Source organism: Enterococcus sp. 22-H-5-01, assembly GCF_050310005.1.
Taxonomy (GTDB): domain Bacteria; phylum Bacillota; class Bacilli; order Lactobacillales; family Enterococcaceae; genus Enterococcus_A; species Enterococcus_A hailinensis.
This window is the reverse complement of sequence record NZ_CP189993.1, coordinates 1,200,515-1,258,185: the sequence shown is the minus strand read 5'-3', so window position 1 is coordinate 1,258,185 and position 57,671 is coordinate 1,200,515. Positions and strand designations below refer to the sequence as shown.

The window sequence follows — 57,671 nt, the reverse complement described above, 5'->3', positions numbered from 1 at the left end:
TTAGTTCTCAGATCACTTCTAGAATGGTTGCAGCGATCCGTGACGATCTGTTTGAAAAAATTCAAGGTTTCTCTCATTCAGAGTATGAACAGATCGGCGTATCCTCATTGATTACACGAACAACAAATGATGCGTATCAAATCATGTTGTTTATGCAAAATATCCTAACTACGGGTTTTATGACTCCAATGATGTTTGGGATGAGTTTATATTTGATCATGCGAACAAGTCCAGGTTTAGGTATTTATGTTTTGTTGGCGCTACCGATATTATTATTAGCTGTTTTGCTATTGGCAAAATATTCAGAGCCATTATCCACGAAGCAGCAAAAAAACTTAGACAATATCAATGGTATCTTGCGTGAGAACCTCTCAGGTTTACGCGTAATTCGAGCCTTCGTCAATGAAAAGTTTGAAGAGCTGCGTTTTCGGTTAGTCAACGATGCGTATACGAATAGTTCGAAGAGTTTGTTTCATTTAATGGCGGTCGCACAACCGGGCTTCTTCTTTCTGTTTAATATCGTGATGGCCTTGATTATTTGGAATGGGACGCTTCAAATTAGTGATGGAAACTTAGCAGTTGGAACACTGATTGCTTTCATTGAATATATTTTTCATGCTTTGTATTCGTTTATGCTCTTTGCTACGGTCTTTATGATGTATCCGCGCGCGAATGTTTCTGCTGAACGGATCCAAGAAGTTTTTGATATGGAACCATTGATAAAAAATGCACCAGGACAAGCGATTGTGCCACAAGAAACTAGTTCACTAGAATTTCGTGATGTGACCTTTGCTTATCCAGGACATGCAGAAAGTCCAGTGATTCGAAACGTTAGTTTTACTGCAGGACCAGGTGAGACGGTTGCTTTTATCGGAAGTACTGGATCAGGAAAATCGACATTGATTCAATTGATTCCTCGTTTTTATGATGTAACGGAAGGTCAAGTATTGGTTGATGGGAAAGATGTCCGTGATTATCAATTAAAAGATCTACGTGAAAAAATCGGGTATATCCCACAAAAAGCACAACTATTTACTGGGACGATCGCAGATAATTTACGTTACGGGAAAAAAGATGCGACCCAAGCAGAGATGGAGCGAGCAGTCGAAATCGCTCAGGCTACTGATTTTATTGCTCAAAAGCCAGATGGCTATGAAGAAAAATTAGCTGAAGGCGGAAGTAATTTTTCTGGCGGACAAAAACAACGGTTAGCGATCGCTCGTGCAGTGATTCGTCAACCAGAAATCTATATTTTTGATGATAGTTTTTCAGCATTGGATTATCAAACGGATGCTAGATTACGGGCACGGCTAAAAAAAGAAACGACAGACGCAGCTGTGTTGATCGTCGCTCAACGGGTGGGAACGATCATGCATGCGGATAAAATCATCGTCTTGAATGAAGGTGACGTTGTCGGCATCGGGACACATCGAGAATTATTGGAAAATTGTCCGATCTATTATGATATTGCCGCTTCACAATTATCGAAGGAGGAATTAGCATGAGAAAATACACTTCTTCTTTAAAACGGTTGATGCATTATATCAATCCTTACAAAAAAACGTTTATTCTGGTTTTGATTTTAGCAATCGGCACGTTGTTGTTAGGGACTTGGCTGCCGTACTTGACCGGTCTGCCGACGACCGAAGTCAGCAGAAATATCTCTCAAGGTGAAGCTGTCAATTTTGATTATGTCTTCAAATGGTTGGTCGTGATTGTGATCGTTGGGATTTTATATTGCATTACACAATTGGGAACAGGTTGGTTGATGGCTAACGTTGTTCAATCAGCGATGCGTGACCTGCGTGAAGACATCGAAGCCAAGATCAATCGTCTACCGGTTTCTTATTTTGATCGCAATCAACAAGGAAATATTTTATCTCGAGTGACTAATGATGTGGATGCTGTCAGCAATGCGATGCAACAAGCTATCATCAAATCGATCAATGCGGTCTTAGGAATTTTATTAGCCGTTGGAATGATGTTTTACATCAATCCAACAATGGCGCTTTTTTCGATCATCATGATTCCATTATCAATCATTATTTCACGGAAAATCGTCCAAGTTTCGCAAAAAGATTTTCAAGGCATGCAGAACTCTTTAGGTGAACTGAATGGTTTTGTTCAAGAAAATATGACTGGTTTTAGTGTGTTGAAACTTTACGGACGGGAACAAGAAACGCTTGAGGGATTCAGTGAAGTCAATCATCAATTACGCCATTACGGCTTCCGCGCAGCATTTGTTTCTAGTATGATGCAGCCGTTGGTGCAGTTGACGGCGTATGCTACTTATATTGCTATGGCAATTTTAGGTAGTTGGAATGTGATTCACGGTGTAATTTTAGTTGGGCAATTACAAGCGTTTATCCAATACATTTGGCAGGTCAGCCAACCGATGGGGGAAATCACACAGCTTTCTTCAATGATCCAAAGCGCGTCTGCTTCGGCAAAACGAGTATTTGAGATTTTGGATGAGCCGGAAGAAACATTAAACGAACAAGATGTTCCACTTCCAGAACCTGTTCAAGGAAATGTTGTTTTTGATCATGTCCGCTTCGGTTATGATTCGAAAAAAACATTGATCAACGATTTGAACTTTGAAGTTAAGGCTGGTGAGACGGTAGCAATCGTTGGTCCCACGGGTGCTGGAAAAACTACGTTAATCAATTTGTTGATGCGTTTTTATGATATTGATAGTGGAAGAATTTTAATCGATGGTGTTAATACCCAAGAAATGGATCGTTCGGATGTTCGTTCGCAGTTTGGGATGGTTTTACAAGATGCTTGGTTATATGAAGGGACGATTGCTGACAATATCCGTTTTGGTCGTTTAGATGCAACTGACTATGAAGTAGTAGATGCTGCCAAAACTGCGAACGTTGATCATTTTATTCGTACGATGCCAGGTGGGTACGAAATGGAAATCAATTCAGAAGGGGACAACGTCTCATTAGGTCAAAAACAATTATTAACGATTGCTAGGGCGATCATTTCAGATCCTAAAATTTTGATTTTAGATGAAGCAACCAGTTCTGTGGATACGCGTTTAGAAGGTTTGATCCAAAAAGCGATGGATCGAGTAATGGAGGGCCGTACAAGTTTCGTGATTGCGCATCGTTTATCCACGATCCGTGATGCTGATTTAATTTTGGTCATGCGAGATGGCGATATCATCGAACATGGGACACATAATGAATTGTTAGCGCAAGATGGTTTCTACGAACAATTGTATAATAGCCAATTTATGGAAGAAACAGAATAAATAGAGAAGGTATGAGCAAAGCTCATACCTTTTTTATTTTAAAGGATAGAATGGATCTTTTAGTTGATAAAATAGGAGAAGGCAGAAGTGAGATGCTATACTGATTTTGAGGTGAGTAGTATGACAAATTTTATTGCAAAGAGTGCAGATGTATATGGTGATGTAATAATCGGAGAAGGTTCGACTATTTGGTTTCAAAGTGTCCTGAGAGGTGATAACAATACCATCTCAATTGGAGAAAAAAGCAATATTCAAGACGGTACGATCGTGCATGTCGATCAAGATGCCCCAACATTGATCGGAGATCATGTAACGATTGGCCATGCAGCGATTATCCATGGTTGCATGATCAAGTCAGGTGCTTTAGTCGGGATGGGCGCAACGATTTTGAATCATGCAATAATCGGAGAAAATAGTTTGATTGGAGCGGGTTCTTTAGTGACTGAAGGAACAATCATTCCGGCGAATTCACTAGCTTTCGGCGCGCCTGCTCGTGTGATCCGTTCATTGACACCAGCAGAAATCGAAAAAAACCATGCAAATGCAGAGCATTATTATCAATTAGGAAATGCGTATTTAAATGAAGAAATCCTAAAATATCAGCAAAAAGATTAAATGGTGATTACACAACGGATCGAGGTTAAACATTCGATCCGTTTCTTTGCATGTTTGGAGAGGTTTTATTGTGAATTATTTGGGAATACCTATATAATCTTACTTAAAGGAAGTGGATAACATGGATGGAAGTAAAATGAATCAAGAACCAGTTAATGAAGAAGAATTAATTGCGAAAGGGTACCGCAAATATCATGGGGACGGAATCGATATTTATTACAATAAAAATATCTGTGCCCATATTGGAAATTGCGTTCGCGGAAATCCAGAGATTTTTGAAGTTGGACGTCGCCCGTGGATCATCCCAGATAATGGCAGTGTAGAAAATGCCAGTTATGTTGTAGATACTTGTCCTAGTGGGGCTTTAAAGTACGTGATCAAAAAATAATCAATCCATTAAAAAGTAGAGGAGTGTTCCTATGACAATCAAAGAAGAAAAAGATCGTTTTGTCCTATTGAATGATGAAGGAGCAGAAGCTGGAGAAATGACTTGGTCTAATGCAGGTTCTGAAATCATGATCATCGATCACACATTTGTGGATCCAACCTATCGTGGTCAAGGGCTAGCAGAAAAGCTAGTGGCTGCCGGAGTTGAAAAAGCGCGAAATGAGCAGAAGAAAATCATTCCATTGTGTCCTTTTGCCAAAAAAGAATTTGATCAAAAATCAGAATACGCTGATGTTTTAAGGAAATAAGTTGTAGATCTTCTCTAGCCAAAACGCTTCAATTGTGCTAGAGTGAAATTGAGGCAGTTTGGAAATAAGGAGGGTCATTCTTTGTACAATTTTATTTTAGGTGTTATCTTGGTTATATCTGTGATCATTGTTATCACGATTATGATGCAACCTAGCAAACAAAATAGTGCTGCGAGTGCTTTTACTGGCGGTGCAGATCAATTGTTCGGAAAGCAAAAAGCACGTGGCTTTGAAGCTGTGATGCAACGATCAACCGCAGTTTTAGGAGCGGTTTGGATGATTTTGCTCTTCGTATTAATGTTTTTATCTAGCAAATAAATCGACCTCTCAACTGAGAGGTCTTTTTTATTTTGTATTTCTGATAAATCAAGTACACTTAAAGATAAAGCATTAAAATCAAGAAAATGTCATTCTACTAAGGACAGAAATACGACAGTCTAATTTAAAATTGAGGAGTGAAGTCAATGGCTCAAGCACCAGAATCCTTATTTTTGCCTAGAGGAAAACGTGCGGTATTATTGCTGCATGCTTATTCAGGAAGTCCCAATGATGTACGAATGTTGGCACGTTTTTTAGAAAATTTGAATTATACAGTCTACGCACCATTATACACAGGTCATGGCACTGCAGATCCGTTAGATATTTTAAATGAAACCGCAGAGACATGGTGGCAAGACAGCAAACAAGCAGTACGCTTTTTACAAGAAAAAGGGTATTATGAGATTGCTGTATTAGGTTTGTCGATGGGTGGCATCTATGCGACTCGATTATTAGGTGAAAAGTTTGAAAAAATTATTGGTGGCGGTTTTTTCTGTTCTCCAATCGCACCGGTCAAAACAAAAGTGACGGAAAATTTTTTACTATATACAAAAAAAGTTCTAGAACGTAACGGTGAACAAGTGGCTGAGGAGAAATTAGAAAGTTATCGCCCGTTAGTCGACCGACAATTGAGCTCAATTGAAGAACAAGCCGAATATGCGTATGAAAAAGTTGGAAAAATTACTGTGCCTTTTTTTATGGCGCAAGCTGGACAAGATCAAATGATTGAAGCTTCAGGTGTTTTTGAGACTGCCACACGCCTAAAACAGACTGCTTTTACATTGAAATGGTATCCTGCGAGTGGTCATGTGATCACTGTGGGACCAGAAAGAAGACAATTTGAACAAGATGTGGCTGATTTTTTAGCTGCACTTGGCTGGAGAGAAGAAAATGGAGAGAAAAACAATTAAAGAAGAAATATTAGCAAGTTTAAAAGCTGCAAACAAAAAAAGTCTTTCAATGGAAGAATTAGCTGAGCTTTTAGAGATGCGTAAAAGCGATGACTATAAATTATTAGTCAAAACAGTTGCACAGATGGAACGAGAAAAGACATTGGAGTTTAATAAAAAGGGCAAAATCAAATTACCGTTTAAACCCGTAGAAGTAGAAGGGATTTTCCGTCGGAATGAACGAGGATTCGGCTTTGTGACGATCGATCCTGAAGAGCCGGATGTATTTATTCCCAAAGATGCAACGAATTATGCGATGGATGGCGATATCGTAATGATCGATATCCAAAAAACAGCCGATTTATTTTCAGATCGCGGAGCAGAAGGACGCGTTGTTTCTATTAAAGAGCGAAAAATTCAGCAACTTGTTGGTGAATTTACGGCTTTTGATGTAGCAGAAATCGCCGAATCAGATTTATATGGTTATGTGACACCAAAAGATAAAAAAAGCGCACAATTCAAAGTATTTATTACAGCAGAAGGTGTCCAACCGGTTGATGGAAGTGTCGTTATCGTAGAGATCACGCATTATCCAGAAAGAGGTTATGCAGAAAGTTTAGAAGGACTTGTAACGAAAGTTATCGGACATAAAAATGATCCCGGTATGGATATTTTATCGATCGTGATTGCCCAAGGAATCCCGACCCAATTTCCTGAAGAAGTTCAAACAGCTTCTGAAGAAGTCCCAGATACTATCTCTGAAGCTGATCTAATCGGTCGTCGTGATTTACGTGATCAACAGATTGTCACAATCGATGGTGCAGATGCGAAAGATTTAGATGATGCCGTGACTGTGAGAAAGTTAGCCAATGGTAATTATTTCTTAGGCGTACATATCGCCGATGTTTCTAACTATGTGACTGAAGGTAGTGTTTTAGATAAAGAAGCCTTCGAGCGTGGGACAAGCGTGTATTTGACAGATCGGGTAATTCCAATGATTCCGCAACGTTTGTCCAATGGGATTTGCTCACTGAATCCAAAAGTTCCTCGTTTAACGATGAGTTGTGAGATGGAAATCGATACGAATGGAACGGTTGTCCATCATGAAATTTTCCAAAGTGTTATCCAAACGACGGAACGAATGACGTATTCTGCTGTTAATGAGATTTTAGAAACTGAAACGCCAGAAATAATGGAACGTTACCAATCATTAGTACCGATGTTCCGATTGATGAAGGAATTACATGAGATTCTTGAAGCTCGTCGTAATAGCCGCGGTGCTATCAATTTTGAAGATCGTGAAGCCAAAATTTTAGTCGATCCTGAAGGCCGTCCGGTAGATATCGAATTACGAGAACGTGGAGTCGGAGAACGCTTGATTGAATCCCTCATGTTAGCAGCCAATGAAACAGTGGCAGAGCATTTTAACAAGTTGAAATTGCCGTTTATTTATCGAATTCATGAACAACCGAAAGAAGAAAAAATGCAACGCTTCTTTGATTTTGCTGCGGCTTTGGGGATTTTAGTGAAAGGTACCAAAGATTCGATTACACCCAAAGATTTACAGCAAGTCATTCATGAAGTAGAAGAAAAACCAGAAGCTGCGGTAATCAACACAATGCTATTACGGAGTATGCAGCAAGCGCGTTACTCTGAGGACAACTATGGTCATTATGGATTAGCTGCTGAATACTATACGCACTTTACTTCACCGATCCGTCGTTACCCTGACTTGATCGTTCATCGTTTGATCCGTACGTATAGTCAAGATCAAAGTGAAGCAACGAAAGAAAAATGGGCAGAAGCATTACCTGAAATCGCTGATCACAGTTCTAAAATGGAACGCCGTTCAGTAGAGGCAGAGCGCGAAGTAGACAGCATGAAGAAAGCCGAATACATGTCAGATAAAGTTGGTGAAGAATTTGATGGAATCATTAGTTCAGTGACCAAATTTGGGATCTTTATCGAATTGCCAAATACCGTAGAAGGTTTGATCCATCTAAATGAAATGAAACAGGATTATTATCACTTTATTGAAAACCAATTGGCTTTAGTGGGCGAACGTACGCGTCAAACCTTTAAAATCGGTCAAAAAGTACGAATCAAAGTGACGAAAGCTGATCCGGTGACTCGAGAAATCGATTTTGAGTTATTAGAAGCAGAAGAAATCCCGGCATTAGATGTTCCAAAGAATAATCAGCAAAATAAACGCCGCAAACCAACTGGTGGGCGTCAAAATAATTACGACAAATCGAAGAAAATGTCTAATAAGACGTCGAAAAATACTTCAAAATATTCATCAGATCGTCCAAATGAAGGAAAAAAAGACAAGAAAAAGAAAAAAGGGAAGAAACCTTTTTATAAATCAGTCGCTAAAAAGAACAAGCCGGGTAGAAAGAAGGGGTAATATGCCAAAAGGTGAAGGAAAACTAGTCGCACAAAATAAGAAAGCACGTCATGACTATACGATCACTGATACGATCGAAGCGGGAATCGTTTTACAAGGAACCGAAATCAAATCGATTCGTAATAGCCGGATCAATTTAAAAGATGGATTTGCAAGAATTCGTAACGGCGAGGCGTTTTTATACAATGTTCATATCAGTCCGTACGAACAAGGAAATATTTTTAATCATGATCCGGTTAGAACCCGCAAATTATTACTGCATAAAAAACAAATTGCGCGTTTAGCGGAAGAGCTTAAGAATACGGGAATCACATTAGTCCCATTAAAAGTTTATTTAAAAGACGGCTATGCCAAGGTCTTGATTGGGGTAGCAAAAGGGAAGCATCAATATGACAAACGGGAAAGTTTGAAACGTAAAGATGTGGATCGCCAAATCAGTCGAACGCTAAAAAATTATTCGCGCTAACAAAATATTCTTTTTCGCATATTTAGTTAGACTTTCTTTACTTACCCTTGTATTTTGATACGATTAACTACAATCTATACTAGCCGTTTTTCGGGCTAAGATAACTATCAGAGCGATTTCATAGAATATAAAATAACGAATCAGAAAATCTTTTTAACTTATTCGAAAAATTTTAGGAAAATTCTTTGAAATTTTCTTGCTCTGGTGGTAACATACGAGAGTATTTTGAGGAGCAGCGCAAAGCAGCACGAGTTGACGCTAGTCGCTGGGAAGAGAGGTGAACTGGATTGGATGAAAAATCTTGGTTTTTCCATGTTGGGCCGGTATGGTTTGATGGGACGGTGACGACAATGATCATCGTGACGTGTGTGATCGTCTTTTTCCTTGTCTTTGCATTTACCCGCAACCTAACATTGAAACCCAAAGGAAAGCAAAACGCAATTGAGTGGGTTATAGATTTCACTACGAATATTGTTGGTGACAACATGCCTCGCAATGAAGTCAGAAATTTTAGTTTGTTCTCATTTACGTTGTTCTTATTTATTTTTGTAGCGAACCAAATCGGACTTGTCACAAAGATCGTCACTGGAAACGACGTGACCTATTGGAAGAGTCCTACAGCTAATCCTTTTGTAACAATGGGATTGGCACTACTCGTTTTGACTTTATCACATTACCTAGGTACCGAAAAAATGGGTCTAGGTGGATACATCAAAAATTCTTTCTTTACACCTGCAGGATTATTTCCTATTAAACTGATGGAAGAATTTACGAATGTTATCACGTTAGGTTTACGTCTTTACGGGAATATCTTTGCTGGTGAAGTCTTGCTTTCATTGATTGCAAGTGTTGTAACAAGTACAGGGTGGATCACCTTGCCATTAGTTATCCCACTAGAAATGATATGGATCGCATTCTCACTATTTATCGGTAGTATCCAAGCATTTGTTTTCACAACTCTATCTATGGTTTATATCAGTCATAAAATCGAGGTAGAATAAAAAAATTAATACACTTTTAGGAGGAAAATTATTATGAACTTTATCGGTGCAGGAATCGCAATTATGGGGGCCGCAATCGGGGCTGGTTATGGTAACGGACAAGTAATCTCAAAAGCAATTGAATCTATGGCTCGCCAACCAGAAATGTCAGGACAAATTCGTTCAACAATGTTTATCGGTGTTGGTTTGATCGAAGCTGTGCCAATCTTGGGTGTAGTTTTAGGTATGTTAATGGTTTTCCAATAAAATTTAATGCTTTTTTGTTTAGTCTCATTTCAAAGAATGAGCGAAAGAACTGTTTAACAGTTTTTTAATGAGGAAGACGCACAGAAAGGAAGACCGAGTATGCTGAATCTAGTTATTGCTGAGACCGTCAATACAACGCTCGGTAATTTAATCGCCGTTACTGCATCATTCGTGATCTTAATGGCGTTACTAAAAAAATTCGCGTGGGGTGCCGTTCAAGACATTCTGAAAAAACGTGAAGACAAGATCGCCAACGATCTAGATTCTGCCGAACAATCACGTAAAAAAGCAGCTGAATTAGAAAAAGAACGTGAAACACAATTAGCGAGCTCTCGTAGTGATGCGGCAGATATCATTAAAAACGCGAAGGAAAGCGGCGAATTAAGCCGTCAAAACATCATTAAAGATACAAAAGAAGAAGTTTCTCGTCTAAAAGATCGTGCACAAGCCGAAATCAAAGACGAACGTGACAATGCGTTGACTTCTGTTAAAGATGATGTTGCGACACTTTCCCTACAAATCGCGGAAAAAATCTTGAGCAAAGAGCTTTCACAAGATGCTCATCAAGATTTGATCAACGAATATATGACTAAGCTAGGTAACACAAAACATGAAGCTTGATAAATACACTGTTGGTAAGCGTTATGGAAAAGCTTTGTTTGAATTGGCGATCGAAAATAAAGTTGCCGATAGCGTTTATCAAGAGTTATTGACGATTCGAGAAATCTGTAAAGAAATTCCGGATCTAGGCGATATCTTGACGGATGTCCGTTTACAAGGCGCTGAGAAAAAAGCGATTATGGATGCTTTTACCGGTGGTTTTGACGGCATCGTCAAACACTTTTTACTAGTTGTTTTTGAATACAATCGTAGCGACGATCTACCATTTATGATCGAAGAATTTGAACAACGTTATGATGCGATGAATAAAATCGCTCACGGGACAGTTACTACTGCTGTACCGCTCTCTGAAGAAAAGAAACACGAACTTGAAGCAAAAGTCGCTGATGTTTTTGGCTACCAGAAGGCCACTTTAACCCCGATTATTGATGAATCGATTCTCGGCGGTGTCATTGTTGAAGCCGATCATCAAGTGATCGACGGCAGCCTCGCCAGCCAATTAAATGGTCTACGAGCAGCACTTAGTAAAAAGTAGAGAAGAAGAGGTGAAATGAATGGCCATCAAAGCAGAAGAAATCAGTGCTTTAATTAAAGAACAAATTCAAAATTATGATAACAAGTTGTCTGTTGAAGAAATCGGAACAGTCACTTACGTTGGGGACGGAATTGCTCGTGCTCACGGTTTAGAAAATGCAATGAGTGGAGAACTTTTAGAGTTTTCTAATGGCTCTTACGGTATGGCACAAAATTTAGAAAGTAATGATGTTGGTATCATCGTTCTAGGTGAATTTGAGTCCATTCGTGAAGGAGACAAAGTAAAACGTACTGGTAAAATCATGGAAGTCCCTGTTGGGGAAAACATGATCGGTCGCGTTGTGAACCCATTAGGTCAACCAATCGATGGAATGGGTCCAATCGAAACATCAAAAACACGTCCAGTTGAAGCTATGGCGCCAGGCGTTATGCAACGTAAATCAGTATCAGAACCAATGCAAACTGGTTTGAAAGCTATCGATGCACTTGTTCCAATCGGCCGCGGCCAACGTGAATTAGTTATCGGTGACCGCAAAACGGGTAAAACATCTATCGCTATCGATACGATCATCAATCAAAAAGGATTAGATATGATCTGTATCTATGTTGCGATCGGACAAAAAGAATCAACTGTTCGTTCACAAGTTGAAACATTACGTAAATACGGTGCAATGGATTACACCATCGTTGTTACAGCCGGAGCTTCTCAACCAGCGCCATTATTATTTATTGCTCCTTATGCTGGTACAGCTATGGGTGAAGAATTCATGTATAACGGTAAACACGTATTAGTTGTGTTTGATGATTTATCTAAACAAGCGGTCGCTTATCGTGAACTGTCATTACTATTACGTCGTCCGCCAGGTCGTGAAGCTTACCCAGGGGATGTTTTCTACTTGCATTCACGTTTATTAGAACGTGCTGCGAAACTTTCAGACGAACTAGGTGGCGGTTCATTGACGGCCTTACCATTCGTTGAAACACAAGCCGGAGATATCTCTGCGTATATCCCAACGAACGTTATCTCTATTACTGATGGACAAATTTTCTTAGAAAGTGATTTGTTCTATGCAGGTATCCGTCCATCTGTTGATGCTGGTTTATCTGTATCACGTGTTGGTGGTTCTGCACAAATCAAAGCAATGAAAAAAGTTGCCGGAACTTTGCGTTTAGACCTTGCCAGCTATCGTGAACTAGAAGCCTTCACACAATTCGGTTCTGATTTAGATGCTGCAACACAAGCAAAATTAAATCGTGGACGCCGTACTGTAGAAGTATTGAAACAAAAACTTCATGAACCACTTCCTGTTGAAAAACAAGTCGTGATTCTTTATGCCTTGACTCATGGCGTACTTGATAGTATTCCAGTCAATAGTATTTTAGATTTCGAAGCTCAATTATTTGAATACTTGGAAACAAATCATTCAGATCTATTCGCAACTATCCGCGATACAAAAGATCTTCCTGATACTGATAAATTAGACAGTGCGATCCAAGAATTCAAAGAAATCTTTGATGCTTCAAACGCTAACCAAGAAAAAGCATAATCGAGGTGAGAGAAAATCATGGCATCCTTAAATGAAATCAAAACACGGATTGCATCGACGAAGAAAACTAGCCAAATCACCAAAGCTATGCAAATGGTATCAGCCTCTAAATTAACGAAATCAGAAATGTATTCAGCTAGATTCCAAATCTATGCTTCAAAAGTGCGTGAAGTCTTAACGCATTTGACAGCAAGTCAATTAACGGAATTAGCTAGTTCTGGTGGTTCGTTAGGCGGGATCAACTATCACAGTATGTTGTTGAATCGTCCAGTCAAAAAAACAGGTTATATTGTTATTACTTCAGATGGTGGCTTGGTAGGCGGCTATAATAGTTCGATCTTAAAACAGACCATGACGATGCTTGAAGATGATCATGATTCTGCCGATGAGTATGTTTTACTGGCCATTGGTGGAACCGGAGCGGACTTTTTCAAAGCTCGCGGAGTTAAATTAGCGTATGAATTACGCAATTTATCGGATCAACCAAGCTTTGATGAAGTACGAAAAATCGTTTCAATGACGACAAGTATGTATGAGAATGAAGTATTTGATGAGTTATACGTTTGTTATAACCACCATGTTAATTCATTGTCTAGTCAATTCCGTGTAGAAAAAATGCTGCCAATTTCAGATTTGGATCCAAGCGAAGCACAAACATATCGCGAGGAATACCTTTTCGAACCATCAAAAGAAGCAATCTTAGATCAATTACTTCCTCAATATGCAGAAAGTTTGATTTATGGTGCGATCGTTGATGCCAAAACAGCAGAACATGCAGCCGGAATGACTGCGATGAAGACCGCAACAGATAATGCTGGCGCGATCATCGATGACTTAACTATCTCATTCAACCGCGCGCGTCAAGCAGCGATTACCCAAGAGATTACTGAAATTGTCGGCGGGGCTTCCGCATTAGAATAATTTCGAGATTGGAGGAAAAAACATGAGTTCAGGCAAGATTGTTCAAGTTATTGGTCCCGTTGTCGACGTGGAATTTTCTTTAGATCAATCCTTACCAGACATCAACAATGCGTTGATTGTTTATAAAAATGATAAAACAAAAGTTGTGCTTGAAGCCGCTTTGGAACTAGGTGATGGTGTTATCCGCACGATCGCCATGGAATCAACAGACGGATTACAACGTGGAATGGAAGTTGTCGATACAGGCAAATCTATTTCTGTTCCTGTGGGTAAAGAAACTTTAGGTCGTGTGTTTAACGTATTAGGTGAAACGATCGATAAAGAAGCACCTTTCCCAGAGGATGCTGAAAGAAGTGGGATCCATAAAAAAGCTCCTGCTTTTGAAGACTTAAGTACAAGTAATGAAATCTTAGAAACAGGGATCAAAGTTATCGACTTATTAGCTCCTTATTTAAAAGGTGGTAAAGTCGGACTATTCGGTGGTGCCGGTGTTGGTAAAACCGTATTGATTCAAGAATTGATTCATAATATTGCACAAGAACACGGTGGTATTTCTGTATTTACCGGTGTTGGTGAACGTACTCGTGAAGGGAACGACCTTTATTATGAAATGAAAGATTCTGGCGTTATTGAAAAAACAGCCATGGTGTTTGGACAAATGAATGAGCCACCAGGTGCACGTATGCGTGTTGCCTTGACTGGTTTAACATTAGCTGAATACTTCCGTGATGAAGAAGGACAAGATGTGTTGCTATTTATCGACAACATCTTCCGCTTTACTCAAGCCGGATCAGAAGTTTCTGCGTTACTTGGACGTATGCCATCAGCCGTTGGTTATCAACCAACGTTAGCAACTGAAATGGGTCAATTACAAGAACGTATCACTTCAACGAAAAAAGGATCAATTACATCTATCCAAGCTATCTATGTGCCAGCCGATGACTATACTGACCCAGCGCCAGCTACAGCATTCGCCCATTTAGATGCAACAACTAACTTGGAACGTAAATTGACAGAACAAGGTATTTATCCTGCCGTGGATCCATTAGCTTCATCTTCAAGTGCGTTAGCACCTGAAATCGTTGGTGAAGAACATTACCGCGTAGCAACTGAAGTTCAACGTGTTTTACAACGTTATCGTGAATTGCAAGATATCATTGCTATCTTAGGGATGGATGAATTATCAGATCAAGAAAAAGTTATTGTTTCTCGTGCTCGTCGAATTCAATTCTTCTTATCACAAAACTTTAACGTAGCGGAACAATTCACTGGTCTACCAGGTTCTTACGTACCCGTAGAAAAAACTGTCGAAGGATTTAAAGAAATTCTAGATGGTAAATACGATGATCTTCCAGAAGAAGCATTCCGTAGTGTAGGTCCAATCGAAGACGTAATAGAAAAAGCGAAAACTTTAGGCTACTAGAAAGAGGTGCCCGATGGAACAAGAAAAAAGCAAGGTTCTGCAAGTGAACGTTGTTACTCCAGATGGTAACGTCTATGAACACAATGCAGCCATCGTTATTGCAAGAACGGTTGCTGGTGAAATTGGGATCTTACCAAATCACGCGCCAATTATTGCGCCTCTTGTAATCGATGAAGTTCGTATTCGTCGTACGGATTCGGATACACACGTGGATTGGATTGCAGTCAACGGTGGAATCATGGAAGTTCGGGACAATGTTTTGACGATTATTGCTGATACAGCAGAACGTGAACGTGATATTGACGTCTCACGTGCCGAAAGAGCAAAACAACGTGCGGAAGCACGAATCCAAGAAGCACGTGAAAAACAAGACACAGACCAATTGAGTCGTGCCGAAGTTGCTTTACACCGTGCTATGAACCGGATTAAAGTTTCAAAACATAGTTAGTTTGAATTTCAAACTTACTTATAAAAGGAGAGCTAAATCTTAGGATTTAGCTCTCCTTTTTTTAATTTTAATATAAGGGTATTTATTCAAAAAAAGCTATAAATATTAAGCTCATTTAACAAAAAAATCATAATAATACATTTGTTATCAAATATTTTTGTATTTTCTTCTTTTTTACTAGCTAAAATATTCGAACTATTCAATTAAATTAAGACTATAGAAAATAAATATCAGTCATTGGAGATGAGAATATGGAAAGTGCCCAATCTACAAAAATTACTAAAATAAAAAGCTATCGTAAAAATACAGCACAACTTTCGATTAAACCGTACATAAAAAAAATAATTCCATGGATTATTCCTATTAGTTTGATTTTAGCTTGGCAAGTCAGTAGCCAGTTAGGCTGGTTGGCTAGTGAAACAATGCCGTCTCCACTATCGATCATAGAGAACGGTATCCAATTATTTCAAAGTGGAGAATTATTCAAACATATCAGTATCAGCTTATATCGTGCTACCGTCGGATTGATTATTGGGGGAAGCATCGGATTTATTTTAGGTGTCATCAATGGCGTTTCAAAATTAAGTTGCCAACTTTTTGATACAACGATTCAAATGTTTGGAAATATTCCTCATGTCGCGTTGACGCCATTAGTGATTTTAGTTTTAGGAATTGGTGAACCAGCTAAGATTTTTCTTGTAGCTGTCGGTGTCATGTTTCCAATCTATATCAATACGTATCACGGTATCCGGTCAGTTGATTCAGAACTTTTAGAAATGGGAAAATCTTATGGATTACATAATTGGGAATTATTCAAAAAAGTGATCTTTCCAGCCGCTTTGCCGACGATTTTGATGGGTGTTCGCTATGCACTAGGTGTAATGTGGACAACATTGATCGTTGCTGAAACGATTGCTTCAGATTCTGGAATTGGCTATCTTGCGGTAACAGCTCAAGACTTTTTAGATATGAAGACGATTATCTTATGTATTTTGATCTACGCATTGTTAGGTAAAGCTTACGATATCATCGCTAAAAATTTAGAAAAAGTTTTTCTAGCGTGGCAAGATCAAGAAAGGATGGATGAACATGTCTAATGAGTTAGTAGCATTAAAACATATTGGAAAAAAATATGAAGAAAAAGAAGTACTGACCGATGTAAATTTAAAAATCCAACGAGGTGAATTTGTTAGTTTAGTTGGAAAAAGCGGGGGTGGAAAAAGTACACTGTTACGCTTGATTGCTGGTTTGGAAAAAAATGATGGTGGCTTAATCGAATATCCGGCTGCTCCAGTTATCCGGGTGATGTTTCAAAACGACCGTTTACTGCCTTGGATGACAGTTATTGACAATGTTTGTTTTAGAGAAAAAGATCACTATGCTTTAGCAAGAAAACTATTACAACAAGTTGGACTAAGTGATTTTGCAGAGAAATATCCGGACCAGCTTTCCGGTGGACAACGTCAAAGAGTTGCCTTGGCTCGTGCATTGATGGCTAAACCCGATTTATTATTGTTAGATGAACCACTAGGTGCTTTGGATGCACTTACTCGAAGTCAAATGCAAGAATTGATTTTAGATATTTGTAATGAGCAACAAGTGACTTTAGTGATCGTAACGCATGATGTGAATGAGGCTGTAAAAATGGGCCAACGAGTTGTTATTATGAAAAATGGTCAGAATCATTATGAAGCAGCAGATTTTAGCGGTGATGTAAAAACAGAAGTCAAAGTCACTCAGCAAATCTACAACGAGCTGATGGAGGCTCTTTAATATGGATACAGCAAAACGCACGAATAAAAAGCGGCCATATCTGTATGAAGTTGATTTGATGAGAATCATTTTTATTTCAGGAGTACTCTTAAATCATGTGACAACGGCTTTTTCCAATGCTATGCCAGCTTCAACTAGTAAAACTGTTTTACAGGCGACACATTTGTCACTTCATTTTACTAGAATGGGTTTCATGTTTATGACAGGGTTAGTATTGTTTTTGAATTATTACGACAAAGAAAATAGTTGGTTGGCTTTCTGGAAAAAACGTTATTCTAGTGTTGGTTTTTCTTATATAGCTTGGAATATCTTATTGTTACTGTTTACTGAAGGGGTAGCAGGAACTCTCTTTTCAAAAGGAAATTTTTTCAATGAATTAGTGGATGCATTGATTCATGGCAATCATTTTTATCTCTATTATGTGTATGTAACGTTTCAGCTATATTTACTTTTCCCGCTGTTAGTAAAATTATTCAAACGGTTCCCCAAAGAGCACAATACCATTTTATTGATCAGTTTCATGCTTCAGTTAAGCCTGCTTTTTTTGATCAAATATGAATTGCCTGTGGTAGATACTAGCAACTGGTGGTTTTTCTTCCGTTCTTATGGAATGAATTTCTTTGTTTATCAAATTTATTTTATTATGGGAGCTTATACAGCCATCCACTATCAACAAGTAACTAGCAGAATAAAAAAATATCAAAAGTGGATCGGCTCATTAGCTGTACTCCTAGCAATTGGAACTGTCGGACTATATTATTTCAATCGTGATATTTTAAAACTAAGTGCTACTAAAACAATGAGTATCCATCAACCATATATGCTTTTCTATGCCATTTCAATGGTAGCAGCAGTCTTTTTGATCGGTTTACATTATGCAAAGGTAAGAAATAAAATGGCCGAACAAGTAACAGCTAAAATCAATTTGATCGCTAAAGTTTCGTTTGGACTGTATTTGGCTCAAACAATCCCATTAACAATTTTAAAAATGATTCTTAGTCGTTTAACCTTCTTGCCAGCTTGGGGCTTTATCTTACTAGTACCAATCGGCTATCTATTTGTATGGCTCATTTCATTTGGAATCGCCTATTTCTGTTATAAAGTACCACCATTTGGACGTTTAATCGGCCGTCCTCAAAAACGTCGATATTTAGTTAAGGAAGTGTTCGTACATGACAAAGTTAACCAATAAACTCAATAAACAATTAAAAAATCAACCGATGGATGATTTCATTAAAGAAGTAACTGACAAGACGTGGATCAGTAAACAAGAATTTGCTGAAGATGTAAAAAGGATCACAAAACAATTAACAGAATTAAAAATTGGTTATCAGGATATGGTTTTAGTTAGTTTAGAAAACAGCAGTGTTTATCCAGCCATTCTACAAGCGTTATGGCAACAAGGTGTCATCGTTCATCCAGTATCAGAATCGACACCAGTTGATCAATTGTTGGATGAATATCAAATTCACCACTGTGTCGGAGTAATCATTGGTGAGCAAATCAACTTGAAACAAACAGTATTCGTATCGACTACGAGCCAACTTTCAAGAAAGCAATTAACTATCTATGGTGATAAAGAAAAATTGGCGCTCAGAACTACTTCGCCAGTGGGGAAACTGAGCGAAGCTAATTTAGCTTTGGTGATGAATACTTCAGGCACAACGGGAAAACCAAAACGAGTCGGATTAACACATGAACAGTTATTTAACGGCGCTAAACATATTGCTAACGGGCATCGATTGACTGACAGGGACACGACGCTTGTAACGATGCCAATGTTCCATATTAATGCTCAAGTGATTTCGATTTTGGCTACACGTTTAACTAATGGCCGATTATTGGTAGCAAAAAAATTCAGTGCACACCAATTTTGGCAGCAAGTCGCAGACAATCAAGTGACATGGGCCTCAGTTGTACCTACTATTATCAGCATTCTTTTAATGAATCTTCCTGCGCAAAAAGAATATCAAAAATATCAAAAAAAATTGCAACTACGCTTTATCAGAAGTGCATCTTTTTCTTTACCAAAAAACAAATTAGAAGAATTTCAAACGGTCTTTGATGTTCCAGTAATTGAAGGCTATGGTTTGACAGAAGGAGCTAGTCAAGTTGCGATCAATCCTCATGATGCACCGAAAGCAGGTTCTGTGGGGAAACCTTACGGAACAGAAATCAAGATTTTTGACGGTACAGAATTAGTTGAAGACAGTCAACAACTGGGTGAGATAGCTGTAAGAGGTGATCATGTGATCACAGATTATTTAGATCCTAATCCGACTTCTTTCTTTGGAGAATGGTTTTTGACTGGTGATCTTGGTTATTTTGATGAAGAGGGGTATTTATACATCAAAGGTCGTAAAAAAGAAATGATCAATCGAGGAGGAGAAAAAATCGCGCCAGTGCAAGTCGAAGGTGTATTAAATAAACTTTCTTTTATTGCACAGATAGCCGTGGTAGGACTAGATGATCCTTTATATGGTGAAGAAGTAACTGCGGTTGTTATCAGTCGAGCAAATGGTATCAGTGAAGCTAAGCAGCGACAAGCAATTTTTGATTATTCCGAACGTAAGCTGGCACGTTATGAACGTCCGACACGGGTAGAATTTGTGAAAGAATTTCCTACAAATCCAACGGGAAAAGTTATCCGAGCAAAGCTGAAAGAAATTATTCAAGCAAAAATCAGTGAGAGGGTGGAAAATGAAACAGCAAGTGCGTAAATGGGGATTAAGTATTTTAGTTCTTTTTTGGATCGGCATAGCTTATATGGGATTTCGACAGGTCTCTGACGAAGCGACCTCATTGACTAAAGTAACTTTAGGTTATCAAAAGGCAGATATGATGGATATTTCAAAAGAACGTGGTGTCTTTGAAAAAAAGATGAAAGCCAAAGGGTATAAAATTATTTGGAAAGAATTCCAAGATGGTTCTTCTTTGATGCAGGCTGTTAAAGCGGGGAAAGTAGATTATGCTCGTTTGGGAGATACGCCGCCAGTCGTTGCGCAGGCAAATGGCACAAAGCTAAGCTATATCGCAGCCGGTTCAACTCGGTCAAACGGGTCTGGTATTTTAGTGGCTAAAGATTCTGGGATTACTTCTTTAAATGATTTAAAAGGTAAAAAAATTGCTTACACAAAAGGAACAAGTTCAGAATATTTTGTTCGAAATGCGTTAAAAAAAGCAGGAATCTCAAGTGATGAAGTCGATTTGGTGAATTTAGACGCTTCTGATGCAAGTGCGGCTTTTTCAAAAGGGAAAGTGGCTGCTTGGGCGACTTGGGATCCAATGACTGCTACTGCTGAGGTCAAACAAGACGCTACATTACTAATAAATGGAAATAATGGCATCAGTAATAATCGCGAATATATCGTTGCAACTAGTGAGTATGCCGAAAACCATACAGATATTTCTAAATATCTAGTCGAATATATGAGCAATGATATGGAATGGGCCAATCAAAATCATACGAAACTTATTTCGATGTTGAGCAAAGCGCTAAATTTGTCTGATCAAATCGTTAAGAAAATGGTAGAACGTCGTACCTATGGGTTAACAACAATCAATCAAGCGATTTTAGATGAACAACAAGCGATTGCTGACTTATTCTATGAAGAAGGCGTCATTAAAAATAAGATCACCATTGAAAACACGGTCAATTAAATGGTAAATATAGATTGTTTCAATTGTTGAAACAATCTTTTTTTTGTATAGTTGACAAACCGGCTATTTAAGCATCAATAATTATCTTTTTTAATTGTTTAAGTTTTTTAAAAGTTTTTATGAAGTCTGATAGCGAGACAAACTATTCTTCTTTATGTAAAACTGTGATATAATCCAACTGTTGATTTTCTTGAAAGGAAAAGAATGATGCAAGTATATGGAATTGATGCTATCGTTAGAATTGTTTCACATTTTTCGTTTATTTATTTAGCTTTTTGGGCGTTAAGGTCCTTACGAGTAGATACGCTGTTTCGACCACTTAAAGAGACGCAAATCCGTATTGCAATCACTATGTTGGCGATCGCAATTGGCTTTACCTGCAGTACGTTCTTTTTAGAAATCATCATGCTATGTAAAAATATTTTTTTGACATTTAACTAAGGTACATATACGTGAAGTCGACTAGTTTTTTTGGAGGGAATACAAATGGAAGAAATCATCGTTCGTGGTGGTAAGCAATTAAAAGGAACCGTACATATTGAAGGCGCAAAAAATGCCGTCTTACCTATTTTAGCAGCTACATTATTAGCAGAAGAAGGAACTACTACATTAAGCAATGTTCCTGTTTTATCAGATGTTTTTACTATGAATCAAGTTATTCGTTATCTTAATACAGATGTAGAGTTCGATGAAGAGAAGAAAGAAATTACAGTAAATGCGACTCGTCAATTGAATGTGGAAGCACCCTATGAATATGTCAGTCAAATGCGTGCATCAATCGTTGTGATGGGTCCATTGTTAGCTCGGAATGGTCATGCAAAAGTTGCGATGCCTGGTGGTTGCGCAATTGGTAAACGTCCAATCGATCTACATTTAAAAGGATTCCAAGCGTTAGGTGCAAAAATTATTCAAAAAAATGGCTATATTGAAGCTATTGCAGACGAATTGATCGGTGATACGATTTATTTAGATTTCCCAAGTGTTGGAGCAACACAAAATATTATGATGGCAGCTGTAAAAGCTAAAGGAACAACAATCATTGAAAACGTTGCTCGCGAACCTGAAATCGTTGACTTAGCCAATTTCTTAAACAAAATGGGCGCAAACATTTACGGTGCTGGTACAGAAACAATGCGTATCGAAGGGGTAGAACGATTACATGCGGTAGCTCATCCAATCGTTCAAGACCGGATCGAAGCTGGAACATTCATGGTGGCTGCAGCGATGACAGAAGGTAACGTATTGATTGATGGAGCTATTCCTGAACACAATCGTCCACTTATTTCTAAATTGATCGAAATGGGTGTAACGATCAGTGAAGAAAACGAAGGTCTACGAGTAATCGGACCAAAAACGATCAAAGCAACAGATGTGAAGACAATGCCACACCCAGGCTTTCCAACAGATATGCAAGCACAGATGACCGCTATCCAAGCAGTTGCTGAAGGAATCAGTACAACGACAGAAACAGTCTTTGAAAATCGTTTCCAACATTTAGAAGAAATGCGTCGTATGAATGTTCAAGTTAAAATCGATAATAATGTTGCTTTGATTCAAGGATCTGCCGATTTACAAGGAGCAGAAGTTTATGCAACAGATTTACGTGCTGCAGCTGCCTTAATCTTGGCTGGCTTGCGTGCAAAGGAAATCACACGTGTTCGCAATTTAAAATATTTAGACCGGGGTTATTATCAATTCCATAAAAAATTGCAATTATTAGGTGCAGATGTTGAACGTGTTGATACGGATGGTAAAAAAGTAGCTGATAAAACAACTGTTTTAGCTTAAGGAGTGTATCTATGAGTTCAAGTGAACATATTTTACGAAACCTTATCCGAATCGTAGCTATTTTACTGGCTGGTGTCGTGCTGTTTATTATTGGTAGCATGATCGGTTACGGCGTAATGGGCGGAGGCAATCCATTTAAAGTTTTATTGCCTGATGTCTGGCGTCATATTTTAGACTTTGTTCATTAAATAATAATACAATCAAAGAGTGTGCCTTTTAGGTGCATTCTTTTTTATATCGATAATTTATCCAATTTTGATTGCTGTACGAAAGAGAATAAGAGGGAAGTCCATGAATCTAATAGGAAGAAGTATTATATTTTTAGTGCGAGGATATCAGCGTTTCATCTCGCCTTTATTTCCACCATCTTGTCGTTATTATCCAAGTTGTTCTAGTTATATGATCAAAGCCGTTCAAGTCCATGGAGCACCTAAAGGATTTTTAATGGGAATATCTCGGATCTTGCGCTGCCAGCCATTTGCAAAAGGTGGTTTGGATTATGTTCCTACAACTTTTTCTTTACGTAAAAATAAGATAGATCAGGAAGAACCTAAGTATCCTCAAATGAACAACTAATTATTGCTTTAGCTAATAATAGCTAAAGCTTTTTTTATTTCCACCAACTAATATTCCAATGTAAGCGCTAATAGTTATTTGATTATTGGCAATAGTTAAAATATTCAGAAAATTTAATTGACAGTGAGAGTTTTTTCATATATATTCTTTATTATCTTAACAAACTATCATTGATTTATTAGGGAGGAAAAGGAATGAAGAAACGGACATTGGCTGCGCTAGCAGCAGGATTGTTCTTATTTGGTGCTTGTGGGGCTCCTAAAGCCAGCGATAATAGTAGTAGTGAGGATGCAAAAACGATTAAAATCGGCGGGAACTTTGAATTATCAGGTGCCATCGCTGCGTACGGCGAGGCTGAAAATGAAGGAGCTAAATTAGCCGTCGAGCAAATCAATAAAGATGGTGGAATCGATGGTAAAAAAATCGAATATGTTTCAAAAGATAATAAATCAGATAATAATGAAGCAGCTTCTGTTGCTGCTAATTTAACGACAAAAGATAATGTAGTAGCTATTGTTGGACCGGCAACGTCCGGAGCAACGAAAGCAACCTTACCAAACTTGTCTAAAGCAAAAGTTCCAGCAGTAACGCCTTCTGGAACTGATGATGCAATCACTGTCCAAAATGGAAAAGTTCAAGATTACATCTATCGGGCATGTTTCCAAGATAGTTTCCAAGGTATTGTATTAGCGAAATATGCGGAAGAAAATTTGAAAGCTGAAAAGGCTGTAATCTTGGGTGATAATTCTAGTGATTATGCAATTGGATTGACTAAGGCCTTCAAAAAAACATATAAAGGTAAAATTGTTGCAGAAGAAAACTTTACGGCTGGTGATAAAGATTTCCAAGCGATGTTAACAAAAATCAAAGGTAAAGATTTCGATGTCATCTATATCCCAGGTTATTACACAGAAGCTGGTTTAATCATCAAACAGGCACGTGAAATGGGGATTGAACAACCGATTATTGGTGCAGATGGTTTTGGAGATGAAAAATTAGTTGAAACAGCCGGTGCTAGCAATGTAAACAATGTTTATTACACTGGACACTTTTCAACACAAGCACCAGCAACAGATAAAGTTGAACCGTTTGTAAAAGCTTTTGAAGAAAAATACGGAACACAGCCGTCTTCATTCAATGCTTTGGCATACGATGCAGTCTACATGATCAAACAAGCAATTGAAGATCAAGGAAAAGCAACACCTGCAGCGATCAACAAAGGCTTGGCAGAACTAAAAGATTTTGAAGGTGTTACTGGTAAGATCACAATGGACGATGAGCATAACCCAGTGAAATCAGCGGTTGTACTTGGTCTAACAGATGGAAAAGAATCTTCTGCTGAAACTGTAAATCCATAATTACTCAGAAAAAGCAGACAAGGGGGTGTGCCAATACTTGTTGGCATGCTCCTTTTTAAAAATCAAGGTCCTTTGACCACTCTATTTTTTAGAAAAGTGATGTGATAAAGATGGAAGTATTTATTCAGCAAATCGTCAACGGCCTTTTTCTCGGAAGTGTCTACGCACTGATGGCCTTAGGTTACACTATGGTTTATGGAATTATCAAATTGATTAACTTTGCTCATGGTGAAATTTATATGATTGGTTCATTTATTGGCTACTTTTTGATTAATCAATTCAATATGGGCTTTTTTCCAGCCTTGATTCTGTCAATGATCGGCAGTGCGATATTAGGTGTTGTTATTGAGTTTCTAGCTTATCGACCATTGAGGAATTCAACAAGGATCGCAGCTTTGATTACAGCAATTGGTGTTTCGTATCTTTTACAAAATACGATGATTTACTTTTTTAGTTCATCAACTAGACCGTTTCCGCAAGTCATCGAGATGCATGTGTATAAAATCGGCTTTTTGAGTGTTTCAAATATTCAATTATTGATTTTAGGTTTGTCATTATTCTTGATGATTGCTTTAAATCTGATTGTACAAAAAACAAAAATGGGAAAAGCGATGCGTGCAGTAAGTGTCGATACAGATGCAGCACAATTAATGGGGATCGATGTGAATCGTACGATTTCATTTACTTTCGCTTTAGGTTCAGCCTTAGCGGCAGCTGGCGGAATGATGATCGGTTTGTATTACAACTCGATCGATCCGATGATGGGATATATGCCCGGATTGAAATCATTTATCGCAGCGGTACTTGGTGGAATCGGTATTATACCTGGTGCAGCAATTGGAGGATTTGTGATTGGCTTGATCGAAACGATCACAACAGCCCTGGGCTTCTCTGACTTTAAAGATGCTGTAGTATATGCTGTACTGATTTTGATTTTATTGATCCGTCCGGCGGGTATTCTAGGAAAACATGTGAAAGAGAAAGTGTAGGTGAGTCAAATGAAAAAGAATTTAAAATACAATTTGATTTGGCTGGCTTTAATCGTGCTAGGATATGCTGCGCTTTATATTGCGTATTCTGCAGGCATGGTCAATCTATTTTTAGATAATGTATTGGTTCAGATCGGAATCAATATTATTTTAGCAGTTGGATTAAATCTGATTATTGGTTTTTCAGGACAATTTTCTTTAGGTCATGCGGGCTTTATGGCAATCGGTGCTTATGGCGCAGCTTTAGTCTCAATGAGTATGCCAACTTATGCAGGCTTTTTCTTAGGAATGGCCGTTGGTGTGATTATTGCGGGAATCGTTGCAGTAGCCGTTGGGATTCCAACATTGCGTCTAAGCGGTGATTATTTAGCAATCGCAACACTTGGTGTAGCAGAAATTATCCGTATTTTATTGATCAATTTTAAAGATATTACCAATGGACCTTCAGGATTGTTTGGGATTCAACCGTTCGTTGATTGGCAGATGGTCTATGGATTTGTGGCTATTACTACGCTATTTATTGTCAATTACATTCGTTCTGGCGCTGGCCGAGCAACAATGGCGATTCGTGAGGATGAGATTGCTGCAGAAGCAATGGGTGTCAATACGACTAAATATAAAGTGATGGCTTTCGCCTTTGGAGCAATGACTGCTAGTATTGCGGGATCTCTTTATGCCGGTTATTTACAATCGATTGCCCCTAAAGACTTTGCGTTCACTAAATCTGTAGATATTTTGATCCTTGTAGTATTAGGTGGAATCGGCAGTATTACTGGTACAGTGATTGCAGCGATTCTTTTAGGAATCATCAATATGTACCTTCAAGATTTTGGAACTTTACGTATGATCATTTACGCATTGGCATTGATTATTTTGATGATTTTCAAACCAGGTGGTTTATTAGGCACGAAAGAATTATCAGTGAAAAAAATCTTTACTAAGTTCAAAAAAGGAGATGACCGAGATGCCTCTGTTAGAAATTAAAGACTTTACTAAAAACTTTGGCGGCTTGGCAGCTGTCTCCAATGTTAATATCGCATTAGAAGAAAACCAATTAGTCGGATTGATCGGTCCCAATGGTGCGGGTAAAACGACATTGTTTAACTTAATCACAGGTGTTTATGAACCAAGTGAGGGAGATGTGTTGTTAAAATCAGAGGGGAAAGAGCACCGATTGAATGGTCAAAAACCCTATGTAATCGCTGATCTAGGTCTAAGCCGAACGTTTCAAAATATTCGTTTATTCAAAGATTTAACGGTCTTAGACAATGTCTTGATTGCGATGAATAGTAAAAATAAAGAAGGCTTTCTTTCTAGTGTTCTTAGATTGCCAGCCTTTTACAATCAGGAAGAGACTTTACGAGAAGAAGCCTTGGCCTTACTGAAAATTTTTGATCTTCAAGATAAGGCTGAAAATTTAGCAAAAAATCTTCCATATGGAGAACAACGTCGACTAGAAATCGTTCGAGCATTAGCGACGAAACCAAAGATTTTATTTTTAGATGAACCAGCCGCTGGTATGAATCCTCAAGAAACCGCGGAACTGACGATCTTGATTCGTAAAATCCAAGAAGAATTCAAAATTACGATTTTGTTGATTGAGCATGATATGAGTCTAGTCATGGATGTTTGTGAACGAATCTATGTATTAGAGTATGGTCGCATCTTAGCAGAAGGGGTACCTGAAGAAATCAAAAATAATCCCGAAGTAATCAAAGCCTATCTTGGAGGTGAGCTATAATGTTGAAAATTGAAAATCTTTCGGTGCATTACGGCATGATCCAAGCGGTAAGAGATGTTAGTTTTGAAGTCAATCAAGGCGAGATCGTTTCATTGATTGGAGCCAATGGTGCGGGTAAAACGACGATCTTAAGAACGATCTCTGGCTTAAATCAACCATCGAATGGAACAATCACCTTCGAGGGACAGCCGATTCAAAAGAAAGCTCCTAGAAAAATTGTTGCACAAGGAATTTCTCAAGTTCCAGAAGGGCGCCATGTCTTTTCTGGTTTAACGGTCTTAGAAAACTTAGAAATGGGAGCTTATTTACGAAAAGACGGAGATACGCAAAAAGATTATGACCATATTTATGAAAAATTTCCGATTCTGAAAGAACGCTTGAGTCAGGATGCTTCCACATTATCTGGTGGTGAACAGCAAATGCTAGCAATGGGCCGAGCGTTGATGTCTAAACCACGCTTATTATTATTAGATGAACCATCAATGGGACTTGCACCAATCTTCATTAAAGAAATTTTTAATATTATCCAAGAAATCCAAAAGCAAGGGACGACTGTCTTATTGATTGAACAGAATGCTAAGATGGCACTGTCGATTGCGGACCGCGGATATGTTTTAGAAACGGGTAAAGTCGTGTTATCGGGAACGGGAAAAGAATTGCTAGAAAGTGAAGAAGTGAAGAAAGCTTATCTAGGAGGATAAAAAAATGAGTGTAAAAGATTTTATGACCGCAGAATTAGTCACAGTACCATCAGATACTAAAATTTTTGATGCTATTGATTTAATGAAAAAGTATGATATTCACAGATTACCTGTAGTGGATAAGGATCAATTAGTTGGGTTGATCACGGAAGGAATAATTCAAGAAGCACTACCGTCAAAAGCAACGAGCTTAAGTGTCCATGAAGTGAATTATCTATTGAATAAAACAGTTGTAGCAGATGTGATGATCAAAGATGTTAAAACGGTTGAACCTGATGCAGAATTAGAGGATGCGATCTATTTAATGCGTCACAATAAAATCAACGTGCTACCAGTGTTAGAGGGCGAGCAATTGGTCGGAATTATTACTAATAATGATATCTTCGATGCATTTCTAAAATTAACGGGTTATCACGAAGGTGGCACGCGTCTTCAATTGAAGATTTTAGAGGATAAAAAAGGTGTCTTAGCATCGGTGGCCAAGCTTTTAGCTGACAATGAGTATAGTATTTTAAATGTTGTAGTCGATCATCAGGAGAATGCCACGATTTTAGAAATTCATTTGCAAAGTAAAGAAGCCGATAAAATCAAACAGCTATTGACAGACAATGGCTATGATGTGCGTCGTGCAGCAGTCACAAATCCTTAATGATGATCTAAGGACAACGCGCGTAAAGCAGTTGTCCTTTTCTTTTGGAATATGATAAACTATCTGCAGGTGGTGTGAAAGTTATGTCTAAAAAAAACAAAGATATTCAAGTTCAGATCAAAGAAGAAGAACGTTCAATCAATGGAAATAAAGAAACAGTGACTCAATTAGTGATTGGGAAAAAATTAATTGGTGAGATTATTCCTGAAAATAAAGTTTTTCAAACGTATGCAGACGACCATTTGCTAGGCGGTTTTAAGACATTGGATGATGGAATTGAAGCATTGATTCGCAATTGGAATTTACATGAATAATTTTTTCAAAAAAGTACTTGCATTTTTTTGAAATATTCGGTATTATAACTGAGTCGGGTTTTTAAATAATAAAAACCTCTTGGAGGAGTAGCGAAGTGGCTAAACGCGACGGACTGTAAATCCGTTCCTTAGGGTTCAGTGGTTCGAATCCACTCTCCTCCACCATTGGGGTATAGCCAAGCGGTAAGGCAAGGGACTTTGACTCCCTCATGCGTTGGTTCGAATCCAGCTACCCCAGTAATATAAAAAAGATAAGACGTGAAGACGTCTTATTTTTTTGTTCAAAAATGTTTCTAACTTGAAGCTGAACCAGAATTGAGCTACAGTAAAAGAAATGACTTATGCAATTGGAAAGAGGGGGGGAATAAGATGAGTAAAATCGATGATATGAAAGAAATGGTAACAGATACTGTAACCAAAATTTATAATACAGTTAAAGATAATTCAATCGAGATCACCAAAGAAGAAAAAAAATTAGCGCCACGAATTCGGACATTACGACCAACGCGTCATACCATTAAATGGAAAGCAAAAAATCATTAAAAAAAAACCGTTCATTAATTGAACGGTTTTTTTTTAATGATCGATTTCAATGCCTAAAATCGTCAAATGGCCATTACCGACTAGCTTGACTACAAGTTTTGATAAATCATCAGCATCCATATCGGTATCACTGGTGATCCACCAATGAAGTGTACCAACAAAAATCGAAGTCATATATTCGATAATGAAATCTAAAGGAACTTCAATGTCATTCTCGGTGATCTTAAGTTGATTAAAAATATGCGCATACTTAATATCTAAAATCTCAGCAATTTTTTTTCGGAGAATTTCATTACCTGAGGCATCCATGATAGTTAAGAAAAATTTTCGGTTTTCTTGGATACGTTCATAAATAATTTTAAGTACCATTTCGATTTGTCGAACTTTTAACCGATTTCCTTGGACGATCTGATCAGGATCTAATACAGCTGCGAATGCATCGATAGCTTGCTTGAAAATCGCATCATATAAATCTTGTTTGTCTTTAAAATGCGAATAAAAAGTTGCACGATTGATCATTGCTTCATCAGCGATTTCTTGAATCGTGATGTTATCATATCCCTTTTCTTCTACTAAATGAATAAAAGCTTCTACGATCATTTTGCGTGTTCGTTTTACTCGAAGATCAATTTTCTTTTTCATAAATTTTCCCTTTCATTTAACAACAAATCTTTATTGATTGTTGTTTATCACACGGATGAAGTGCATTTGCGTATTGCATAAAGGTTAAAATCTTTTTAGAATATACGTGAGTAGTATAACAAACACTATGTATTTTAATCAACAGGTGTTGTTAAAAATGGAAGGTAGGAATAATTATGACATTACGAGCGGGAATCGACGTTGGCTCTACGACCGTAAAGCTAGTCATTTTAGATGAACAAAATACAACTCTCTTTGCAAAATATGAACGTCATTTCTCAGATGTGAAAGCTGCCACAGAACGAGTGCTCAAAGAAGCAGAAAACATTCTTGGAGATCAAGCGATGACGATGAGTATCACTGGTTCTGGTGGTATGGGATTAGCAGATGTCTTAGAGATTCCTTTTGTCCAAGAGGTTATCGCGTGTACACGCACAGTTGAAGAAGTAATTCCAGAAACAGATGTAGCCATTGAACTAGGAGGAGAAGATGCTAAAATCACCTTTTTCGAGGGTTCATTAGAACAACGGATGAATGGTAGTTGTGCTGGTGGTACCGGAGCCTTTATCGATCAAATGGCTGTCTTACTAAAGACAGATGCAAACGGCGTTAACGAATTAGCTAAAAATTATAAAACAATTTATCCAATCGCATCACGTTGTGGAGTTTTTGCTAAAACAGACGTGCAGCCTTTGATCAATGAAGGCGCTCCAAAAGAAGATATCGCAGCGAGTATATTCCAAGCGGTTGTCAATCAAACCATTGCTGGCTTAGCAGCTGGTCGTAAAATCAAAGGTAAGATCGCTTTTCTTGGCGGACCATTGTTCTTTATGTCTGAATTACGTCAACGTTTTATCGAGACATTGGACATTGCTCCTGAAGATGTGATTTTTCCAGAAAATCCACAATTATTTGTGGCCATGGGAGCAGCTTTTTATTCGGAAGAAGCACCAGTTTCTTCGTTAACTGAATTATTACATCGCTTAGCAACAGCTGAAGAAGGTCACTTATCACCCTCTGATACGTTGGAACCATTATTTAAAGATGATGAAGATCTAGCAGTATTTCGTGAACGCCACAATCAAGCACAAGCGAAAACAAAAGACTTGGCACAACATGAAGGTGTGGCTTTTTTAGGGATCGATGCGGGCTCAACAACAACTAAAGTTGCCTTAATTGATTCTGATGGTAACTTACTATTTTCTTTTTATGGAAATAATCAGGGGCAGCCATTGGAAACAACAATGAGCGTGTTAAAAGACCTGTATCAACAACTACCAGCAAATGTCTTTATCGGCAAAGCAGCTGTAACGGGTTATGGTGAACAATTGATCAAAAACGCTTTGAAGGTTGATATTGGTGAAGTTGAAACAATGGCTCATTACAAAGCAGCTAATCACTTCCAACCAGGTGTCGATTTTATTTTAGATATCGGTGGCCAAGATATGAAAGCCATGACGATCAAAGATGGCGCATTATCTTCGATCCAGTTGAATGAAGCATGCTCATCTGGCTGTGGATCTTTTATTGAAACATTTGCGAAATCATTGAATTACAAAGTAGAAGACTTTGCTGAAGCTGCTTTGCACTCAAAAGGTCCTGTCGATTTGGGATCTCGTTGTACCGTCTTTATGAACTCTAAAGTGAAGCAAGTACAAAAAGAAGGTGCTTCTGTAGGCGATATTTCTGCTGGATTATCTTATTCAGTTATAAAAAATGCAATTTATAAAGTAATCAAGGTTCGTCGTCCGGAAGAGCTTGGAGAAAAAATCGTCTGTCAAGGTGGAACATTTTATAATGAAGCTGTTTTAAGAGCATTTGAAATGGTTACGGGTCGTGAAGTTGTCCGTCCATCGATTGCTGGATTAATGGGAGCTTTTGGGGCTGCATTGATTGCGTTAGAAAATTATGAAGTCGGCGAAACGACTGAAACGTTATCACTAGCGGAAATCGATTCATTTACAGCAGAAAAAGAATTTACGCATTGTGGGTTGTGTGAAAATAATTGTATGCTGACTGTGACATTGTTCTCTGATGGCCGTCAATTTATTACAGGCAATCGCTGTGAACGTGGTGCGCGGATCAAAGTGAAACGTGAAGATAAAAAGGTCAACTTGGTTGATTATAAATATCGTCGTTTGTTCAAGTATCGCCCATTGCGTAAAAAAGAGGCTATCCGTGGAGAAATCGGAATTCCGCGGGTCTTGAACATGTATGAAAATTATCCATTATGGCATACCTTTTTTAGCGATCTAGGCTTTAGAGTGAAATTGTCTCCTCGTTCAAACAAAGAACTGTATGAACAAGGTATGGAAACAATTCCTAGTGATACTGCTTGTTATCCAGCCAAAATCGCTCACGGGCATATCCAAGCGTTGATTGATAGTGGTGTACCAATGATTTTCTATCCTGGTGTTGTATTTGAACGGGAAGAATCAAAAGAAGCTGATAACCATTTCAATTGTCCAATCGTCCAAAGTTATCCAGATGTTATTCGAAACAATGTTGATGACATTCGCGATGGAAAAGTGGATTATCGCAATCCTTATCTAAATCTTGGAAATGAAGCCTCTGTAGCGAAAGTATTAGGCCGTTGCTTCCAAGATCTAGGAATCACACAAAATGAAATTGATGACGCATTGCATCACGCTTATGAAGAGTTAGAAGCATTCAAACAAGATATTCGCCAAAAGGGTGAAGAAACGTTGTTGATGCTAAATCAAAAAAATGAACGAGGAATCGTTCTCTCAGGCCGTCCTTATCATTTGGATCCAGAGATCAATCACGGTATCGCAGAAGTGATTACGCAAGAAGGCTTCCATGTTTTGACTGAAGACAGTATCTCTCATTTAAGTGACGTAGGTAATTTACGTGTAGTCAATCAATGGGTCTACCATTCTCGTTTGTACGCAGCAGCACGAGTAGTCGCTAAAACAAAAAATCTCGAGTTGGTGCAATTGAATTCATTCGGTTGTGGTTTAGATGCTGTAACAACGGACCAAGTCGAAGAAATCATGGATCAATATGGAAAGATCTACACAGTTTTGAAAATCGATGAAGGATCTAATCTAGGTGCTATTCGAATTCGTTTACGTTCGTTAAAAGCAGCGGTCAATGAACGAGATAAATCTAATTATGAACCAGTCAAACGATTTGAAGAACCTGAAAAAATCGTCTTTACAAAAGAAATGCGTAAAAAGCATACCTTGTTGTTGCCAATGCTTAGTCCAATCCATCAATCAGGCTTGTTTGATATCGCTTTGGAAGCTTCGGGCTATAATGTGGTTTGTTTGCCAGCAATGGATCGTGAAGCTGTTAATGTCGGTTTGAAATATGTCAATAATGATTCGTGTTATCCAGCAATCATTTCCATTGGCCAATTAGTAGAGGCTTTGGAAAGTGGAAAATATGATTTAAACAATACAAGTGTCATGATGAGTCAAACTGGCGGAGGCTGTCGTGCGACGAACTACATCCCATTATTGAGAAAAGCTCTGAATGATGCCGGCTTCCCTCAAGTCCCCGTTGTTTCAGTTTCATTAGGTAATAAAGGGGTGGAAAGCAACCCAGGATTCAAATTTACGTTACCGATGTTAAAACGGATTGTTGTAGCGATTCTTTATGGAGATCTATTTGAGCGAGTGGTTTATCGGACACGTCCATATGAATTAGAAAAAGGCCAAATCGATGCTTTACATGAAGAATGGTTGAAAAAAGTCGAGAGTAACGTCCGCAATGGTTCTTTGACGATCTTTAATCGTAATATGAAAAAAATTGTTAAAGCATTTGATACTGTACCGATTTCAAATGAGATCAAGCCGAAAGTCGGTGTGGTGGGAGAAATCTTAGTCAAATATTCACCGACAGCCAATAATGATATTGTTCGTTTATTAGAAGAAGAAGGTGCTGAAGCAGTTGTACCTGATTTGATCGGTTTTATGAATTACTCGCTGTATAATCAGATTTGGAAATATGATAATATGGGGATGCCTAAGAAGAGTAAAAATCTTGCTGAAATGGCTATCAAGTTAATTGAAGTTGTCGAAAAACCAATGGATAAAGCCTTACGTGCTTCAGAACGTTTTACTGGAATCCACTCGATTTATCAATTGGCTGAAGATGCTAGTAAGATTCTTTCTATCGGAAATCATACGGGTGAAGGCTGGTTCTTAACCGGTGAAATGATCGATCTTTTGAAGACCGGTGTCAATAATATCGTCTGCATGCAGCCATTTGGGTGTCTACCAAACCACGTTGTCGGTAAAGGGGTCATTAAAGAATTACGTCACCAATACCCTAAGTCCAATATTGCAGCAATCGATTACGATCCAGGTGTTTCTATCGTTAACCAATTGAATCGAATCCGTTTGATGATGGCAACAGCCAATAAACAACTAAAAGAAGAAGTTAAAAATTAAGTAAAAGAGTAGACCTGTCAAATAGGTCTACTCTTTTTAATTATTATGAATAATTACAGACAACACGGTTATTGTTGTGAATTAGGTATATACCAGTTATAATGAAACTAATAAATTAATGAGGTGATGGGACATGGCGAATCAAGTGCCTGTTTATATTCAAATACATGATCAATTGAAACATGAAATTGAAAATGGTCTATGGAAAGTGGGCGATCGCTTACCTTCTGAACGTGATTTATCAGTGAAATTTGGTGTGAGCCGGATGACATTGCGTCAAGCGGTCCAAACGTTATCTGATGAAGGAATATTAGAACGGAAAATCGGCTCTGGAACGTACGTTGCAAGTGAAAAAGTTCAAGAAAAAATGAGCGGAACGACAAGTTTTACCGATATTATGGAGTCCTTGAATAAGGTGCCATCTAGTAAAACCATCTCTTTCTTTCATTCACGCGCTAGTTCAAGTGAAGCTGAAAAACTGGGTTTAGAAAAAGGAGACCAAGTTTTACGGATGGAACGGATTCGTTATGCGGATGATATACCAATTTGTTTTGAAGAAGCGAGTATTCCGGCTGAATTAGTCGAGGGATTCAGTAAAGAAGAAATCACGGAATCTTTCTATCATACTTTAAAAGAAAAAGGATTAGAAATCGGGCAAGCAAACCAAACCGTGACTGCTATTTTAGCTTCGGAACAAATCGCTGATTATTTAGCTGTCAAACGCGGTGATGCCATTTTACGTTTGCGCCAAATTTCTTATTTAGCGGATGGACGTCCATTCGAATATGTACGGACGCAATATGTTGGCAGTCGATTTGAATTTTATTTAGAAAAATAATCCAAGAAGTTAGTCTTCTTGGATCAATTGTTCAAAGTAGGTAACGGCTCCAGTCGTAAATTGAGCTTGTCCATTCAATAAATCAGTCACTTGGGATTCAAAGTTTGCGACTGAAGACTCATCTACCATACAAGTAGGCATTACTTGTTCAGTAAATTGAGTCTCTTTGACCGCAATTTTTTCCTGCGTAAGAAAATTCTCTAATTTCCCCCAGTTTTGATAGTCGATTTGAACGATGATTTCTTGTTGTAATCGTCCTTCAACAATCCCAATAGTCGAAATTACTTGAGCTGTAGCTCCGGAATAAGCACGGATCAAACCGCCAGCGCCTAATTTCGTCCCGCCGAAATACCGAGTGACGACAGCGCAGACATTGATCAAGTCATTTTTTTTCAAAACTTCTAAGATAGGAACTCCGGCAGTTCCGCTAGGTTCACCATCATCAGAAGAGCGTTGGATTTCATTGCGCTCACCTAGCACAAAAGCACTACAGTTATGGTTGGCTTTCCAATGTTCCTTTTTGATTTGCTGGATGAATTCTTTGGCTTCTTCTTCAGAAGAGATGCGCTTTAAAAAACAGATAAATCGTGATTTTTTGATTTCGATCTCGTGTTGATAATCTTCTTTGATGGTTCGATAAGTTTGCAACATATTTTTGCCTCGCTTTGTTTGTGTCTCTTAATGATAGTATAGGAGAAAAGTAGGTGAGGTTTCAACTAAAGACTGCTTGTGTCTTGAAAGGAGAGGTGCAGAGATGACCCGGGCAAAAAAATACGATGGCATCACTCACTACTTGAAAATGAACAATGGTTCTCAAGTGACATTAACATTCACTCAGTTTGATGAATTACTTTTTCCACGCAGTGGATTGCCGCAAACAGCACGACAAGATTTAGATTGGTGGGCCAATGATTATCGTCATCCAGAAAAAGGCGCTTACGGTTGGCTCAATGCAAACTATGAAGTAGTTCAGGTCAATTTAGCCAAAGAATATATCGTATTTAATAAATTAGTGAAATCTAATTGGTTCTATAGCTAAGCTTAGAGAAGCTTAGCTATTTTTTTATCTCGATTGCAAATTTCATCCTTATACCTTCTGCGTACCTTTAAAAAAAAGTCCGAAAGAAGATGATGAATATTTTAGGTCAGCGCTTATTACTGAATGAATGGCGATTGTTTTATCCTCAGATCGATTTGAAAGCAGCTAAAAGAGTACCGGCGATGATTGAAAGGGATGACCAATGGTTTTGCCAACGTTGTGGAAGTTTGTCAGTAGAAAAATTACCTGCTGATTTTTACTACTGTCCTTATTGCATCGATCTTGGTCGTATCAGCAGTCAAGAGTTTCTATATTATTTTTTGCCCAATAAACAAAATTCGCGTGAAGTGACGTTGGAGTGGTCAGGGAAACTATCTCCGGCTCAGGCCGAGATCTCAAAAAAATTAGTAGTTGATCAGCAACCTGCCAAGCGTTTTTTACTTTGGGCTGTGACCGGTGCTGGGAAAACAGAACTTTTATTTGCTTTGATAAAAAATACGTTGGAAAATGGTGAACGAATCGCAGTTGCTTCACCCCGTGTGGATGTCTGCAATGAAATTTATTTACGGTTTTGCCAAGCTTTTCCTAAAGAAGCCATCAATTTATTTCATGGTCAAGCAAGAAAAGATCAAGGAGATTCATTTAGTGTTTGTACGATCCATCAATTATTTCGTTATTTTGCTTATTTTGATGTGATCATCATCGATGAAGTCGATGCCTTTCCGTATGCGGGCGATCCTTTCTTGTCGCAAGCAGTCAAGCGAGCATTGGCAGTTGATGGACGTTTAGTTTACTTGAGCGCAACACCCTCTAAAGAAATCAAACAAGTAGTTGAACATTGCTACCATTTGCCGGCACGTTACCATCGTCGTCGATTGCCAGTGCCGAGATTGCTTTTTTCTTGGAATTTAGAACGTCAGCTGAAGGTAAATAAATTGCCTAAAAAAATTTTGGATAGACTCTTTTCATTGCTAGAAGAAACCAATCTATTATTGTTTTGTCCAAATATTTTTTTGATCGAACAACTTGGCAATTATTTAAAAACACTCATGTCGGAGGTTTCTTTGACAACTGTCTTTTCACAAGATCAAGAACGTTTAGTTAAAGTAGAGAATATGCGTAATGGAAAGTATCAATTGTTATTAACGACCACGATTTTAGAAAGAGGAGTGACTTTTGAAAACATTTCGGTTGTGGTATTGCAAGCCTCACATCGGATTTTTACCAAAGCCGCACTGGTTCAAATTGCCGGGCGCGTGGATCGTAAAGGGGAAACGAGTTGTGGAGAAGTGGTATTCGTTACTAGTGAAATGACATATTCTATCAAACAAGCGATCAAAGAAATCAAGCAGAATAACCAGCGTGCACTAGCGGAGGGGCTGATCGATGCGTTGTAGTTGTTGCCAAACGATACTTATACGTAATTATACCTTGCGAGAAATTTTTATTACCGGCAGTTTTCGTTGTTTTCACTGTGAAAAATATTTCTCTAAAATCGATCCAGCTTCAGCATGCGCAGGGTGTGGGCGGCCCGATATTAGTGGACTTTGCCATGATTGTCAACAATGGGAAAAAGAAGTTGGATTTGTATTGAATAACAAAGCCTTGTTTTCTTATACTGAAGGCTTTAAAGAGTGGATTACTGCTTATAAATTTAAGGGGGATTATCGCTTGCGGGGAGCATTTGCTACAGAACTTCAACAAAGCTTAAAAGCTTATCGACAATACATTATTTGCCCGATGCCCCTTTCTGCTGAGCGCTTTTCTTCCAGGGGGTTCAATCAAGTCAGCGGCTGCTTAGCTATAACGAGCTGTTCGCATCAACTATTGTTAGGTCGTCAAGAAACGCCACCTCAATCAGAAAAAACACGAGTGGCGCGTTTAAATATGCCACAAGTTTTTTATTTAATTCAACCAGCTGAAAAGATTAGAAATCAGAAAGTTTTATTAGTCGACGATGTTTACACGACTGGAAGAACATTGCTCCATGGAGCGGAATTACTTTATAAAAATGGAGCTAAAGTGGTGAATAGCTTGACTTTTGCGCGTTAAAGTGCGTTTTTTAAATTATGAAATTGATAGTGATTTACTTTGCAAACGGATTAGAATTCGATATAATGGTGTTAAGAAGAAGAGGTAAGAGTGGTCCTTCCTCCCATCTTCAGTTGGTAAGACGAAAGGGGCAATACGTATGTTTAGATATAATGTTCGTGGAGAAAACATCGAAGTTACAGAGGCTATCCGCAATTACGTTGAAAAGAAAGTAGGAAAGTTAGAACGCTACTTCACTGATGTTCCGGACGCAACTGCTTATGTTAATTTAAAAGTTTATACAGAAAAAACAGCTAAAGTAGAAGTAACGATTCCATTACCTTACTTAGTTCTACGTGCGGAAGAAACTTCACCAGATTTGTATGCAAGTATTGATTTGGTTGTGGATAAATTAGAACGTCAGATCCGCAAGTTCAAGACTAAAATTAATCGCAAAGCGCGCGAAACAGGTGTACCTGAGCGTGACGTTGAAGTATTAGTGAACGCAGAAGTAGAAGACACTGAAGAGTCTGAATTAGAAATCGTTCGTACAAAACGTTTGTCATTGAAACCAATGGGCAGCGAAGAAGCTGTTTTACAGATGAATATGCTAGGCCATAATTTCTTCATCTTTGAAGATGCAGAAACAAATGGCACAAGTATTGTATATCGTCGTAAAGATGGAAAATACGGATTGATTGAAACTGATTAAAAATGTAACGCCTTAAACTTAAGGCATCTATTGAAAAGGAATGACTGAATGATATCAGTCATTCCTTTTTTGTCTTTTGATAAATACATACAAAAATAGAAGTTTTTATTTTCAGTCGAAATAAAGTTTTAGAATATTTCATTTACAGAAATAAAAAAACGATAAAATAGAGTTAGAGGAATAAAGGAAAGACAAGAAAACTTAATCATTCTATAAGTCGTAGTTTATTCGTTACCAGAAGTTTCTTTTCTTAAAGACTAATGATAAAATAGAATAGCGGGTTTCTATCATAAAATAGAAAATGAATAGACACAAAGGAGTAAGAAAAACGAATGGCGAACTTTCTAAGAAAAATGATTGAGAATGATAAAAAAGAATTGAAACGATTGAGCAGCATTGCTGATAAAGTTGAAGAATTCTCTGGTGATATGGAAAAGCTAACCGATGAACAGTTACGAGGTAAAACTGATGAGTTCAGAGGTCGCTATAAAGATGGAGAAACGTTAGATGAACTTCTACCTGAAGCGTTCGCAGTAGTTCGTGAAGCTGCACGACGTGTCTTAGGTTTATACCCCTACCATGTACAATTAATGGGCGGGATCGTTTTACATGATGGAAATATTCCTGAAATGAAAACTGGTGAAGGTAAAACCTTAACAGCAACGATGCCAGTTTATTTAAATGCTTTATCAGGCGAAGGTGTCCACGTTGTTACAGTGAATGAATACTTATCTACACGTGACTCAACCGAAATGGGCGAACTGTATAATTTCTTAGGCTTGAGCGTAGGTTTAAATATCAACTCTAAAACAGCGGATGAAAAACGTGAAGCTTATAATTGCGACATCACTTATAGCACGAACAATGAATTAGGATTTGATTACTTACGTGATAACATGGTAGTTTATCAAAGCCAAATGGTTCAACGACCATTGAACTATGCCATCGTCGATGAAGTGGATTCAATTCTGATCGATGAAGCTCGGACACCATTGATTATTTCTGGTGCAGCTGAAAAATCAACAGCGCTATACACCAGAACAGATAATTTTGTAAAACGTTTGAAAGAGGAAGAAGATTTCAAAATCGATATCCAATCAAAAACGATCGGTTTGACAGAGCAAGGGATTGAAAAAGCTGAAGAAAACTTTGGTTTAGAGAATTTATACGATTTAGAAAACACAGCGTTGACACATCATTTGGATCAAGCCTTACGTGCGAACTTTATTATGATTCGCGACTTTGATTACGTTGTTCAAGAAGGCAAAGTCTTGATTGTTGACCAGTTTACGGGACGTATCATGGATGGCCGTCGATATTCGGATGGACTGCACCAAGCGATCGAAGCCAAAGAAGGCGTCGAAATCGAAGACGAATCAAAAACAATGGCTACTATTACATTCCAAAACTATTTCCGGATGTATAAAAAATTATCTGGGATGACTGGTACAGCGAAAACTGAAGAAGAAGAATTCCGCGAAATCTATAATATCGAAGTTGTTCAAATTCCAACGAACCGTCCGATTTTGCGTGAAGATCATGCGGATCTATTGTATCCAACTCTAGAAAGTAAATTTAAAGCGGTAGTTCAAGATATCAAAGAACGTCATCGTAAAGGTCAACCAATCTTAGTTGGTACGGTTGCGGTAGAAACTTCAGAATTACTTTCAAACTTATTGAATCAAGAAAAAGTGCCGCATGAAGTCTTAAATGCAAAAAATCACTTCAAAGAAGCAGAGATCATTATGAACGCCGGTCAAAAAGGCGCGGTTACGATCGCTACCAACATGGCTGGTCGAGGAACGGATATCAAATTAGGTCTTGGAGTTGTCGAAGTTGGCGGATTAGCTGTTATTGGTACTGAACGTCACGAATCGCGCCGGATCGACAATCAGTTACGTGGGCGTGCCGGTCGTCAAGGCGATCCAGGGGTTTCTCAATTCTACCTATCATTGGAAGATGATTTGATGAAACGTTTTGGTTCAGAACGGATCAAAGCTTTCTTAGATCGAATGAAAGTGGAAGATGAAGATGCAGTGATCCAAAGTAAGATGTTGAGTCGTCAAGTAGAGTCTGCCCAAAAACGAGTAGAAGGTAATAACTACGATACGCGTAAAAATGTCTTGCAATATGATGATGTAATGCGTGAACAACGCGAGGTCATCTATAAACAACGTCAAGATGTCATCATGGGTGAAAAAGATTTATCACCGCAACTATTGAATATGGTTCGTCGTACGATTTCACGTGTGGTCGATAGTCATACTCAGTTAGATAAAGATAATTGGAACTTAGATGCCTTGGTTGATTTTACCGGTTCAACATTGGTTCATGAAGAAAGTATTTCTAAAGCTGATTTTGAAGGTAAGACACCAGCAGAAATGAAAGAATACTTGTATGACCGTGCGAAAGAAGTATTCGATGCAAAAGTGGCCCAATTACAAAGTCCAGAACAATTATTGGAATTTGAAAAAGTTGTTATCTTACGTGTGGTAGATATGAAGTGGACGGATCACATCGATGCGATGGATCAATTACGTCAATCGGTTGGTTTGCGTGCATATGGACAAAACAATCCATTAGTTGAATATCAAACAGAAGGTTACAAGATGTTTGAAGATATGGTTGGCAGCATCGAATTTGAAGTAACACGTCTCTTTATGAAGGCTGAGATCCGCCAAAATGTTCAAAGAGAACAAGTTGCTCAAACACAAGAAGAACATCCAGTCGAAACAGATGGCGATCCTAAAAATTTGACTGAAACAAAATCAAAACCGGTTCATGTAGAAAAAGTTGGGCGTAATGATCCATGTCCATGCGGAAGCGGTAAAAAATATAAAAATTGTCATGGTAAAGGCTTGTAATCGGCCAATCAATCGATGATTATTTAAGACGGGACATAGTTGCTATGTCTCGTCTTTTGCCGATTATTTATCAGAGAGATGAATTAAACTACAATAATTTCTTAAACTTGGAACAGTTTACTGACTATCAGTAGTAATAATTTTCTGGGATAGTATAATAAAAAAGGCAATTAGTCGAAAGTTTAGCAGATAAAATCAGTTAATAAAGTAATGTTGAGTTATCCGAATGAGTGATCAGTCGGTAGAAAGAAGGAATAAATTTGGAAAATGCAGAAATACGAAATTTATTAGATAAGATGCAAGAGCAAGTCACTAGTTTCAGGGGGTCTCTTTGACCTTGAACAGCTAGAAGAAGATATCGCAGAAGCTGAAAATCAAATGAGTGCGCCTGATTTTTGGGACGACACTGAAAAAGCCCAAGCTTTGATCAACCAAAATAATGTAGCGAAAGACACTTATGATCAATTTCAAGCTATCGCTAATGAGACCGATGAATTAAATGTAATGTGGGAAATGCAGCAGGAAGATTTTGATGAAGAATTGCAAGTTGAACTCGAAGAACGCTTGAAGAAGCTGCAAGAAAAAGTTTCCGCTTTTGAATTGTCTTTATTATTAGACGGACCGTATGACAAAAATAATGCAATCATTGAATTGCATCCAGGTGCAGGCGGAACGGAATCACAAGACTGGGGCTCGATGCTGTTACGAATGTATACACGTTGGTCAGAGCAACATGGTTTTTCGGTTGAGACACTTGATTATCAATCTGGTGACGAAGCGGGAATCAAAAGCGTGACCTTGATGATCAAAGGACTTAATGCTTATGGCTATTTAAAATCTGAAAAAGGTGTTCATCGTTTAGTCCGAATTTCTCCTTTTGATTCAGCGAGCCGTCGCCATACGTCATTTTGTTCCGTGGATGTTATGCCAGAACTAGATGATACGATTGAGGTGGATATAAATCCAGATGATTTAAAAGTCGATGTTTATCGGGCAAGTGGTGCTGGTGGACAGCATATCAACAAAACTTCTTCTGCTGTAAGGATCACTCATTTACCGACAGGAACCGTTGTCGCAAGTCAAGCACAGCGTTCGCAATTTCATAACCGTGAAACAGCGATGCAGATGTTGAAAGCAAAACTATATCAATTAGAAATCGAGAAAAAAGAGCAAGAGGCTGCCGCTCTTCGTGGTGAGCAAAAAGAAATTGGCTGGGGTTCGCAAATTCGTTCCTATGTTTTCCACCCATATTCAATGGTAAAAGATCATCGGACGGATTACGAGACGGGGAACGTCCAAGCTGTAATGGATGGAGATTTGGATCCGTTTATCGATGCGTACTTAAAATGGCGTTTGGGTCAGCAAGCCTAAACTAAATTGAAATCAAATTGTAAAGTTGTGAAAGCCAGTTGCAATGTTGACGTGCTATAATAACAAAGAATTTAAAGGATTTGGAGAGATAAAGCATGATTGAAATGCAGGATGTAACAAAAAAATATCCTAACAAGACAACTGCGGTTCGTGGGATTTCTGTCCACATAAGCCAAGGCGAATTTGTCTATGTTGTTGGTCCCTCTGGAAGTGGTAAATCTACTTTCATTAAATTAATGTATCGCGAAGAAAAAGCGACTTCTGGTCAAAAGCTTGAAGTTGCACGTCATGATTTATTGAAAATCAAAAATAAGGATGTTCCTTATTTACGCCGTGACGTTGGTGTTGTATTCCAAGATTTCAAATTATTACCACGAAAAACCGTTTATGAAAACATTGCCTATGCGATGCAAGTAATCGGCCGTAAACCACGTGAAATCAAAAAACGAGTCATGGAAGTTTTGGACCTTGTTGGTCTGAAACATAAAGTTCGTGTCTTTCCAAGTGAATTATCTGGTGGGGAACAACAACGTGTATCGATTGCTCGTGCCATCGTAAATACACCCAAAGTTCTGATCGCAGATGAACCTACAGGTAACTTGGATCCGGAAACTTCTTGGGAAATCATGCATTTGTTAGAACGCATTAATAACCAAGGAACAACTATCGTAATGGCCACTCATAATAAAACGATCGTTGATACGATGCGTCATCGCTTGATCGCGATTGAAAATGGGTTGATCGTACGAGATGAAGCGGAAGGAGAATACGAGTTTGATGATTAGAAATTTCTTCCGGCACTTGTTGGAAAGTATCAAGAGTGTGAAACGTAATGGCTGGATGACGTTGGCTTCCGTCAGTGCGGTAACAATCACATTGACACTCGCTGGGATCTTCTTAGCAGTGATCATGAATGCAACAAAATTAGCCCAAGATGTTGAAGGCAATGTTGAAGTGACTGTTTTTGTTGATATTGGTACAAAAGAAAAAGAACTGAAAACATTAAAAACAGAATTACAAGATATCAACCATGTGGACAAAGTAACTTTTTCAAGTAAAGCAGATCAATTGAAAAAATTACAAGAACAAATGGGCGATGCCTGGGATTTATTTGAAGGAGACAGCAATCCGCTTTACGATGTGTATGTCGTTGAATCCACAGATGCTCAATACATTCGTTCAATCACTAATGAAGCTAGTCAAATGAACAATGTTTTTCGAGCGAATTATGGCGGTAATTCTGCCGACCGTATCATTCAAATGGCTAAATTCGTTCGTACCTGGGGCTTAGCTGCGGCTGCTTTGTTAGTATTCGTCGCTATCTTCTTGATTTCAAATACGATTCGAATCACGATCCTTTCAAGAAAAACAGAAATCCAAATCATGCGACTTGTGGGAGCAAAAAATGGTTATATTCGTTGGCCATTCTTCCTAGAAGGTGGTTGGATCGGTTTGATTGGATCAATCGTTCCAATTCTGATCTTAACCTATGGGTACCAACAAGTGTATGGTCTTGCAGCACCATATCTATTGCAATCTAATTTAGCTTTATTGCGCCCAAATCAAGTTGTTTGGATCTTAGATATTGTCATGGCAGTCGGCGGCTATTTGATTGGTTCATTAGGCTCAGTCATTTCAATGCGTCGTTTCTTAAAAATATAATAAAAAACTTCTTCGGATTTTTTCGAAGAAGTTTTTTTATTGCTTATACTTGTATTTTTTGATCAAAAGCATTAGGATAATAATCAAATAAATATAAACGCTACCGAGCAAGGGAGCCAATTTCGTAGGTCTTTGAAGAAATTGGTCTCCCTTTTTTTGTTCTTTGGCGAAAAGGAGAATGAATTATGGCATGGGTATCTTTGATTGCAGCAGGATTTTTTGAAATGTTTTGGGCAACGACAATGAAATTGAGTGAAGGCTTCAGTAAATTAAATTATTCGCTTCTGACAGTAGTCGGAATGATCGCTAGTTTTTATTTCTTAGCAAAAGCATTGCATTCGTTACCGATGAGTTTGGCTTATCCGGTTTGGACAGGTATTGGAGCAGTAGGTTCGATTTTGATTGGTGTCTTACTATTTAAAGATCGATTATCGTTAGTAACGATCTTTTTTGTCATGTTATTGATCACTGGAATTATCGGAATCAAATTTACGAGCGGACATTAAGGTAGTAATAAGCTACAATGAATCATAAGAATAATTTTGAAAAGGTGTGAAGTAAAAAAATGATCAAATCAACGAATGAATTAACTCCGCAAGAATTAATTACGATTTTTCAAGCGCGGACGGCTGTATTTGTGGTCGAACAAGAATGTCCTTACCAAGAAGTCGATGAGGCTGATCGTGAAGCGATCCATGTTTGCTTAGAAGAAAAAGGAAAACTAGCTGCCTATGCACGCATATTGGCAGAGCCAGATGCCATTCATTTTGGACGTGTTTTAGTTTTGAAAGAGTTTCGAGGAAAACAACTAGGCAAAAAAATTGTTTCTGAGACACTGGCTGAGATCGAACGCAGGTATCCAAAACGTCCAATCATTATCTCGGCTCAAGCCCACTTAACTAAATTTTATGGGGCATTTGGTTTTGTAACTATTTCAGATGTCTATTTAGAGGATGATATTCCTCATGTAGATATGCGCTTACAAAAATAAAGCAGAAGTCGTTTGTTTACAATCGACTTTTTCTCAGCTATTCTTTAGTTGAAGGAGTTGTGGGGTATGTCTTTTTTGGCAGAACACTTAGGGTTAGTTTTTGTCATTATCAATACATTTTTATCAGTTATTATTGTCTTTCGAGAACGAAAAGATACGATCAATACGTGGGCATGGTTACTAGTTTTGACGTTTATCCCAGTATTAGGTTTTATTCTGTACATCTTTTTAGGACGCGGGATTTCTAAAGAACGAATTTTTGATTTAAAGATGCAAACAAAGATCGGGATGAACGTAGAGGTCCAACAGCAGCAACGCGCACTCGCACGAAGACTTTTCCCAAAACCACCGACCAATCAGGTCGATCCCCGTCAGCTGATTTATATGTTGACGATGTTTGAAAGTTCACTATACACAACCAATAATGAAGTAAAATTATATTCTGATGGGCGTGAAAAATTTGATGCATTATTAACCGATATTCGTGAAGCACAGTACCATATTCATATGGAATATTATATTTATCGAGCGGATAATTTAGGTCATGAAGTACGTGATGCATTGATCGCAGCAGCGAAGCGCGGAGTAAAGGTCCGTCTGCTTTTGGATGCATGGGGTTCCACACAAGCCAATCGACACTTTTTTGCACCATTGACGGCAGTTGGTGGCGAAGTAGAATTCTTCTTTCCGCTATTTTTACCTTACATAAATCCACGAATGAACTATCGTAATCATCGGAAAATCGTAGTTATCGACGGTGAGATCGGCTACACTGGTGGCTTTAATGTTGGAGATGAATATTTAGGATTGGTCGAAAAATTTGGCTATTGGCGGGACAATCATCTACGAATCAGAGGGCATGCCGTTTATACATTACAAAATCGTTTTTTGATGGATTGGAATTCTCAACAAAAGAATGATATAGCTTTTCAATCCGATTATTTTCCTGATTTCTCTTCAGATGGTAAATTAGCCTTACAGATCGTTAGCAGTGGGCCAGATAGCGAACATGAACAAATTAAATTGACCTATTTAAAAATGATCAATTTAGCTAAAAAAGAAATTTTGATCCAAACGCCTTACTACATTCCTGACGCTTCGATTCATGAAGCATTAAAATTAGCTTTATTGTCTGGCGTAGATGTCCGGATCCAGATTCCGAACAAACCGGATCACCCGCTGGTTTATTGGGCGACGTATTCATTTTCAGCAGAATTACTGGAGTATGGAGCTATTATAGAAACGTATGAAAATGGTTTTATTCACGCTAAAACGATGATCATTGATTCTGGAATCGCATCTGTTGGCTCGGCAAATATCGATGTCCGCTCTTTTAAACTTGATTTTGAAGTCAATACGCTGATTTACGATGAAGTCTTTGCCACCGAACTAAGGACAGATTTCTATGGCGACTCTCTCAAATCAGAAATTTTGACTCAAGAAAAATATGATCAGCGAGGCCTTGTTATCAAGTTTAAAGAGGGAATTGCCCGTTTGGTTTCGCCGCTCTTATAAAAATTATTTGCGCTTTCATGGTTTGATAGGATAAAATGGACTAGCTTGTTTAAAAAGATAACTATAATTAAGGAGATTTCTCATGAAGAAATGGTTAATTCCCCTATTTGGAATACTTTTACTTTTGTCTGGTTGTTCAAAATGGATCGATCGAGGCGAATCAATCACAGCAGTAGGTTCTTCGGCATTGCAACCTTTAGTTGAAACGGTAGCAGAAGAATATCAAAACAAAAACCCTGGCCGTTTTATTAATGTTCAAGGGGGCGGAAGCGGGACTGGTTTGAGTCAAGTACAGTCTGGTGCGGTAGATATTGGTAATTCAGATTTATTTGCTGAGGAAAAAAATGGGATCGATGCTAACAAACTAGTCGATCATAAAGTAGCCGTTGTTGGAATCACTCCAATTGTTAACAAAGGTGTAGGCATTACTAATATTTCCTTAGAAAATCTACGCAAAGTTTTTTTAGGTGAAATAAAAAACTGGAAAGAGCTTGGTGGTAAAGATCAAGACATCGTTATTTTGAATCGTGCTACTGGTAGTGGAACGCGTTCAACTTTTGAACAATGGGTTTTAGATGGTAAAACAGCCGTCCGTGCACAAGAACAAGATTCTAGTGGGATGGTTCGCCAAATTGTTTCTGATACGCCAGGAGCAATCAGTTATACAGCGTTCTCTTATGTTACAAAAGACGTTCAAACATTAAGTATTGATAATATTGAACCTACGGATGAAAATGTTACGACTAACAAATGGAAGATTTGGGCATATGAACATATGTATACAAAAGGTCAACCGACTGAATTAGTCAAAGATTTTCTTGATTACATGCTTTCAACAGAAGTCCAAGGAAAAGTAGTCCCTCAATTAGGATATATTCCGATCTCAGATATGAAAGTTGAACGCGATTGGCAAGGAAATGAAATAAACGAATAAAAAGCACAGATTTTTTTCTGTGCTTTTTATTTTTTTTCAATAATTGATAGATATATATTTCTGCTTATTTTTCCCAAGTAAGCAGTTCAGTTGCAGAGAGCCTTCTCTGTGGTTTACACTTTCTTTACAATTGTCATGGAAGCGTTACAGTAGGTTAAAGAGAAATTGACTTTCAACAGGTAAAATGGTTTTGTTGGTTTGTAAAAACCGAGTAGACAAGTTTGAAAGAATCAGGAGGATTAGGCCTTGAATAATGAAGATGTAAAAAAAGCACTGACAACAAAATCAAAGCGCGCCCGAATCGAACAACGTGGCCGTTTTATCAGTTTTATTTGTATCGCACTGATCGTACTTGTGGTAGGAGCGATTTTCTATTTTGTAGCTAGTAAAGGGTTATCGACCTTTTTTGTAGATAAAATCAATGTATTCGACTTTTTATTTGGTACAGTTTGGAATCCAAGTGCGACCGGACCAGATGGAAAACCTATGGTCGGTGCGCTGCCGATGATTTTAGGATCATTCATGGTGACTTTTTTGTCAGCAATCGTAGCTACACCATTTGCGATTGGAGCAGCAGTCTTTATGACAGAGATCTCGCCAACTAAAGGACAAAAATTTTTACAACCAGTCATTGAACTACTTGTTGGGATTCCTTCGGTGGTATATGGTTTTATTGGTCTGTCTGTTATCGTGCCATTTATTCGCTCAGTTTTTGGCGGAACAGGATTTGGTATTTTATCAGGAACGTTCGTATTGTTTGTTATGATTTTACCTACAGTGACGACGATGACTGTCGATACATTAAAGTCAGTACCGCGTCATTATCGTGAAGCTTCTCTTGCATTAGGGGGGACGCGCTGGCAAACGATTTACAAAGTAGTATTGCGAGCAGCTGTACCGGGAATTTTGACAGCAGTAGTCTTTGGGATGGCTCGTGCTTTTGGAGAAGCATTAGCAATTCAAATGGTGATCGGAAATGCTGCATTGATGCCGACGGGCTTAACCACACCAGCATCGACATTGACGTCGATTTTAACGATGGGTATCGGGAATACGATCATGGGAACAGTTGAAAATAATGTTTTATGGTCATTAGCATTGATTCTATTATTTATGTCTTTAGTATTCAATATCGTGATTCGTTACATTGGAAAGAAAGGGGAGATAACACATGGATAAAGCAAAACGCGCAGACAAAATCGCTACGGCTGTCCTATATGCTGTCTCTGGTTTGATCGTAGCGATCTTAGCTTTCCTATTATTGTATATTTTGATTCGCGGCTTGCCTCATGTTTCATGGAAGTTTTTGACATCACCGTCTAAAGCATATCAAGAAGGCGGCGGAATCGGGATTCAATTATTCAACTCGATTTATCTATTGTTTATTACGATGCTGATCAGTCTGCCAATTTCACTAGGTGCGGGGATTTACTTATCGGAATATGCAAAGAAAAATTGGGTCACTGGTTTAATCCGTACGTCGATCGAAATCTTAAGTTCATTGCCATCAGTAGTAGTTGGTTTGTTCGGTTTCTTGATTTTTGTTATCCAGTTTGGTTATGGTTTCTCGATTCTTTCAGGGGCATTAGCACTGACACTCTTTAATTTGCCGCTTTTAACTAGAAATATTGAAGAATCGTTAAAAGCGATTCATTATACACAGCGGGAAGCTGGTTTAGCTTTAGGACTTTCACGTTGGGAAACAGTTACCAAAATTGTTGTACCTGACGCGTTACCGGGAATTTTGACGGGTGTCATTTTAAGCTCAGGGCGTATCTTTGGTGAAGCTGCTGCCTTGATCTATACAGCTGGACAAAGTGCACCAGCTTTAGATTTTACTAACTTAAATCCTTTAAGTGTTTCAAGTCCGTTGAGTATTTTCCGTCAGGCGGAAACATTAGCAGTTCATATTTGGAAAATCAATACAGAAGGAACGATGCCAGATGGAAATGCCGTCTCTGCAGGTGCTTCTGCTGTCTTGATTTTAGCAGTCTTACTCTTTAACTTCGGCGCACGTGCTATCGGCAAACGTCTCCACAGAAGAATGACATCTGCTTGATTTTTCAAATAATTCACGTTGAAAAATTATTGGCTGAAAGTAAGATATAATAAAATTTATAGTAGCTAATGAGCTATTTGAAAGTCAAAGAATAGAATGATTACTCTGAGCAAGGAGAAATTCGATGAAAGAATATAATTGGGAGGAACGCAACATCATTAGAATGCCTGGTGAAATTGCGTTGCATACAGAAGATTTACACGTTTATTATGGCAGCAACGAAGCCATCAAAGGTGTTGATCTAGAATTTGAAAAAAATAAAATCACTGCCTTGATCGGACCTTCAGGTTGTGGGAAATCGACGTATTTACGTTCGTTAAATCGAATGAACGATGGTATTGCTAGCGCAAGTGTGACCGGAAAAATCGTCTACAAAGATGTCGATGTCAATGCATCAAACGTTGATGTTTATGAAATGCGTAAACGTATCGGAATGGTTTTCCAACGGCCAAATCCATTTAGTAAATCGATTCGTGAAAATATTACGTTTGCTTTGAAGCAGCATGGCTTAAAAGATAAAAAGCAATTAGACGAAATCGTAGAAACAAGTTTGAAGCAAGCCGCTTTATGGGATCAAGTAAAAGATAATTTAGATAAAAGTGCTTTGGCGCTTTCTGGTGGACAACAACAACGTTTATGCATTGCTCGTGCGATAGCCATGAAACCAGATATTTTATTATTAGATGAGCCTGCAAGTGCCTTAGATCCGATTTCTACTGGGACAGTGGAAGAAACATTGATCAAATTAAAAGAAGACTATACGATCATCATCGTGACTCATAACATGCAACAAGCAGCACGGATCAGTGATTACACAGCCTTTTTCTATTTAGGAAATGTAATCGAGTATGATGAAACAGCAAAAATCTTCACTCGACCTAAGATTCAAGCGACAGAAGATTATGTATCAGGACATTTTGGTTAAGAGACGGAGGAAATTGAATGTCGAAGATTATTACTTCAAAAGACCTTCATTTATACTATGGTAAAAAAGAAGCGTTAAAAGGCATCGATATGGAAATCGAAAAAGGTGAAATCACTGCAATGATCGGACCTTCCGGTTGTGGTAAGTCTACTTACTTACGTTCCTTGAATCGAATGAATGATTTGATTCCTGGTGTGACCATCACTGGCAGCGTGATGTATAAGGGAAAAGATATCTATAGCCCCAAAACAGATACAGTAGAACTACGCAAAGAAATTGGGATGGTCTTTCAACAACCCAATCCATTTCCATTTTCTATTTACGAGAATGTTATCTATGGGTTAAAATTAAAAGGCGAAAAAGACAAAAATAAATTGGATCAAGTAGTCGAAGAGAGTCTGAAAGCCGCTTCTGTGTGGAATGATGTGAAGGATAAATTACATGAAAGTGCATTATCATTATCTGGCGGACAACAACAACGGGTGTGTATCGCACGGGTACTAGCCGTCAATCCAGAAGTGATTTTAATGGATGAGCCAACGAGTGCGTTGGATCCTGTTTCAACTGGTAAAATCGAAAATATGTTACTAGAATTGAAAGAAAATTATACGATCATCATCGTAACACATAATATGTCGCAGGCTTCTCGTATTTCTGATCGTACGGCTTTCTTTTTACAAGGAGAGTTGATTGAGTTCGATAAAACGAAGAAAATTTTCTTAGACCCGGCAAAACAAGAAACAGAAGATTATATTTCAGGCAAATTTGGCTAGTATTTATTTTTAGATAGAACCTTAGACAGGTGAAAATAATTCGTTTAACAATATACTGAAGGAGGTCAACGATGTTACGTACACAATTTGAAGAAGATTTATTGAATCTTCACAATCAGTTCTACGAAATGGGTATGATGGTTTCTAGCGCTGTGCATAAATCTGTTCGTTCATATATCGATCATGATAAGAAATTAGCACAAGAGGTCATCGATCACGATATTGAAATCAACAACATGGAAGTTAAATTAGAGAAAAAAAGCTTTGAGATGATCGCATTACAACAACCCGTAACGACGGATTTACGAACGATCATTACAATCATGAAAGCCAGCTCTGATTTGGAACGTATGGGAGATCATGCCGTTTCAGTCGCTAAATCAACGATTCGGTTAAAAGGTTTGCCACGTATTTTAGAAGTTGAAAAAGAAATCAACGAGATGTCTAACTATGTGAAGAAAATGGTCGATAATGTTTTAGTCGCTTATGTTAAAACTGATCAAAAAGATGCTCGAATGATCGCCCAAATGGACGAACGAGTGAACGATTATTTCCAAAAAATCTATGACATGACTACAAATACGATGGAAAAAGAATCGGATACGATCATCAGTGGGACTGATTATCTACATGTAGCAGGTTATTTAGAGCGTGTAGGGGATTATGTGACCAATATCTGTGAATGGATCGTTTATCTAGCAACAGGAAAAATCACTGAATTAAACAGTAATCATAACGAGAATTTTTAAGTTTAAAAAGATAGGGAAATTCCCTATCTTTTTTTTTATACTTATTTAGCTATTTAGGAAGTCGGATAAAAAGATGGGTCTTTAGTCCTATGACAAACAACTAAAAAGAAGGCATAATATGTAATGTAAACAACAGTAATGTATTTGCTTTTTGAAGGAGGCAATTTCTATGAATGAAAGACAACGAATTTTAGAATTAGTTAAAAAAGGAATCTTATCGACTGAAGAAGGTTTAGATTTATTAGAAAGTATGGCCAAGGCAAAGGATGAAGCGCAGATCAAACAAGCCGCGGACAAAGTGGATTCTTATCACCGTGACCAAACGAGCAATGAAACAGAAGAAGAACAGCAATCAGCTTCTCGTTCTGACGAACAGGACTTGGAAGATTTAGAAGCTTACTTTGATGATTTAGCAACAGAAGCCAATCAATTGTCCGCTCATCTTGATGAAATCAATCAACAAAAGAAAGAATTACAAGCAGCACTTCATGAAAAAGAAGAAGTATTGATGGAATTAGATACTAAAGAAGAACTTGATACCTTATCTGAAGAAGATGAAAGTATCCGCAAAAGCGTAGCTGAAGAAGTGAATGAATTAAAAGCACAAATCGCTGAATTAGAAGCAAATGCGGATGATCAAGAAGAACAATTGAAAAATGTTCAAGACAACCAAAGTAATACTCGCAAGGAACGAGCTCGTGCCCGTTTTGATATTCCAGATGACTTAAAAGATCAAGCTAGTGAAACATTCAATCAAATGAGTGAAAAATTGGGCGAAGCTGGAATTCAATTAGGTCGTTTGATGAAAAAAACATTCAAGACTGTTTCTGAGACTGTCGAAGAAAATGTTGACTGGAAAGATTTCAATCTAAAAGTTCCCGGTTTAGTTACGTCTAAGTTTGAACATCAATTTTTATATACGGATGTCGAACCAACATTGTTGGATATCAAGTTAGCAAACGGAAAAGTAACTTTGAAATCTTGGGACGATGAAGCTATCAAAGTCGATGCCAAAGTAAAACTTTATGGTAAAATGAGTGAAGCAAGTCCTTTACAATCATTGATGGAACGTAGTCAGATTGAAGTGAACGATGAACATATTTCATTCCAAATCCCTAATAAACGTGTCCAAGCAGATCTAGTTTTCTATTTACCAAAACGCACTTATGATCACGTAGCAGTTAAGTTATTGAATGGTGATTTGATTGTTGAAGAATTAGAGGCTAAAGATGTATATGCTAAATCGACGAATGGCCATATCGATTTTGAAAAAGTCAATGCAACGATGGTAGAAATCCAAGGTGTGAATGGAAATATCGAGATTGATAAAGGTGAGATTTTAGACTCGATCATTGAAACCGTAAATGGAACGATCTCAACAAAAGCTGCTATTCAAAATTATGGGATTTCATTGGTTAATGGCGATATCAAAGTAACAGCAGGACATTCGAGCGTGCAAAAAATCAAAGCAAGTTCGGTCAATGGAAATGTAAAAGTATCTGTGAATAAAGAGATCGGCTTAGAAGGTGTAGCCAAGACAAGTCTAGGCAGCATCAATGATCGCTTATCAGATTACGAAGTTGTACGTGAGAAAAAGGAAAAAACCAATCGTTTATTGCAATTTCGTCGAGTAGCTGATGAAATGGCTAAGTTGGATCTCTCAACAACAACAGGTAGTATATTCTTGAAAGATTTCGATAAATAAGAAATAATAAGGAAGGAAGATTCATATGCAAAAAAGATTACAAAAGTCACGATCAAATGTGGTATTAACTGGGACTCTAGCTGGTATCGCTGAATTCTTCGGAATTGATCCTACTATCGTGCGAGTGATTTATGTTTTCTTGAGTTTTGGTTTGATCGGCGCACCGGTCATCTTATATATCTTGTTGGCACTTTTGATTCCAGCAGGCTCAAGAAAAAGTGATTCTTATGGACACAATAATCCCTATTATGGGAACAATAATTACAATAAGTTTGAAAAAAAATCGTCTACTCAACGCAAGAAAGCGGAGAAAATCGACGATGATGACTGGAGCGACTTTTAATGACTTACCTACAGCGCTTAATAGCTAATACATTGATTTTTATATCACTGTCCGTACTCTTTCCACAACAAGTTTTTGTAGAGAGTTTAACAATAGTTATTGCCGCAAGCTTTGTTCTATCCTTACTAAATACGCTAGTCAAGCCAATTTTAACATTGCTTTCGCTACCGTTGAATATTTTAACGTTTGGATTGTTCAGCTTTGTGATCAGCGCTGGTATGTTGCAATTGACTTCCCACTTATTAGGAAATTATCGTTTTGGTTTCTCAAGTTTTGGTGTCTCGATTTTAGTTTCGATCGTTATGGCGATCATCAATGGAATCGTCTCTGAACATAATATGGATAAATATACGGATGGACATTAAGTCTGTCCGTTTTTTATTTTAGTGATTGTCGGCGTCCAATTTATAGAGCGCTTTTTTTATTGTCTCAGATGGTGCCATCCACCTAGTCACTCTCTTGATAAAATGATAAAATAGAGCGGTAGTGTAGAAAAGAGGGATAATATGGCTGAAACAGTAAAAGTAAAAGAACTTGTTGAAAAACTTTCGTTGGAAGTAGTAACTGGTGATGAAGAAAGCTTGGAACGAGTGATCACCACGGGTGATATCTCACGTCCCGGACTAGAATTGACTGGTTATTTCAATTATTATTCCCACGATCGTTTACAACTTTTTGGAAATAAAGAAATCACATTTGCCGAGCGAATGATTCCTGAAGAGCGATTAATGGTATTGCGTCGGATGTGTAGTGATGATACACCTGCTTTTATCATTTCTCGTGGGTTGACACCACCTAAAGAAATGATCCAAGCAGCGAGTGAAAGAAATATTCCAGTCTTAAGTTCACCGATTTCAACATCGCGTCTACTCGGTGAAATCTCAAGTTTCTTAAATGGCGGCTTGGCACCACGGACAAGTGTCCACGGTGTGTTGGTCGATGTTTATGGCTTAGGAGTTTTGATCCAAGGGGATAGCGGCATCGGGAAAAGTGAAACAGCTTTAGAATTAGTGAAACGAGGCCATCGTCTGATTGCCGATGATCGAGTGGACGTTTATCAACAAGATGAATTGACGCTTGTGGGTGAACCACCAAGAATTTTACAACATCTGATCGAGATTCGAGGAATCGGAATCATCGATGTTATGAACTTATTCGGTGCGAGTGCCGTTCGCGGATCAATGCCGGTCCAACTAGTCGTGTACTTAGAAAATTGGTCGAAAGATAAAAAGTATGACCGTCTAGGTAGTGGAAATACTGAAGTAGAAATTGCTGAAGTCAAAGTCCCACAAGTTAAAATCCCAGTAAAAACTGGGCGAAATGTGGCGATCATTATTGAAGTAGCTGCAATGAACTTCCGAGCACGTACGATGGGATATGACGCAACTAAGACCTTTGAAAACCGTTTGACCCAATTAATCGAAGAAAACTCAGGGCAGTAAAATGGCTGGGCAAGTAAATCGCGTAGCATTTGAATTGTTTGGTCTTCAAATCTATTGGTACGCGATCATTATTGTTTCAGGTATTGCCTTAGCCTTGTGGCTAGCAAGCCGTGAAGCAGTCAGAGTCGGATTGAAAGAAGACGATATTACGAATTTTATTTTATGGGGATTACCGATCGCGATCATTGGTGCCCGCCTATATTATATTTTATTTGATCTAGGTCCGTATCTTGCTGATCCGATTCAAATATTCAATATTCGAAGTGGCGGCTTAGCGATTTATGGCGGTTTGATCGCCGCAATCATTGTGCTGATCATTTATACTCGCCATCATTTTATTGATCCATGGCTCTTTCTTGATGTTGTAGCTCCTAGCGTGATTATCGCTCAGGCAATCGGCCGTTGGGGGAATTTTATGAATCATGAAGCTCATGGCGGGGCTACTACTCGACAATTTTTAGAAAGTCTTCATTTGCCACAATTCATCATCAATAATATGTATATCGATGGTGCTTATCGCCAACCGACATTCTTATATGAATCACTGTGGAGCTTATTGGGATTCATCGTCATTATTGTATTACGAAAAAAAATGTCATTGAAACGCGGCGAAATCTTTTTGACCTATGTCACGTGGTATAGTTTCGGTCGTTTCTTTATTGAAGGAATGCGGACAGATAGCCTATATTTATTTGGCGGTATCCGTGTGTCGCAAATGTTATCATTGATCCTTTTTGTAGGCGCCATCATCTTATTGGTCTATCGCCGCAAAAAGTTAGTGAATATCAAGCCTTATGAGCGGGATAAAGGAACTAATCAGGCTTTAATTTAAGACAAATATAATGTTATTTATGCTATGATATTAGAAAAGAAAATCAACACAGGGAATCATTATGCTCGTCTCATTTTTAATGGACACATCCCTTAATAGAAACTAGGAGGAAGTCTCTGTGAAACAAAAAGTTGCAGTTTTAGGACCAGGATCTTGGGGAACCGCGTTAGCGCAAGTTCTTGCTGAAAATGGTCATGAAGTAAGACTCTGGGGAAATAACGTAGCGCAAATCAATGAAATCAACACATATCATACGAATCGTCATTATCTGCCAGATTTAAAAATCCCAGCCACGATCAAAGGTGAAACAGAACTAAAAGCTGCTGTGAAAGATGTTGAT

Annotated in this window: 61 protein-coding genes and 2 tRNA genes (2 of these 63 running past the window's edge); 61 read left to right on the top strand and 2 right to left on the bottom strand. The window is 38.2% G+C overall.

Annotated elements, in window-relative coordinates:
- The 36 genes from ACQKTA_RS06450 to ACQKTA_RS06275 all read left to right on the top strand — a co-directional run.
- Nucleotides 1–1,505: the 3' portion of an ABC transporter ATP-binding protein gene (locus ACQKTA_RS06450; RefSeq protein WP_427813172.1), read on the top strand. It extends 226 nt beyond the left edge of the window; only the last 1,505 of its 1,731 coding nucleotides appear in the window; the start codon falls outside the window, past its left edge; the stop codon is at nt 1,503–1,505.
- Nucleotides 1,502–3,262, top strand: a complete 1,761-nt coding sequence (locus tag ACQKTA_RS06445) for an ABC transporter ATP-binding protein (RefSeq protein WP_427813171.1) — start codon at nt 1,502–1,504, stop codon at nt 3,260–3,262. The genes ACQKTA_RS06450 and ACQKTA_RS06445 overlap by 4 nt, the downstream gene beginning before the upstream one ends.
- 120 nt (nt 3,263–3,382) lie before the next feature.
- Complete coding sequence (locus tag ACQKTA_RS06440) at nt 3,383–3,877, top strand: gamma carbonic anhydrase family protein (RefSeq protein ID WP_427813170.1); 495 nt, start codon at nt 3,383–3,385, stop codon at nt 3,875–3,877.
- A gap of 121 nt (nt 3,878–3,998) precedes the next feature.
- On the top strand, nt 3,999–4,265 hold the full coding sequence (locus ACQKTA_RS06435) for a (4Fe-4S)-binding protein (RefSeq protein ID WP_332580816.1): 267 nt from the start codon (nt 3,999–4,001) through the stop codon (nt 4,263–4,265).
- Between the two features lie 31 nt (nt 4,266–4,296).
- A complete protein-coding gene (locus ACQKTA_RS06430) occupies nt 4,297–4,572 on the top strand; it encodes a GNAT family N-acetyltransferase (protein ID WP_427813169.1) in 276 nt (91 codons plus the stop codon).
- Between the two features lie 81 nt (nt 4,573–4,653).
- Nucleotides 4,654–4,890, top strand: coding sequence for a preprotein translocase subunit SecG (secG, locus tag ACQKTA_RS06425; RefSeq protein ID WP_332580814.1), 237 nt, complete (start codon nt 4,654–4,656; stop codon nt 4,888–4,890).
- A 146-nt stretch (nt 4,891–5,036) separates the two neighbouring features.
- Nucleotides 5,037–5,801, top strand: a complete 765-nt coding sequence (locus tag ACQKTA_RS06420; RefSeq protein ID WP_427813168.1) for an alpha/beta hydrolase — start codon at nt 5,037–5,039, stop codon at nt 5,799–5,801.
- The gene (rnr, locus tag ACQKTA_RS06415; protein WP_427813167.1) at nt 5,782–8,187 is read left to right on the top strand and encodes a ribonuclease R; all 2,406 of its coding nucleotides are present in this window, start codon (nt 5,782–5,784) and stop codon (nt 8,185–8,187) included. Before ACQKTA_RS06420 ends, rnr begins: the two co-directional genes overlap by 20 nt.
- A gap of 1 nt (nt 8,188) precedes the next feature.
- Nucleotides 8,189–8,653, top strand: a complete 465-nt coding sequence (smpB, locus tag ACQKTA_RS06410) for an SsrA-binding protein SmpB (protein WP_332580811.1) — start codon at nt 8,189–8,191, stop codon at nt 8,651–8,653.
- Between the two features lie 287 nt (nt 8,654–8,940).
- Nucleotides 8,941–9,654, top strand: coding sequence for a F0F1 ATP synthase subunit A (atpB, locus tag ACQKTA_RS06405; protein ID WP_332580810.1), 714 nt, complete (start codon nt 8,941–8,943; stop codon nt 9,652–9,654).
- A 33-nt stretch (nt 9,655–9,687) separates the two neighbouring features.
- Nucleotides 9,688–9,900, top strand: coding sequence for an ATP synthase F0 subunit C (atpE, locus tag ACQKTA_RS06400; RefSeq protein WP_010743272.1), 213 nt, complete (start codon nt 9,688–9,690; stop codon nt 9,898–9,900).
- Nucleotides 9,901–9,999: 99 nt separating this feature from the next.
- Nucleotides 10,000–10,521: a F0F1 ATP synthase subunit B gene (atpF, locus tag ACQKTA_RS06395; protein ID WP_407855507.1), complete on the top strand. Its 522-nt coding sequence runs from the start codon at nt 10,000–10,002 to the stop codon at nt 10,519–10,521.
- A complete protein-coding gene (gene atpH / locus ACQKTA_RS06390; RefSeq protein ID WP_332580808.1) occupies nt 10,511–11,056 on the top strand; it encodes an ATP synthase F1 subunit delta in 546 nt (181 codons plus the stop codon). The genes atpF and atpH overlap by 11 nt, the downstream gene beginning before the upstream one ends.
- Nucleotides 11,057–11,075: 19 nt before the next feature.
- Nucleotides 11,076–12,602, top strand: coding sequence for a F0F1 ATP synthase subunit alpha (gene atpA / locus ACQKTA_RS06385; RefSeq protein ID WP_332580807.1), 1,527 nt, complete (start codon nt 11,076–11,078; stop codon nt 12,600–12,602).
- A gap of 15 nt (nt 12,603–12,617) precedes the next feature.
- Entirely contained in the window at nt 12,618–13,523 is a 906-nt protein-coding gene (locus tag ACQKTA_RS06380) for a F0F1 ATP synthase subunit gamma (RefSeq protein WP_427814519.1), read from the top strand.
- 22 nt (nt 13,524–13,545) lie between these two features.
- Nucleotides 13,546–14,946: a F0F1 ATP synthase subunit beta gene (gene atpD / locus ACQKTA_RS06375; protein ID WP_332580806.1), complete on the top strand. Its 1,401-nt coding sequence runs from the start codon at nt 13,546–13,548 to the stop codon at nt 14,944–14,946.
- Between the two features lie 13 nt (nt 14,947–14,959).
- On the top strand, nt 14,960–15,394 hold the full coding sequence (locus tag ACQKTA_RS06370) for a F0F1 ATP synthase subunit epsilon (RefSeq protein ID WP_332580805.1): 435 nt from the start codon (nt 14,960–14,962) through the stop codon (nt 15,392–15,394).
- A 251-nt stretch (nt 15,395–15,645) separates the two neighbouring features.
- Entirely contained in the window at nt 15,646–16,491 is an 846-nt protein-coding gene (locus tag ACQKTA_RS06365) for an ABC transporter permease subunit (RefSeq protein WP_427813166.1), read from the top strand.
- On the top strand, nt 16,484–17,167 hold the full coding sequence (locus tag ACQKTA_RS06360) for an ABC transporter ATP-binding protein (protein ID WP_427813165.1): 684 nt from the start codon (nt 16,484–16,486) through the stop codon (nt 17,165–17,167). The genes ACQKTA_RS06365 and ACQKTA_RS06360 overlap by 8 nt, the downstream gene beginning before the upstream one ends.
- Nucleotide 17,168: 1 nt before the next feature.
- Nucleotides 17,169–18,359, top strand: a complete 1,191-nt coding sequence (locus ACQKTA_RS06355) for an acyltransferase (protein ID WP_427813164.1) — start codon at nt 17,169–17,171, stop codon at nt 18,357–18,359.
- On the top strand, nt 18,340–19,887 hold the full coding sequence (locus tag ACQKTA_RS06350) for an AMP-binding protein (protein ID WP_427813163.1): 1,548 nt from the start codon (nt 18,340–18,342) through the stop codon (nt 19,885–19,887). Before ACQKTA_RS06355 ends, ACQKTA_RS06350 begins: the two co-directional genes overlap by 20 nt.
- Nucleotides 19,868–20,827 (top strand): aliphatic sulfonate ABC transporter substrate-binding protein, encoded by a 960-nt coding sequence (locus tag ACQKTA_RS06345; protein ID WP_427813162.1) that lies wholly within the window; start codon nt 19,868–19,870, stop codon nt 20,825–20,827. The genes ACQKTA_RS06350 and ACQKTA_RS06345 overlap by 20 nt, the downstream gene beginning before the upstream one ends.
- Before the next feature lie 207 nt (nt 20,828–21,034).
- Complete coding sequence (locus ACQKTA_RS06340) at nt 21,035–21,268, top strand: DUF1146 family protein (RefSeq protein ID WP_332580844.1); 234 nt, start codon at nt 21,035–21,037, stop codon at nt 21,266–21,268.
- 45 nt (nt 21,269–21,313) lie between these two features.
- On the top strand, nt 21,314–22,615 hold the full coding sequence (murA, locus tag ACQKTA_RS06335; protein ID WP_427813160.1) for a UDP-N-acetylglucosamine 1-carboxyvinyltransferase: 1,302 nt from the start codon (nt 21,314–21,316) through the stop codon (nt 22,613–22,615).
- A gap of 11 nt (nt 22,616–22,626) precedes the next feature.
- Nucleotides 22,627–22,803, top strand: coding sequence for a DNA-directed RNA polymerase subunit beta (locus tag ACQKTA_RS06330; RefSeq protein WP_332580798.1), 177 nt, complete (start codon nt 22,627–22,629; stop codon nt 22,801–22,803).
- Nucleotides 22,804–22,906: 103 nt separating this feature from the next.
- Nucleotides 22,907–23,191, top strand: a complete 285-nt coding sequence (gene yidD / locus ACQKTA_RS06325; RefSeq protein ID WP_427813159.1) for a membrane protein insertion efficiency factor YidD — start codon at nt 22,907–22,909, stop codon at nt 23,189–23,191.
- 194 nt (nt 23,192–23,385) lie between these two features.
- Nucleotides 23,386–24,549, top strand: a complete 1,164-nt coding sequence (locus ACQKTA_RS06320; RefSeq protein ID WP_427813158.1) for an ABC transporter substrate-binding protein — start codon at nt 23,386–23,388, stop codon at nt 24,547–24,549.
- A gap of 110 nt (nt 24,550–24,659) precedes the next feature.
- Complete coding sequence (locus ACQKTA_RS06315; RefSeq protein WP_071857505.1) at nt 24,660–25,538, top strand: branched-chain amino acid ABC transporter permease; 879 nt, start codon at nt 24,660–24,662, stop codon at nt 25,536–25,538.
- A gap of 9 nt (nt 25,539–25,547) precedes the next feature.
- Nucleotides 25,548–26,522, top strand: coding sequence for a branched-chain amino acid ABC transporter permease (locus ACQKTA_RS06310; RefSeq protein WP_427813157.1), 975 nt, complete (start codon nt 25,548–25,550; stop codon nt 26,520–26,522).
- On the top strand, nt 26,503–27,279 hold the full coding sequence (locus ACQKTA_RS06305; protein ID WP_427813156.1) for an ABC transporter ATP-binding protein: 777 nt from the start codon (nt 26,503–26,505) through the stop codon (nt 27,277–27,279). Before ACQKTA_RS06310 ends, ACQKTA_RS06305 begins: the two co-directional genes overlap by 20 nt.
- Entirely contained in the window at nt 27,279–27,980 is a 702-nt protein-coding gene (locus tag ACQKTA_RS06300; protein WP_332580793.1) for an ABC transporter ATP-binding protein, read from the top strand. Before ACQKTA_RS06305 ends, ACQKTA_RS06300 begins: the two co-directional genes overlap by 1 nt.
- 4 nt (nt 27,981–27,984) lie before the next feature.
- Nucleotides 27,985–28,629: a CBS domain-containing protein gene (locus tag ACQKTA_RS06295; RefSeq protein WP_427813155.1), complete on the top strand. Its 645-nt coding sequence runs from the start codon at nt 27,985–27,987 to the stop codon at nt 28,627–28,629.
- 83 nt (nt 28,630–28,712) lie between these two features.
- Complete coding sequence (locus ACQKTA_RS06290) at nt 28,713–28,943, top strand: DUF2969 domain-containing protein (RefSeq protein WP_332580791.1); 231 nt, start codon at nt 28,713–28,715, stop codon at nt 28,941–28,943.
- Between the two features lie 81 nt (nt 28,944–29,024).
- Nucleotides 29,025–29,108 (top strand) — tRNA-Tyr (locus ACQKTA_RS06285).
- Nucleotide 29,109: 1 nt separating this feature from the next.
- Nucleotides 29,110–29,181, top strand: a tRNA-Gln gene (locus ACQKTA_RS06280).
- Between the two features lie 131 nt (nt 29,182–29,312).
- Nucleotides 29,313–29,486, top strand: coding sequence for a hypothetical protein (locus ACQKTA_RS06275; RefSeq protein ID WP_407855497.1), 174 nt, complete (start codon nt 29,313–29,315; stop codon nt 29,484–29,486).
- A 33-nt stretch (nt 29,487–29,519) separates the two neighbouring features.
- Here ACQKTA_RS06275 and ACQKTA_RS06270 read toward each other — a convergent pair whose 3' ends face one another.
- On the bottom strand, nt 29,520–30,128 hold the full coding sequence (locus ACQKTA_RS06270) for a TetR/AcrR family transcriptional regulator (RefSeq protein WP_407855496.1): 609 nt from the start codon (nt 30,126–30,128) through the stop codon (nt 29,520–29,522).
- A 176-nt stretch (nt 30,129–30,304) separates the two neighbouring features.
- Between ACQKTA_RS06270 and ACQKTA_RS06265 the strand changes: the two genes are divergently transcribed.
- The gene (locus ACQKTA_RS06265; protein WP_427813154.1) at nt 30,305–34,546 is read left to right on the top strand and encodes an acyl-CoA dehydratase activase-related protein; all 4,242 of its coding nucleotides are present in this window, start codon (nt 30,305–30,307) and stop codon (nt 34,544–34,546) included.
- A gap of 133 nt (nt 34,547–34,679) precedes the next feature.
- Nucleotides 34,680–35,384 (top strand): GntR family transcriptional regulator, encoded by a 705-nt coding sequence (locus ACQKTA_RS06260; RefSeq protein ID WP_407855494.1) that lies wholly within the window; start codon nt 34,680–34,682, stop codon nt 35,382–35,384.
- 9 nt (nt 35,385–35,393) lie between these two features.
- On the opposite strand, the gene ACQKTA_RS06255 is transcribed toward ACQKTA_RS06260, so the two are convergent.
- Nucleotides 35,394–36,035: a YigZ family protein gene (locus ACQKTA_RS06255; RefSeq protein WP_427813153.1), complete on the bottom strand. Its 642-nt coding sequence runs from the start codon at nt 36,033–36,035 to the stop codon at nt 35,394–35,396.
- A 103-nt stretch (nt 36,036–36,138) separates the two neighbouring features.
- On the opposite strand from ACQKTA_RS06255, the gene ACQKTA_RS06250 reads away from it, so the two are divergent.
- The 23 genes from ACQKTA_RS06250 to ACQKTA_RS06140 form a co-directional block, all read left to right on the top strand.
- Entirely contained in the window at nt 36,139–36,423 is a 285-nt protein-coding gene (locus ACQKTA_RS06250; RefSeq protein WP_332581473.1) for a DUF7662 domain-containing protein, read from the top strand.
- A gap of 89 nt (nt 36,424–36,512) precedes the next feature.
- Nucleotides 36,513–37,820 carry a DEAD/DEAH box helicase family protein gene (locus tag ACQKTA_RS06245; protein WP_427813152.1) on the top strand — a complete coding sequence of 436 codons (1,308 nt, stop codon included), beginning with the start codon at nt 36,513–36,515 and terminating at the stop codon, nt 37,818–37,820.
- Nucleotides 37,810–38,475: a ComF family protein gene (locus tag ACQKTA_RS06240; protein ID WP_427813151.1), complete on the top strand. Its 666-nt coding sequence runs from the start codon at nt 37,810–37,812 to the stop codon at nt 38,473–38,475. The genes ACQKTA_RS06245 and ACQKTA_RS06240 overlap by 11 nt, the downstream gene beginning before the upstream one ends.
- 139 nt (nt 38,476–38,614) lie before the next feature.
- Nucleotides 38,615–39,166 (top strand): ribosome hibernation-promoting factor, HPF/YfiA family, encoded by a 552-nt coding sequence (gene hpf / locus ACQKTA_RS06235; protein WP_332581476.1) that lies wholly within the window; start codon nt 38,615–38,617, stop codon nt 39,164–39,166.
- 332 nt (nt 39,167–39,498) lie between these two features.
- Nucleotides 39,499–42,030 carry a preprotein translocase subunit SecA gene (gene secA, locus ACQKTA_RS06230; protein ID WP_427813150.1) on the top strand — a complete coding sequence of 844 codons (2,532 nt, stop codon included), beginning with the start codon at nt 39,499–39,501 and terminating at the stop codon, nt 42,028–42,030.
- A 260-nt stretch (nt 42,031–42,290) separates the two neighbouring features.
- A protein-coding gene (gene prfB, locus ACQKTA_RS06225; RefSeq protein WP_427813148.1) for a peptide chain release factor 2 occupies nt 42,291–43,401 on the top strand; the annotation gives its coding sequence in 2 pieces (ribosomal slippage) (nt 42,291–42,362 and nt 42,364–43,401; 1,110 coding nt in all).
- Between the two features lie 95 nt (nt 43,402–43,496).
- The gene (gene ftsE / locus ACQKTA_RS06220; RefSeq protein ID WP_427813147.1) at nt 43,497–44,186 is read left to right on the top strand and encodes a cell division ATP-binding protein FtsE; all 690 of its coding nucleotides are present in this window, start codon (nt 43,497–43,499) and stop codon (nt 44,184–44,186) included.
- The gene (gene ftsX, locus ACQKTA_RS06215) at nt 44,179–45,063 is read left to right on the top strand and encodes a permease-like cell division protein FtsX (protein WP_427814518.1); all 885 of its coding nucleotides are present in this window, start codon (nt 44,179–44,181) and stop codon (nt 45,061–45,063) included. Before ftsE ends, ftsX begins: the two co-directional genes overlap by 8 nt.
- A 185-nt stretch (nt 45,064–45,248) precedes the next feature.
- Entirely contained in the window at nt 45,249–45,569 is a 321-nt protein-coding gene (locus tag ACQKTA_RS06210; RefSeq protein ID WP_427813146.1) for a DMT family transporter, read from the top strand.
- Nucleotides 45,570–45,628: 59 nt separating this feature from the next.
- Nucleotides 45,629–46,054, top strand: a complete 426-nt coding sequence (locus ACQKTA_RS06205; protein ID WP_427813145.1) for a GNAT family N-acetyltransferase — start codon at nt 45,629–45,631, stop codon at nt 46,052–46,054.
- A gap of 66 nt (nt 46,055–46,120) precedes the next feature.
- Entirely contained in the window at nt 46,121–47,569 is a 1,449-nt protein-coding gene (gene cls, locus ACQKTA_RS06200) for a cardiolipin synthase (protein WP_427813144.1), read from the top strand.
- 82 nt (nt 47,570–47,651) lie between these two features.
- A complete protein-coding gene (locus tag ACQKTA_RS06195) occupies nt 47,652–48,503 on the top strand; it encodes a phosphate ABC transporter substrate-binding protein PstS (protein ID WP_427813143.1) in 852 nt (283 codons plus the stop codon).
- Nucleotides 48,504–48,749: 246 nt separating this feature from the next.
- Complete coding sequence (gene pstC / locus ACQKTA_RS06190) at nt 48,750–49,682, top strand: phosphate ABC transporter permease subunit PstC (RefSeq protein ID WP_332581465.1); 933 nt, start codon at nt 48,750–48,752, stop codon at nt 49,680–49,682.
- A complete protein-coding gene (gene pstA, locus ACQKTA_RS06185; protein WP_427813142.1) occupies nt 49,675–50,562 on the top strand; it encodes a phosphate ABC transporter permease PstA in 888 nt (295 codons plus the stop codon). The genes pstC and pstA overlap by 8 nt, the downstream gene beginning before the upstream one ends.
- 124 nt (nt 50,563–50,686) lie before the next feature.
- The gene (gene pstB / locus ACQKTA_RS06180; protein ID WP_407857380.1) at nt 50,687–51,487 is read left to right on the top strand and encodes a phosphate ABC transporter ATP-binding protein PstB; all 801 of its coding nucleotides are present in this window, start codon (nt 50,687–50,689) and stop codon (nt 51,485–51,487) included.
- A 17-nt stretch (nt 51,488–51,504) separates the two neighbouring features.
- Nucleotides 51,505–52,260, top strand: coding sequence for a phosphate ABC transporter ATP-binding protein PstB (gene pstB, locus ACQKTA_RS06175; protein ID WP_207109352.1), 756 nt, complete (start codon nt 51,505–51,507; stop codon nt 52,258–52,260).
- Between the two features lie 71 nt (nt 52,261–52,331).
- Nucleotides 52,332–53,009: a phosphate signaling complex protein PhoU gene (gene phoU / locus ACQKTA_RS06170; RefSeq protein WP_071857528.1), complete on the top strand. Its 678-nt coding sequence runs from the start codon at nt 52,332–52,334 to the stop codon at nt 53,007–53,009.
- A gap of 169 nt (nt 53,010–53,178) precedes the next feature.
- A complete protein-coding gene (liaX, locus tag ACQKTA_RS06165; protein WP_427813141.1) occupies nt 53,179–54,714 on the top strand; it encodes a daptomycin-sensing surface protein LiaX in 1,536 nt (511 codons plus the stop codon).
- Nucleotides 54,715–54,739: 25 nt separating this feature from the next.
- On the top strand, nt 54,740–55,057 hold the full coding sequence (locus ACQKTA_RS06160) for a PspC domain-containing protein (protein WP_332581461.1): 318 nt from the start codon (nt 54,740–54,742) through the stop codon (nt 55,055–55,057).
- Nucleotides 55,057–55,422, top strand: coding sequence for a phage holin family protein (locus tag ACQKTA_RS06155; protein ID WP_427813140.1), 366 nt, complete (start codon nt 55,057–55,059; stop codon nt 55,420–55,422). The genes ACQKTA_RS06160 and ACQKTA_RS06155 overlap by 1 nt, the downstream gene beginning before the upstream one ends.
- A gap of 141 nt (nt 55,423–55,563) precedes the next feature.
- Entirely contained in the window at nt 55,564–56,499 is a 936-nt protein-coding gene (hprK, locus tag ACQKTA_RS06150) for an HPr(Ser) kinase/phosphatase (protein WP_071857532.1), read from the top strand.
- Nucleotide 56,500: 1 nt separating this feature from the next.
- Nucleotides 56,501–57,331: a prolipoprotein diacylglyceryl transferase gene (gene lgt / locus ACQKTA_RS06145; protein ID WP_427813139.1), complete on the top strand. Its 831-nt coding sequence runs from the start codon at nt 56,501–56,503 to the stop codon at nt 57,329–57,331.
- A 118-nt stretch (nt 57,332–57,449) separates the two neighbouring features.
- Nucleotides 57,450–57,671 carry the beginning of an NAD(P)H-dependent glycerol-3-phosphate dehydrogenase gene (locus ACQKTA_RS06140; protein ID WP_427813138.1) on the top strand. Its footprint extends 789 nt past the window's final position, so 222 of the gene's 1,011 nt are visible here — the first part of the coding sequence; the start codon lies at nt 57,450–57,452; the stop codon falls past the right edge of the window.

Bases quoted from the DNA above. Each gene is read 5' to 3' on its own strand.
- ACQKTA_RS06445 (WP_427813171.1), top strand. From the start codon at position 1,502: ATGAGAAAATACACTTCTTCTTTAAAACGGTTGATGCATTATATCAAT.
- ACQKTA_RS06440 (WP_427813170.1), top strand. From the start codon at position 3,383: ATGACAAATTTTATTGCAAAGAGTGCAGATGTATATGGTGATGTAATA.
- ACQKTA_RS06435 (WP_332580816.1), top strand. From the start codon at position 3,999: ATGGATGGAAGTAAAATGAATCAAGAACCAGTTAATGAAGAAGAATTA.
- ACQKTA_RS06430 (WP_427813169.1), top strand. From the start codon at position 4,297: ATGACAATCAAAGAAGAAAAAGATCGTTTTGTCCTATTGAATGATGAA.
- ACQKTA_RS06420 (WP_427813168.1), top strand. From the start codon at position 5,037: ATGGCTCAAGCACCAGAATCCTTATTTTTGCCTAGAGGAAAACGTGCG.
- rnr (WP_427813167.1), top strand. From the start codon at position 5,782: ATGGAGAGAAAAACAATTAAAGAAGAAATATTAGCAAGTTTAAAAGCT.
- smpB (WP_332580811.1), top strand. From the start codon at position 8,189: ATGCCAAAAGGTGAAGGAAAACTAGTCGCACAAAATAAGAAAGCACGT.
- atpE (WP_010743272.1), top strand. From the start codon at position 9,688: ATGAACTTTATCGGTGCAGGAATCGCAATTATGGGGGCCGCAATCGGG.
- atpF (WP_407855507.1), top strand. From the start codon at position 10,000: ATGCTGAATCTAGTTATTGCTGAGACCGTCAATACAACGCTCGGTAAT.
- atpH (WP_332580808.1), top strand. From the start codon at position 10,511: ATGAAGCTTGATAAATACACTGTTGGTAAGCGTTATGGAAAAGCTTTG.
- atpA (WP_332580807.1), top strand. From the start codon at position 11,076: ATGGCCATCAAAGCAGAAGAAATCAGTGCTTTAATTAAAGAACAAATT.
- atpD (WP_332580806.1), top strand. From the start codon at position 13,546: ATGAGTTCAGGCAAGATTGTTCAAGTTATTGGTCCCGTTGTCGACGTG.
- ACQKTA_RS06370 (WP_332580805.1), top strand. From the start codon at position 14,960: ATGGAACAAGAAAAAAGCAAGGTTCTGCAAGTGAACGTTGTTACTCCA.
- ACQKTA_RS06365 (WP_427813166.1), top strand. From the start codon at position 15,646: ATGGAAAGTGCCCAATCTACAAAAATTACTAAAATAAAAAGCTATCGT.
- ACQKTA_RS06360 (WP_427813165.1), top strand. From the start codon at position 16,484: ATGTCTAATGAGTTAGTAGCATTAAAACATATTGGAAAAAAATATGAA.
- ACQKTA_RS06355 (WP_427813164.1), top strand. From the start codon at position 17,169: ATGGATACAGCAAAACGCACGAATAAAAAGCGGCCATATCTGTATGAA.
- ACQKTA_RS06350 (WP_427813163.1), top strand. From the start codon at position 18,340: ATGACAAAGTTAACCAATAAACTCAATAAACAATTAAAAAATCAACCG.
- ACQKTA_RS06345 (WP_427813162.1), top strand. From the start codon at position 19,868: ATGAAACAGCAAGTGCGTAAATGGGGATTAAGTATTTTAGTTCTTTTT.
- ACQKTA_RS06340 (WP_332580844.1), top strand. From the start codon at position 21,035: ATGCAAGTATATGGAATTGATGCTATCGTTAGAATTGTTTCACATTTT.
- murA (WP_427813160.1), top strand. From the start codon at position 21,314: ATGGAAGAAATCATCGTTCGTGGTGGTAAGCAATTAAAAGGAACCGTA.
- ACQKTA_RS06330 (WP_332580798.1), top strand. From the start codon at position 22,627: ATGAGTTCAAGTGAACATATTTTACGAAACCTTATCCGAATCGTAGCT.
- yidD (WP_427813159.1), top strand. From the start codon at position 22,907: ATGAATCTAATAGGAAGAAGTATTATATTTTTAGTGCGAGGATATCAG.
- ACQKTA_RS06320 (WP_427813158.1), top strand. From the start codon at position 23,386: ATGAAGAAACGGACATTGGCTGCGCTAGCAGCAGGATTGTTCTTATTT.
- ACQKTA_RS06315 (WP_071857505.1), top strand. From the start codon at position 24,660: ATGGAAGTATTTATTCAGCAAATCGTCAACGGCCTTTTTCTCGGAAGT.
- ACQKTA_RS06310 (WP_427813157.1), top strand. From the start codon at position 25,548: ATGAAAAAGAATTTAAAATACAATTTGATTTGGCTGGCTTTAATCGTG.
- ACQKTA_RS06305 (WP_427813156.1), top strand. From the start codon at position 26,503: ATGCCTCTGTTAGAAATTAAAGACTTTACTAAAAACTTTGGCGGCTTG.
- ACQKTA_RS06300 (WP_332580793.1), top strand. From the start codon at position 27,279: ATGTTGAAAATTGAAAATCTTTCGGTGCATTACGGCATGATCCAAGCG.
- ACQKTA_RS06295 (WP_427813155.1), top strand. From the start codon at position 27,985: ATGAGTGTAAAAGATTTTATGACCGCAGAATTAGTCACAGTACCATCA.
- ACQKTA_RS06290 (WP_332580791.1), top strand. From the start codon at position 28,713: ATGTCTAAAAAAAACAAAGATATTCAAGTTCAGATCAAAGAAGAAGAA.
- ACQKTA_RS06275 (WP_407855497.1), top strand. From the start codon at position 29,313: ATGAGTAAAATCGATGATATGAAAGAAATGGTAACAGATACTGTAACC.
- ACQKTA_RS06270 (WP_407855496.1), bottom strand. From the start codon at position 30,128: ATGAAAAAGAAAATTGATCTTCGAGTAAAACGAACACGCAAAATGATC.
- ACQKTA_RS06265 (WP_427813154.1), top strand. From the start codon at position 30,305: ATGACATTACGAGCGGGAATCGACGTTGGCTCTACGACCGTAAAGCTA.
- ACQKTA_RS06260 (WP_407855494.1), top strand. From the start codon at position 34,680: ATGGCGAATCAAGTGCCTGTTTATATTCAAATACATGATCAATTGAAA.
- ACQKTA_RS06255 (WP_427813153.1), bottom strand. From the start codon at position 36,035: ATGTTGCAAACTTATCGAACCATCAAAGAAGATTATCAACACGAGATC.
- ACQKTA_RS06250 (WP_332581473.1), top strand. From the start codon at position 36,139: ATGACCCGGGCAAAAAAATACGATGGCATCACTCACTACTTGAAAATG.
- ACQKTA_RS06245 (WP_427813152.1), top strand. From the start codon at position 36,513: ATGATGAATATTTTAGGTCAGCGCTTATTACTGAATGAATGGCGATTG.
- ACQKTA_RS06240 (WP_427813151.1), top strand. From the start codon at position 37,810: ATGCGTTGTAGTTGTTGCCAAACGATACTTATACGTAATTATACCTTG.
- hpf (WP_332581476.1), top strand. From the start codon at position 38,615: ATGTTTAGATATAATGTTCGTGGAGAAAACATCGAAGTTACAGAGGCT.
- secA (WP_427813150.1), top strand. From the start codon at position 39,499: ATGGCGAACTTTCTAAGAAAAATGATTGAGAATGATAAAAAAGAATTG.
- ftsE (WP_427813147.1), top strand. From the start codon at position 43,497: ATGATTGAAATGCAGGATGTAACAAAAAAATATCCTAACAAGACAACT.
- ftsX (WP_427814518.1), top strand. From the start codon at position 44,179: ATGATTAGAAATTTCTTCCGGCACTTGTTGGAAAGTATCAAGAGTGTG.
- ACQKTA_RS06210 (WP_427813146.1), top strand. From the start codon at position 45,249: ATGGCATGGGTATCTTTGATTGCAGCAGGATTTTTTGAAATGTTTTGG.
- ACQKTA_RS06205 (WP_427813145.1), top strand. From the start codon at position 45,629: ATGATCAAATCAACGAATGAATTAACTCCGCAAGAATTAATTACGATT.
- cls (WP_427813144.1), top strand. From the start codon at position 46,121: ATGTCTTTTTTGGCAGAACACTTAGGGTTAGTTTTTGTCATTATCAAT.
- ACQKTA_RS06195 (WP_427813143.1), top strand. From the start codon at position 47,652: ATGAAGAAATGGTTAATTCCCCTATTTGGAATACTTTTACTTTTGTCT.
- pstA (WP_427813142.1), top strand. From the start codon at position 49,675: ATGGATAAAGCAAAACGCGCAGACAAAATCGCTACGGCTGTCCTATAT.
- pstB (WP_407857380.1), top strand. From the start codon at position 50,687: ATGAAAGAATATAATTGGGAGGAACGCAACATCATTAGAATGCCTGGT.
- pstB (WP_207109352.1), top strand. From the start codon at position 51,505: ATGTCGAAGATTATTACTTCAAAAGACCTTCATTTATACTATGGTAAA.
- phoU (WP_071857528.1), top strand. From the start codon at position 52,332: ATGTTACGTACACAATTTGAAGAAGATTTATTGAATCTTCACAATCAG.
- liaX (WP_427813141.1), top strand. From the start codon at position 53,179: ATGAATGAAAGACAACGAATTTTAGAATTAGTTAAAAAAGGAATCTTA.
- ACQKTA_RS06160 (WP_332581461.1), top strand. From the start codon at position 54,740: ATGCAAAAAAGATTACAAAAGTCACGATCAAATGTGGTATTAACTGGG.
- ACQKTA_RS06155 (WP_427813140.1), top strand. From the start codon at position 55,057: ATGACTTACCTACAGCGCTTAATAGCTAATACATTGATTTTTATATCA.
- hprK (WP_071857532.1), top strand. From the start codon at position 55,564: ATGGCTGAAACAGTAAAAGTAAAAGAACTTGTTGAAAAACTTTCGTTG.
- lgt (WP_427813139.1), top strand. From the start codon at position 56,501: ATGGCTGGGCAAGTAAATCGCGTAGCATTTGAATTGTTTGGTCTTCAA.